We start from the raw sequence: 57671 nt of genomic DNA on the forward strand, positions 1-57671 counted from the left end.
CCCGCCGATGCCTCGCACCGCCGCCAGCATCACCGCCAGCACGGCAAAGGTAATGCACGTCAGAAGGGGACTGATATAAAGCATCATGGCAAGTGTCCCCAAAAAGGTGGCTGCGGAAGAGATCAGGGAGGCAAAGGAGTTGTTGATGGCCTCGCTCACGTTGTCAATGTCGTTGGTAAAGCGGCTCATCAACTCTCCGTGGGTGTGCGCGTCAAAATACTTCAGGGGCAGGGTTTGCAGCTTTGCAAACAAGTCCCGCCGCAGGGCGGCCACGGTGCTTTGGGAAATCCGGACCATCATCCGGGCATAGGCAAAGCTCAATCCCGCGCCGAGAAGATAGATTCCCCCCATCACGGCCAGCATTTTTGCAAGGCCGGGAAAGTTGCCGGGGAGAATATAGTCGTTGATCAGCGGGCGCATCAGATAGGACCCGCCCACGCTGCACGCCGCGCTGAGGAGGATGCAAACCGCCACTACCGCCAGCCGGAGCTTATAGCGGCCAAGATAGGCCATCAGCTTTCCTACGGTACCCCGCAGGTTTTTTGGCTTTTGATAGCCGCCCTGATTGGGTCCGCCCCGGGGGACGGGGGCACGATTCGCGCCGTTTTTTTGTTCAGCCACCGATACTCACTCCTTCCTGCTGGGACAGATACACGTCCTGATAAATTTCGCAGGTCTTCATCAATTCCTCATGGGACCCCTGCGCCACAACCCGGCCCTTATCCAGCACCAGAATCAAATCCGCGTCCGCGATGGAAGAAATCCGCTGTGCGATAATCAGCTTTGTGGTGCCCGGCAGGTCCCGGCGGAAAGCCTCGCGGATTTTTGCATCCGTGGCGGTATCCACAGCGCTGGTGGAATCGTCCAGAATCAAAATTTTTGGCTGCTTCAAAATAGCCCGGGCAATGCACAGCCGCTGCTTCTGCCCGCCGGAGACGTTCACGCCGCCCTGTCCAAGGTCGGTGTCCAGCCCTTCGGGCATCCGGTCGAGAAATTCGTCCGCGCAGGCGGAGCGGCAGGCGGCAAGAAGCTGGTCCTCCGTGGCATCGGGATTGCCCCAGAGAAGATTTTCCCGGATGGTGCCGGAGAAGAGGGTGTTCTTTTGCAGCACCACGGACACCGCGTCCCGCAGGTGCTCCATGGTGTAATCCGCCACGGGGCGGTCCCCTACAAGAACGGAACCCTTCTGCGCCTCGTACAGCCGGGGAATCAGGGACACGAGGGTGGATTTTCCACTGCCGGTGCCTCCCAAGATCCCCACGGTGGACCCGGCGGGGATGTGAAGACTCACATCTTCGAGTACCCACCCGGCGCTCTCGTCGTTGTACCGGAAGCTTACATTTTCAAAATCCACGGAGCCGGATTTCACCGCCACTCCGTTTTTGGCCTGCGCGTCGGTGACGGAGGGAACCTCGTCCAGCACTTCGCAGATGCGCTTTGCGCAGGCGATGGAGCGGGACATCATCATAAAGATCATGGAAACCATCATCAGGGAAATCAAAATTTCCGTGATGTAGGAGAAAAAGGCGGTAAGGCCGCCCACCTCCATGGTGCCGGCGAAAACCATTTTCCCGCCGAACCACATGACGGCGATAATGGTTCCGTAGATAATCAGCATCATCACGGGCATGTTTACGACCACGGAACCAAAGGCTTTTTCGGAGGTTTCCCGCAGGCTGTTGTTCCGTTTGGAGAATTTCTCCTTCTCATACTCTTCACGGACAAAGGATTTTACCACCCGGATGCCGGTGAGGTTTTCCTGTACCACCAGGTTCACATCGTCGGTTTTCTCCTGAAGCAGCCGGAACAAAGGGCCTACCTTTGTCATCAGCAGCACCACGAAGATTACAAGCAGCGGAATCGCACCCAAAAACACGCGGGAGAGCTGGCTGCTCAGCCGCACGGCCAGCACCAGCGCCGCCACCAGCATCACCGGCGCCCGGACCAGCAGCCGCATGCTCATCATCAGCGTCATCTCCAAAACCCGCACGTCGCTGGTCAGGCGGGTCACAAGAGACGCTGTGGAAAACTTTTCGATGTTGGAAAAGGAGAAGTTCTGTACCCGTGCGTATTCCGCCGTCCGAAGATTTGCGCCAAAGCCCATGCCCGCCCGGGCGGAGGACGCGGCGCTGCCAAGACCGAAGGCCATGGCCACCGCCGCCAGGACCACCATCAAAAGGCCCTTGCGCACAATGAAGCCCGTGTCGGCGTTGGCAACACCGATGTCCACAATGTCGGCCATCACCAGCGGAATGAGAAGCTGGAAGATGGCGTCCATGGCAGAGCAGGCGATACCCAGCGCGATCCATGGCCGATAGCCCTTGGTATATGGCAGGAGTTTTTTCAGCATTTTTTCCGGTCCTCCTCTAAACTTTGAATCATGCGATTGACAAGGGCGTAAAACTGGGACAGCTCTTCAGCTGTGAAGGCGGATTCCAAAAGGCGCTCCGTCTCCCGCATTTCCTGATGCAGCTGCTCCAACCGCGCCCGCCCCGTTTTCGTCAGGGCCACAAGCCGGCGGCGTGCGTCCGACTCGTCGGCGCTGCGTACAATCAGCTCCCGCTCCACCATGCGGTCCACAATTCCGTTGACGGTGGAGGGCTTTACCCGCAGATGCTCACCCAGCGCCTGCTGAGTGGATTTGCCGCCCTGATGGGCAAGATGTACCATGACATGCGCCTGAAGAGGCGTCACGTCGTATTTTGCCATGCGCGCGTCCGCCCGCTCCCGAAACAAATGGGCCGCACAGCCGATGGAACGCCCCAGAGATTTCATTTCTTCCATAATGCCGGCTCCTTTCCAAATATATTACGCAGGCTAATTATTAGCGTGCTAAACAATAACACGTTTTAGAAAAGTTGTCAACACGCAATTTTGGATTTTATTTGAACGTATTGTGAACAAATTTTGAAAAAATGCAACGTTTGTAAACAAACTATGAAAGGTGCCTTGGGGCCGTTGACATTTCTCCGGCCCGACGTTATTATGAACACATCAAGCGGAACACTTGATACATTTCTCCAATTTCTCCCTCTCCTTTCTCTATACCATACAGGCAAAGCGGACGGCTGGCAGGCCGTCCGCTTTGTCGTATTCCGCCACAGAAAGCCCGGCGCAAGCCGGGCTTTCTGTGGGCCGCCGTTCAGATCACATAGTTGCCGCCGGTATCGGAGGCTGTCAAATCCGCCACGGTGATATTGTCAAGATAGTCGCGGATCACCTTGTCCAGCCCGCGCCACATGGGAAGCGTTCGGCACTCCGCCATTCTGGGGCAAGACACGGACTCCCCCTCCAAGCAGGCAACGGGAGCCAGAGATTCCTCCGTCAGGCGAAGAACGGCCCCCACGGAATACTCCTCGGGAGACTTTGTCAGGCGATATCCGCCGCCTTTGCCCCGCAGACCGGTCAAAAGCTTCCCCTTGACCAGAAGCTTGATGATGCTCTCCAGATATTTCTCTGAGATATCCTGCCGCTCTGCGACCTCCTTCAGGGGGACATAGCCCTCCGTCCGGTGCTCGGCCAAATCAATCATCACCCGCAGAGCATAGCGGCCCTTTGTTGAAATCAGCATATAAAACTCCTCCAGATGTGTTAAACCTATTATATAATATGGTTAGTGGGGAATCAACTGAAAGCCTTGGAAATTTTTTTCGCTCTGCCTATTGACAAACTCAAGAAGAATGCTTATAATTCATATTAACCTACTTGAAAGGTTGGTAATGATATATGAATTTCGTGCTGTCTCTGCCCATTGGCTTTCGATGTTACCCCGTTTCCCATACCCGGAGGGAAGCGTCCTGCTGAACCACATAAACAACATTGAATGAATTATAGGAGGAACAGACTATGAGCAATATTTATACTTCCGCTGATCAACTGATCGGAAAGACCCCGCTGCTGGAGCTGAGCCATATTGAGAAAGAAGAAGGACTGGAGGCCCGGATTCTGGGCAAGCTGGAATACTTCAATCCCGCGGGCAGCGTGAAGGACCGCATCGCAAAGGCCATGATCGACGACGCGGAGGCCAGCGGCAAGCTGAAGCCCGGCTCCGTCATCATAGAGCCTACCTCCGGCAACACCGGCATCGGCCTTGCCTCCGTGGCGGCTGCCCGGGGTTATCGCATCATCATTGTCATGCCGGAAACCATGAGCGTGGAGCGCCGCCAGTTGATGAAGGCCTATGGCGCAGAGCTGGTGCTTACCGAAGGGGCAAAGGGCATGAAGGGCGCCATTGCCAAGGCGGAGGAGCTGGCGGCGGAAACGCCGGACAGTTTCATTCCCGGCCAGTTTGTCAACCCCGCCAACCCGGCGGTGCATAAGGCGACCACCGGCCCGGAAATTTGGGAGGACACCGACGGGAAGGTGGATATCTTCGTGGCGGGCGTCGGCACCGGCGGCACTGTCACCGGCGTGGGTGAATATCTCCGTGAGAAGAACCCCAATGTGAAAATCGTGGCTGTGGAGCCTGCGGCCTCTCCCGTGCTGAGCGGCGGCGCGCCGGGAAGCCACAAGATTCAGGGCATTGGCGCGGGCTTTGTTCCCGACGTGCTGGATACCAAGATTTATGACGAGGTCATTCCGGTGGAGAACGACGACGCGTTTGCCGAGGGCAGAAGAATCGGAAGAGCCGAGGGCGTTCTGGTGGGTATTTCCTCCGGAGCCGCCGTGTGGGCCGCCGTGCAGCTTGCAAAGCGTCCGGAGAATAAAGGCAAGACCATTGTGGCTCTTTTGCCGGATACTGGCGACCGCTATCTTTCTACCCCTCTGTTTGCAGAATAAAAGGCCTTGTCCGGGGCCGCCGCTATGCGCGGCGGCCCCGGACTTTTTGTGCGCCCGCACGGTCTTTTAGCGAAAGCCCCACGGTGGATGCACCGTCGGTATAATCGACGGGGTGTTCGCAAAAACTTCACAGGTGTGGACTTGCAAAATTCCACATTTATGATAAGATAGACAGAACAAACTGCCGGTTGCGCAGATGCGCCGGTGAAAATCTGTCATCAGGAGGTGGGACCATGGAGATTCATGAGTCGGCGGAGGACTATTTGGAGTCCATATTGGTCGTGCAGGAGAGATTGGGGTCCGTGCGCTCTATTGACATTGTGAACGATTTGGGCTATTCCAAGCCCAGCGTCAGCATTGCCATGAAAAAGCTGCGGGAAAACGGCTACATCTCCATGGCGGAGGACGGAACCATTACGCTGAGTGACGCCGGCATGGAGATTGCCTCCCGGGTTTATCGGCGGCACAGAACGCTGACGGAGCTGTTTACGTTTTTGGGCGTGCCCGCTGAGATTGCCGCGGAGGACGCCTGTCGGGTGGAGCACGATCTCCACGAGGAGACGTTCGCCCGGGTCAAGGAGTTTTTGGAGAGGGCCAAATCAGACAAAGGCTCCGTCTGAGGGCGCAGGGCCCGCGCGGACCGGACAAGGAGAGAGAAATGGATTACGCGAAGGAATCCCTGCGGCTCCATGGAGAGTGGAAGGGAAAAATTGAGGTTGTGGCCGCCGTTCCGGTGGCCACGCGGGAGGACTTGTCGCTGGCCTATACCCCCGGTGTGGCCCAGCCCTGTCTGGAGATTCAAAAGAATCCGGACAAGAGCTACGAACTGACCCGGCGGCACAATTTATGTCTGGTGGTTACGGACGGCAGCGCCGTGCTGGGTCTGGGGGACATCGGCCCGGAGGCGGGTATGCCCGTGATGGAGGGCAAGTGCGTGCTGTTCAAGGCCTTTGGCGGAGTGGACGCGTTTCCTCTGTGCGTGAAAAGCCATGATGTGGACGAGTTCGTCAACACAGTGTATCAGATTTCCGGCAGCTTCGGCGGCGTGAATCTGGAGGATATCGCCGCGCCCCGCTGCTTTGAAATCGAGCGGAAGCTGAAAGAAAAGTGCGACATTCCCATTTTTCACGACGATCAGCACGGCACTGCCGTCATCACGCTGGCGGGGCTTCAAAATGCGCTGAAAGTGGTCGGCAAGCGGCTGGAGGACGTGAAAATCGCGGTGAACGGCGCGGGCGCCGCCGCCGTGGCTGTGACCAAACTGCTGCTTGCCGCCGGGGCGAAGGATATCGTCCTATGCGACCGCACGGGAACCATTTACAAAGGCCGGGAAACCGGAATGAACTGGATTAAGTCGGAGCTGGCGGAGATCACGAACCCCCGGAAGCTTCGGGGCGGGCTGAAAGAGGCCATAGCGGGCGCGGATGTGTGCATCGGCGTGTCTGCTCCCGGTTCTGTGACGGCAGACATGGTGCGCTCCATGGCGGAGGACGCGATTATTTTTGCCTGCGCCAACCCCACGCCGGAGATTTTCCCCGACGAAGCGAAAGCCGCCGGGGCGCGGGTGGTGGCCACAGGGCGCAGCGACTATCCCAATCAGATCAATAACGTTCTGGCGTTTCCCGGTATTTTCCGGGGAGCCTTTGACGTGCGCGCCAGTGACATCAACGAGGAAATGAAGATGGCCGCCGCGCAGGCGCTGGTGGAGCTGATTTCCGGGGACGAGCTGAACGAGGACTATATTATCCCCGCCGCTTTTGACCCCCGGGTAGGCCCCGCGGTGGCGAAGGCCGTGGCGGAAGCGGCCCGGAAAACCGGCGTTGCCCGCATCTGAGGTGCGTTCCCGGAAGCCTTTTCCAGAAAGACAGCGAGCACTGAGACGGCAATTTTTCAGATAGACCGGCATTGCCGCATCTCAACCGGCGGACGCGGCAGAAGGGGGCTCTTCCCAAGTGTCGGAGAGTCTCACGGGCAATATTCCGAAGGATTTGACAGAAGAAATACAAAACAGGACAGAGGCCGAAGCCTCTGTCCTGTTTCTTTTATTTGGTTGGCGCAGGAAGAACTCCCGCAGGTGGCAGCATAGGCAATTTTAAAAACAGGCGAAATGAAGGGCAGTTTGCCCACTGGCGTCCTTACTTTCTGGCCTTGAACCCCCGGACATACTGCTCCGGCCAAGAGTATTCCACGTTCAGGTCCCGGGCTGTGTGAAGAACCCAATAGGGGTCCCGCAAAAGCTCGCGGCCCAAAGCGATCAGGTCCGCCCGGCCCTCGCCCAGAATCTGCTGGGCCTGATGGGCCTCAGTAATCAGGCCCACGGTAATCACGGGCAGGCCGGAGGACTGCTTCAAAATCTCCGCGGCTCTTACCTGGTAGCCGGGATAGATTGCCGTCGGCGGCGTGGGCATCACGCCGCCGGAGCTTACGTCCAGCACGTCGATATACGGCTTTACAAGCTCCACAATTTTGGCCATTTCCTCCGGGTGGATGCCCTCCGGCTCATAATCCTCGGCGGAGACGCGCAGAAGCACGGGCTTTTCCGCGGGCCAGACCTCATGCACCGCCCGCAGCACCTCAAGCAGGAAGCGGCAGCGGTTTTCTGTGGAGCCGCCGTAGCCGTCCGTGCGGTGGTTGGTGAGGGGCGAGAGAAATTCGTTCAGCAGGTATCCGTGGGCTCCGTGGATTTCCAGAGCGTCAAAGCCGATGGCGGCCGCCCGGGCCGCGGCGCTGCGGAACGCCTGAACCACGTCCCTGATCTCATCCTCTGTCATCTCCTTGGGCACGGGGGATGTTTCCTCGAAGGGGATGGCACTGGGGGCGAAAATCGTCTTCTCCTTGGCCTCGCACTTGCGCCCCGCGTGGTTGAGCTGAATGGCCACCTTGGCCCCGTATTTCTGGCAGGCGGCAACAATCGGCTTCATCGCCTCGGCCTGCCGGTCGTTCCAAAGACCAAGGCACCGGTCGGAAATGCGGCCCTCGGGCAGCACGCCGGTGGCCTCCACAATAATCAGCCCCGCGCCGCCCACGGCCCGGGAGGTATAGTGGGTGAAGTGAAAGTCCGTAGGTACGCCGTCGCCTTCGGTGCTGTACATACACATGGGAGGCATGACGATTCGGTTGGGCAGAGTCATGCTTTTTACAGTGAGCGTGTCAAACAGGTTCATAGGTTGTTCTCCCTTCTGCCGCAAGGCTCAAGAAACTAATTGAATGATATGGCTATCATAGCACGGACAGGTGATAGATGCAATGAGAAGGTGGGGGGAAGACCTGACATTTCACGGAAGAAGCGCATCGGGCCGTGCCCGCCCGGCCATGAGCTGCGGGGGAGACATAAAGGACAAAAGGCGGCCATATCCCCACGGGTATGGCCGTTTTAGCGCATAAGGCCCATTCCCGTCTTGCCGTTAAAAAAGGCATCCCTGCCGCTTAATATCAGGGAGATCGCTTGAGCTGAAGACCCTGTTTCTGCCGGATTGTTTGGCGTAATACATGGCGCAGTCAGCTTCGCGTTGGATGTCCGCAATGGACTGGTGACACTGACTTTTTAAAGCCACGCCAATGCTTGCCGTGATCTTCACCAGACTTCCTTCCACCGCAATCTCCATCTGCTCAATTTTCCGGCGGAGCTTTTCGGCAAGGGCCATGGCATCGCTGAGGTCGGTTTCCGGAAGAAACAGAGAGAATTCTTCTCCGCCCACACGGCCAATTAGGTCGCGCTTTCTGCAAGCCTGCCGGATGCATTTGGCGGTATTTGAAAGAACCATGTCTCCCGCGCCATGACCGTAAGTATCGTTGATTTTCTTAAAGTGGTCCAGATCTAGAAACAGCACGGAACAGGGCGCATGAGAAGCTTGCTCGGAAAACAGCTTTTTTTCGGCTTCTTCGTAATACGTGCGCGGGTTTAAAACGCCCGTCAGGTCATCGTATCTCGACAAGTAGAGGAGCTTTCTATTTGTCTCCTCCAGCGCTTGCTCCAGTTTTTTTGTCTTGGTAATATCCATCAATGCAACCATTTCCCCGATTGCATATCCTGTATCGTCCCGCAGCGGGCAAACGGAGACATAGAAGGTTTTTCCCTCAATGACCACCTCATGGTCCGGGGCCTGCTGATTCGCGTCAAACATACGAAAATCACGAATGATATTTCTGCCGCTCTCTTTGCTCATATCTTCAATTTTTCGCCCGATGAGGTCCTCGATGCGAGAGCCGCTGATTGATGCAAGTGCCTGATTAACTGCTACGTGCTCGCCTTTTCGGTTAATCAGCACCATTGCCACCGGCATGGATTCAAACAGCTTTTCAATTGTAATTGACGTATTCATAATTGTGATTTCTTTCATAACAGCATCCTTTTTCGTTCGGTTCAAGGCCCATCAAAATTACATTTACCGGAAAAGGTAAACGGTTGCAGTAATGAAAATAATTGCCAACCGCTATTTGAATGCTCTTATTCTACATCAAATCGGGAATATGCGCAAGATTCGGAAATTAGCCTCCCTTTTTTGCCGATTTATCGTGGTGTATAACTGCGTAAAAAGGCTGCGTGTAGTCCATCGTAGCAAAATCCGGGTCGAGCCAGAAGAAGTGGCAATTGCAGATAAGAACCGTCACACCACCGACTGAATTGCCGCCATAAAGTAGTTCGCAAGCTCCTCCGGCGATTGCTCCATATCGTTTTTCAGCCACCACCGGACCACGCCCACAAAGCTGCCCGCAATGTGATCCATCAAGAAATCCTCCGGCAGCACGGCGCTTTTGCGCATACTCCCGCCAAGAATATGCCGGGTCACCAGCTCGTTGAAATATTCGTTAAAATAACGCTGAAAAAGCTCACCCTGCTCGCAGGTTAAAAGAACCACAAGCATTCTTCCGTGCTCACGCAGATGGTAGAAAAGATGGGTGACAATTGCCTTTGGGTCGCCCCGGGTCATGGAAAAATCGTGGGTCGGCTCCGCTTTGGGCGCTTTGGAAAAAACGTGGGCAAACATCTCTGCGCACATCTCCCGCAAAAGATCGTCCTTAGTGGGAAAATGCGCATAAAAGGTGGTCCGGCCCACGTTGGCTCCGTCGATAATCTCCTGCACTGTGATCTGCGAATAGCTGCTGTGCAGCAGCAGCTCACTGAATGCCTCGAAAATCGCATCTCTCGTTTTTCTCTGACGTCTGTCCATACGCCCACCCTTTCGGAACAGTTTTACCAATTTATTCGGTAGCGCACATTCCGTAAAACCCGGTTCTTGTAACCGTAATGCACGTTTGATACACTAACTAACGAACAATCTATTCGGTTGTGAATTGATTGTACTGAAAATTGGCGGAATAATCAAGTGCCAATATAGGAGTGGGAGAATATGTTCAAAAAAGCGAGCGAATTGCTGACAGGATTAAAGTGGACTCTGGTTTCCGGTGCGTTTCTGATATGTAGCCTGATTTTGCTGCTGACGAAAACAAAGCTTCCCGTGGACCCGGCTTGGGTGACGGTGGCGTTGTCCGGGTATCCGCTGGTCTATGAGGCGATTTTCAATCTCACGTGCGAAAAACGGATATCCTCTGCGCTGCTGATTTCCATTGCCATGATTGCATCTATTACAATTGGAGAGGTTTTTGCCGCCGGTGAAGTGGCCTTTATTATGGCCATCGGTGAAATTTTGGAGGATAAAACCGTTGAGCGGGCCAAAAAGGGATTAAAGAAGCTGATTGGTCTTACGCCCGTACAGGGAAGAAAAATTGTTTCCAATGCGTCGGGGAGAACCGAGGAAATTATTTCGGCGGAGCAAATCCGCAAGGGCGATCTTCTCCGGGTTTTACCCGGAGAGGCCATTCCGGCGGATGGCGAAATCACTGCCGGGAACACCTCGGTTGACCAGTCCATCATGACGGGTGAATCACTTCCCGTGGATAAGGGCCCCGGCGACAGCGTGTTTTGCGGGACCATAAACCGCTTTGGCGCAATTGACATTACTGCTTCCAGAGTCGGAGAGGACTCCTCTTTGCAAAAGCTGATTCGCATGGTCCAGGATGCGGAGAACAAAAAGGCGCCCATGCAGCGGATTGCGGACAGATGGGCGGCATGGCTTGTTCCTGCCGCGTTGGTCATCGCCGTGATTACCTTTATGGCAACAAAGGATGTTATCCGCGCCGTGACAATTTTGGTGGTGTTCTGCCCATGTGCGCTGGCGCTGGCCACGCCCACCTCCATTATGGCGGCCGTGGGACAGGCCACCAAGCACGGCGTAATTATCAAATCCGGCGAAGCGCTGGAAAATATGGGAAAGGTTGACTGCATCGCCTTTGACAAAACGGGAACGCTGACCAACGGAAATCTTGTGGTGGCGGATATTCTTCCGCTGGTGGAAGAAGTCAGCCCCCAGCGGCTGTTGGAACTGACCGCCGCGGCTGAGTCCTATTCCGAGCATCCACTTGCAAAAGCGATTGTTGCCTGCGCAAAGGAGCAGAGCGTTGCGGTGGAAAGCGCCGCCGACTTTCAAATGCTTCCCGGCAGGGGAATCACGGCGGTGGTGGATGGGCAGGCGCTGATCTGCGGAACGCTTGAATTTCTTAAAGAAAAGGGCATTTTGATTGACGAAGCCGTCGCCGGTCCGCTGGATGGGTTTTGCGCACAAGGAAAGGCTGCTATTCTTGTTGGAAGGGAACAGTCACTGATCGGTGTGATTACGTTGTCCGATACCCTGCGGGAGTCGGCCTGCGATATGGTGGAGGAGCTGCGCGGGATGAATGCGGAGGTGGTGCTCCTTACGGGAGACCGCGCTCACACCGCCAAGTATTTTGCCGCGCAGGCCGGGATTCAGACGGTAAAAGCGGAGCTGCTTCCCCAAGGCAAGGTTAGCGCCATTGAGGAGCTTGAACGGCAGGGGCGAACGGTCTGCATGATTGGAGACGGCGTGAACGACGCGCCTGCGCTGAAGGTCGCCCGGGTGGGCGTTGCCATGGGCGGGATCGGAAGCGATATTGCCGTGGAGGCGGCGGATATTGCGCTGGTTGGCGACAACATTTCAAAGATTCCCTACCTCAAGAAGCTTTCCAACACCACGCTGCGTACCATTCAATTCAACATCACGCTGTCTATGACAATCAACCTCATTGCCGTGGTTCTCTCCATCGCCGCCGTGCTGAATCCGATTACCGGCGCGCTGGTACATAATGCCGGTTCCGTGCTGGTGGTGCTGAACGCCGCCCTGCTTTACGACCGAAAGCTGGCGTAGGGCAGGAGGGCAACTAGAAACCCTTTCCCGCATTTGTGGCTGAAAGCCAATATGCCTGAGACTTGCCGCAGCCAAACGGGGGAGAAGGCCGCTGTCACAAGCTGGGTTTTAAAAGTGCTGAATGGCAAACCGACTGAGAAATAAGGGCGCTGAAAGGGAGAGGTGCTTCGCACAAAAATCAGACCCGCCTCAGGCGTTAAAAAGGAAGCCCTGATTTTCAGGGCTTCCTTTTTTGTAAAGCAGAGTAGTTTGAAAAGCGGCTCGTTATTGAAACAGATAGCTGGTCATGGAAAGCGCACCAAGGGTGCAGGCGTCATTAAAAACGGTCACGCGCTCAGCGTTTTCCGATGCGCCCAATACGTACAAAAGCGGCGAAAAATGATCCGGCGTTGGAACGGACATCCCGGCGGAAGCGCCTGCCCGTTGATAATTGATCACGTTTTCGTTTTGGCGAGCCAGCACGTGTTCTTTGATATACGCGTCAAATTCCTCCGCCCAGGGATAGCCTCCGTCCATGCCCCAATTTACGCGGGCAAGGTTATGCACCACATTGCCGCTTCCAAAAATCAAAACGCCCTCCTCCTGAAGGGCGGAAAGCTCCCTGCCGATTTGATAATGCTCATGGGGGGAGAGCCCCCTGTCAACGCTAAGCTGAAATACGGGGATATCGGCATCCGGATAAATTCTGTGCAGGACGGACCACGTGCCATGGTCATGCCCCCAAGAATTGTCAATTGTGACGTTGCGGCTGATCATGCTCTTTGCAAGGTGTGCAAACTCAGGAGCGCCCTTGGCAGGATAGACAATTTTATAAAGCGCATCCGGAAAACCATACATGTCATAAACGGTTCTGGGAGCCTGCGCGTCCGTAACCCGGGTGCCCTCCGTAAACCAATGCGCGGACACGGCCAATATAGCCGCGGGCCGCGGAATTTTATTGCCAAGGGCCTTCCACTCTTCGACAAACCGGTTCTCTTCAACTGCGTTCATGGGGGACCCGTGACCGACAAATAATGCGGGCATTTACACACCATCTTTCTATTGTGATATACCAAGAGGGTAACACAAATTTGTACAAAAATTCAAGCAGAAATTATGAACAGCGGCGCTTTCAATGGAGAGAGTGATTGCGGCAATGTGCTGTGCGATTTTTTTGACCGGACAGCAGCTCCACATCGCCATGATGACCTGCCTTGGCGTGACCATCCTTCTGCTGGCACTCACCGGCTGTCCCTATAAGACGATTGAAGAGGCAATCCTTCACGGCGGCAAGCTTCTCATTCCCGCGCTGGTGCCTGACAAGCTTGCATCGCTGGAGGCCAAGAAGAACGTGTTGGAAAGGGCCATTTATGAGTTGAATACCCACGGCTTGACCGGTGCGCACGCAATTCAGGGCAAGCATGTGGACCTGATGGAATATACAAACGCCTATCAGGAGCTGAATCTGGAAGGCCGCCTGACCGCGCGGATTTACCTTGGCTATGACGAACTGCCCAACTGCTGCATCCGCACCGGCTTTGGGGACGACATGGTGAAATACGGCTTTTACAAACTGTATGCCGACGGCAACTTTGGCGGTTACTCTGCCGCCATGCTGGAGCCGTTCAGCGACAGGCCGGATACCTGCGGCCAGGCCAACTACACGCAGGAGGAAATGACCGCCCGCATCAGGGCGGCCTATGAGCGCAATATTCAGGTGGCTGTGCACGTCATCGGCGACCGGGCGGCAGATATGCTTACCACCGCCATTGCGACGGTGTATCTTGAAAATCCCAAGCCCGACCCGCGCTTCCGCATGATTCACATGTCCGTGCTGAATGAGGACATTATCCAGCGCATCAAAAAGCTTCCCGTTATGTGGATATACAGCCCATGTTTATCCACACGGATATGCCGTGGATTGAAGCCCGCGTCGGCGCGGAGCGCGCGCCGTACGTCAATCCGTTTGGCAGGCTGCTCAGGGAGGGAATTCTTCTCACCGGCGGATCGGACGCGCCCGGAACGCCCCACGACCCGTGGGAGGCCATTTATGCCGCCGTGACCCGCAAAAATCTCGAGGGAAAGCCCGAGGGCGGATGGTACCCGGAAAACTGCATCGGCGTGTATGATGCAGTGTGCATGTACACAAAAAACGCGGCGTACTCGTCCTACGAGGAGAATATTAAGGGGACCGTCACAGTTGGAAAGCTGGCGGACTTTATTGTGCTTGACGAGGATGCTTTTGCCATGGACCCCATGAAAATTAAAGACATTCAGGTCAGAAGTACGTATCTTGGCGGCAAGCTGGTGTACGAGAGAAGCGGGGAATGACCACCTGCGCGTTGTCTCATGGCATTTTCCATTCAGGCCGCTGAATGTCTGGGTCAACAGCACGGCGAGGGCCGGCACATTGGTGTGCCGGCCCTCGCCGTTTGGATTGCCTGTATACCGGATGAGCCGGAAAAAAAGGGGTTACTTGCGCAGCAGATTGTAAAGGACCTGCGCCATCTGTGCGCGGGTGGAGGAGCTTTGGGGCAGGAGATATCCGTTTTTGCCGCCTACAACCCCGGCTTCCACCAGATAGGCCATGGCTTTTTGCGCGTAGGGTGCGACGCTGCCGCTGTCCGCAAAATCAGTGAGCGCCTTTCCGGAATCGCCCTCAGGAAGCTGGCCCAGCGCGTTTAGTGCGTTATACAGCAGGGTAAACATTTGCTGGCGGCTGATGGTCTGGGTCGGTGCAAAGCTGTTGTTACCGACGCCGCTTGTGATGCCAAGCTGCTTTGCCGCCGCCAGATAGCCGGTGTAGTAGGTGCTTCCGGCATCTGCAAAGTTATCCGCTGCGCCGTCGATTGCCTCAATGCCGTATGCCTTCAAAAGCAGGGTGATAAATTGCCCGCGTGTCAATGTTGCGTCGGGAGTGAAGGTTGTGTCCGTTGTGCCGCCGGTAACGCCCCGGGCGGCGAGATAGGTGACGGCGTCGGCGTACCACGCCCCGTCGGACACATCGGCAAAGGTCACCTTGTTGTAACCCACGGAATACTTGGAAAAGTGGGTGGTGGTGAACGTCACCGTGCCGGAGGCTACGTCATAACGGCCGCTTAACACGGTTTCCAGATTGCCGCTTGCGTTGAGATAGCTGACAATGACGGCGTTGGGGTCCTCGCCTGCGCCGAGGGTATAAGGTACGGAAACAGCAACAGTGCCGCCAAACTGCGAAACGGTTTTTCCGCCGCTGGTGACAGTGAATTCATACACCGGGCGGCTCCCCACAAGAGCCTGAACCGCCGCAGGCAGTGCGGAGGGATCCACACGGGCGGTGGACACTGTCACGTTGCCGGAGACTGCCCCGGAGATGGCAGCTAGAGATGCCGCGTCGAAGGTGACGGAGCCAAGACTGCTGGAAACGGTCAGGCCGCTCACATTACCGGAGACAAGAGATTTTACGGATTCTTGCGGAATTGTTGCCGCCGCGCTGGAAACGCCGGAGGTGTTAGCCAGCTTGATTTCAACCTTTGGCGTTTCCCCGGAGGCTTTCGCCGCCTTCTGTGCCTGTTCCAGCGCGCTTGTCACCTGAGATGCGGGAACAGAAGCCGTTGCCGCGCCATTTTTCACGGTGGGGGTCACAGTTGTGGTTGCGGTGGAGCCGGAGGTTGTGGGCGCAGGCGTTGAGGAAGCGCCGCCGCCGGAGCCGCCGCCGTTCCCGCCGCCGCCATTGGCGGTCCAGCTTGCGGTCACGGTTATGTCCTGATCGGGCATGACAAAGGTAGTCGCGGCGCTGGCCGCGTTTGCAAAGGACATGCCATTGGAGGAGCTCCATCCGAAAAAGGTATAGCCGCTGCGGCTGCCCGCGTCGATGGAAACCGTGACGCCCGGAAGATAGCTGCCCCCGCCAGCCAGCACTGCGTAGCTGCCAGCTACGGTCGCGGAATGCGAGCCGGGAAGAGGGGATTGGGGGTCAAAGAGCAGCGACGTGGTCACGGCGCTGTCATAGCCGATGAGTGCCGCTGTGGAAGGAAGGTAATTGAATGTGCAGTAAAGATTTTTCAGTGCGGACAAGCCTGTCACGTCCAGCGAGGTCAGGTTGTTTAAGGAGCAGTTCAGGGTTTGCAGAGCGGAAAGACCCGACAGGTCCAGCGAGGGCAGGCTGTTGTCGTTGCAGTTCAGCGTTTGCAGAGCGGAAAGGCCCGACAGGACCAGCGAGGGCAGGCTGTTGTCGTTGCAGTTCAGAGTTTGCAGAGCGGAAAGACCCGACAGGTCCAGCGAGGTCAGGTTGTTGCTTACGCAATTCAGAGTTTGCAGAGCGGAAAGGCTCGATGCGTTCAACGAGGCCAAGTCGTTTCCGTAGCAGTTGAGCGTTGTGAGATTTGAAAGGCCTGACAAAACCAGCGAGGTCAGGTCGTTGTTCCCGCAATTCAGGGTTTGCAGAGCGGAAAGGCTTGACAGGTCCAGCGAGGTCAGGTTGTTGCCGGAACAGTTGAGGGTTTGCAGTCCGGTAAGATATTCAATTCCGGCAAGGCTGCCAATCCCCCAATTGTTGATATCAAGCTGGGTGATTTGCGCTAATTCGGCCTGATAAACAGGGGCATCTGGGATATAGCCTTTCCCCAGAGCAACCCGTACCCCGTACAGGAAATTGCCGTCAGGAAATGCGAAGGAAAGGTCCGTGCCTGTGATCTCTATGGGAAAGCTCTGATAGTAGTTTTCAATCCCGGCGATTCCACCGACCACGATGATCTGGACTTGAACTGTTCCCGCGTAAGAAGTGGTCAGAATGTTGTTTTCAATGCGAGCGCCCGTTGTGCCGCTGTCCATGGCTGAGATTGAAAAGGCAATGTCGTTGCTGCTCTTTGAGGCATTTGCAGGGAACACTGTTCCGGTCAGCGGCAGGGGTACTCCGACCTCAACGGTGGTGGGCAAATCAAGAATTTCCTGCACCGAAATGAAGCCGGGCGCCTGCGGCGCAAAGGTGAAGTGCTCTTCATCAGAATTTGGTAAATCCGTAACGTCCGATTCGTTGCTCATCCAGTTGCCTGAGCAGTTGAGTGTGAAGACGTTAGAATGTGTTAATGAGGGAATGCTCAGAGACGTAAGGCGATTGTATTGACAGGATAGGGACTGAAGGTTGCTCTTACTCAAGTTGTTCAGTGTGCCCTGCAAGTCCAGCGATTCCAGCGCGTTGTTATTACAGTTCAGCGTTGCCAAGTTTGGCAGATTGGTCAGTGTCAGGCTGGTCAGCCGGTTGTATGAGCAAGTGAGCGACATTAAATGGGACAAGTTTGCCACGCTCAACGAGGTCAGCTTGTTGCCGAAGCAGTACAGCTCGGTAAGCTCTGAAAGGCCCGATACGTTCAGCGAGGTCAGCTTGTTGCCGGAGCAGTCAAGGATACGAAGTGACGTGAAATGCTCAATGCCTGCAAGGCTTGCGATACCCTTGTACTTAACGTCAAGGAGGGTAATTCCCGCAACATCCGAGACGAAGATCGGATCGCCATCGTTCTTTCCTAAATTCGCCCGCACCGCCGCGAGGAAGTTTGCGTCGGTGAAGCTGGCTGTGATGTCGCCACCTAAAGCCAGCGTGTTTGTGTCATTTGCTGCCACGGTCAGGCTGTCGGTGTAAGTGTAATTGTCCACAGTGAGGGAAATATTTGTGAATCCGGTGGGAAGCCAGAAATAGAGCTTGCCGGAGCTGTCGGTTTTCACGTCTACGTTTCCGTAGCTCGCGGGGCTTGTGATCGCGGTGACGGATTTATTTGCGGACAGGCCCGTCAGGGTGACAAGATAGACGGGAGAGCTGCTCCCATTTTGAGGCCGCGCGCTAAGAGGGGATGCCCCGGAGAGGTTCACGCTGCCACCGGAAATGATTATGTCTGTTCCGGTGCTGACGGCTGGGCCGCTGACAGAGGAAAGACTCACCGTGCCGCCGGAAATGGTTATGCCTGTTCCGGCGCTGACGGCTGGGCCGCTGTCAGAGGAAAGATTCACCGTGCCGCCGGAAATGCCTATGCCTTCTCCGGCACTGACGGCTGGGCCGATGGAGGAGGAAAGACTCACCGTGCTGCTGCCAATGAGGACGCTGGTGGCCGCACGGACAGCGTAGATTGAGCCGGAAAGCGAGACCGTGCTGCCGTTAATACTGACATTGGTGGCGGAATTAATGACGTAAATGCCGCCGCCGCCGGTCACAGAGCTGTTTTCTTTGATTTGAACGCTTTGACCCGCCTGAATACCGGCGGAGGAAACCGCGAAGGATGCGCCGTTGATCTGAAAGCCGTTGTTGGGTGCGCTGATTCCCAGGCTTGAGCCGGAGTATGTCCCTGTGATGTTATAGGAACCGCTGTCTCCGATGGCGAGCATCTGTGTGCCGCTGTCGTATGACCAGCCGGAGCCGCTTGGTGTCGTGCTGAGGGTGGACAGGTCGATGGTGGCGTCCGCCGCAAATGCCGTTACCGGCAAAAGCGTCAGAAGCATAGAGAGCGCGAGGAATGTGCCGCATAGTTTTTTTAAGTGTTGTTTCATTCGGAAAATACCTCCTTATTCGTTTGGGGTTTCCTGCTTTGTAAGCAGGCTTAGAATTTGATCCAGACCGATTCTGGGGCCGTCCCGCCAGTAGACGCTGCGTCCGTCCGTGTCGGGGCGGGGCAGCAGCTCCATCGCCCGCAGGCAGTCGTAGCGGAGGTCTGCCTCCGGCAGCCGCCGGGTGTCAAACAGAATTAAGTGGCCGTTGCTCAGCTCAATATCCAACGTCTGTCCGTCCAGAATATCCACCCGGGTGATCTGCGGCATATGTATCACCTCCGTTTCCTCCGCGGTTGCTATCTTTTTTGTATGCTCTCATTGTAGAGGAAGAATCTCCCTGCGTGTAAAAGGTAAAGATTTCTTTACCGGATTTTAAAATGTTTTGGGACGCTGGATTTTTACCCGGTGATGTGGTACTGTTGCCTTGTGAATGGAGGCGATGAGATGAGGAAGGCAAGGCTGCTGCTCGTTGAAGACGAGGCCGACGTGCTGGAAATCAACCGGGAATATTTTAAGGGCAAGGGATATGAAACCGTCTGCGCCCCCACGCTTGCCGCGGCACGCTTTTCACTGGAGGAGCACGCGCCGGATCTCATTTTGCTGGACGTGATGATGCCGGACGGCTCGGGCTTTGATTTCTGCGCCGAGCTGCGGGCAAAAACCAACGCCCCCATTATCTTCCTGACTTGCAGGAATGAAAATGAGAGCGTGGTAAAGGGGCTTTTACAGGGCGGAGACGATTACGTCACCAAGCCCTATGATTTGAACGTTTTAAGCGCGCGGGTCGCCGCGCAGCTTCGCCGCAACGGATTTCTGTCCGCCGGAGTGATTGAGCTGCCGCCCTTGACGGTGGATTTTCTGGCGGGAATGGCTGTGCTGGATGGAGAGCGGATTCCGCTGACGCTGAAAGAATTGCAGCTTTTGGGCTGCTTTGCCCTGTTTGCCGGGCAGCGGCTGGGGGCGAAGGATATCTACCTCCGGGCGTGGGGCGAGCAGTCTCCCGGCGCGTCGGGAACCGTGAAAGCCCATGTGGCAAATCTGCGCCGGAAGCTCCGGCTGGATGAGGGCGGCTGGTTCGAGCTTGCAAGCGCCGGGAAAAGCGAGTACATTTTCAGCAAGGTCCGGTATTAGCGGCGGGCAGGGTGAAGAAGACAGACGTGCCGTGGCCCTCAAGGCTTTCAATCCAAATAGAGCCCCCGTGCTGCTCCACGATATGCTTGCAAATATATAACCCCAGTCCGGTGCCGGTGTCTTGACCGGCGCCGGATGCTTCTTTTTGATGGTATCGCTCAAAAATATGGGCAAGACGCTCCGAGGCGATGCCAACCCCGGTATCTGACACGCGGATAAGAACACGATTTCCGTCCTGCCCGGCAAAGAGACCGATCTCTCCGTCGGAGGTGAAGCGGACGGCGTTTGAAATCAGGTTTACAATTATCTGCGAGATACGGGCGGGATCAGCATAAAGGTCGGGCAAGCCCCGGTCAATCCGAATGCTCAGGCGGTTTTGATTCTTGTTGAGCATGGGATAGTGCGTATTTACAGCGGCGTGGACAATCTCGTCCAGATGGCAGCGCACCGGCTCCATGACCATTTGCCCCTCCTCCATGCGGGTCACGTCGAGAATTTGCCCCACCATCAGGGAGAGCCGATCCGCTTCGGAGGAAATCAGGGTCATCCGGCGGGACACCTCTTCCGAGAGCGGCGGGGAAAGCTGCCCGGAAAGCTGTTTCGTGGTCTGGGCGTAGCCGGACATGACGGTAAGCGGCGTTTTCAGCTCGTGAGAGACGTTGCCGAGAAACTCTGTTTTCATACGGTCCAGCTTTTCCAGTGCCGCCTTGTCCGATGCAAGGCGCTGCTCCGTCTCTTTGGATTCGGCCAGTACGCGGCTGTTCATGAAGAACAGGGAAACAGTTTGCGCCACGGTAAAGATCAGCATTGCCGCTTCGGAAATGGGGGCGTTGGAATAGGTGGCTCCGAACAGATCGCGGTACATGGCGATATCGCTTACGGCGGCAAGATAAAACACCGCGATGCCGTACAGCACGGCCGCTTGTTCTCGGCTGGGGCGGCGCATGTTCCAAAATAAGCCGGAAGTGCCGGTAATAATGCACACAATAAGCCATAGCTGATAGAATTTCAGCAGGCTGGTATACAGCAGCGAGTCCCCCAGCAGCGTTATCCCGCCGTAAACCAGCGAACCGGCAATGGCGGCAATTTGAATGCCCCGGAGAATCGGCCCCGCGGCGTATTGCCCCAAGTACAGGGATAAAAAAATGGTCAGCAGCGCCACGCTGAGGTATTCCAGCATGAACGCGGTATTCCCGTCCATGGGGAAATAGGTCCATGACTGACTTTGTACGCATTCCCGCAGGGACATGGCAAGGCAGGCCAGGGCGAAATACAGCGTCGCCTTCGTGTGGGAGAGAAACAGATAGACGCTCATCAGAAGCGCTGCCGCGCATAAAAGCGCACCCGTCATCACCAGACCCTCCAACGGCTCGGAAAGACGGGGCGTAACGGTTTCGGTGGCCTTTTGCACGGAGAGGGTCGCCAGATTTGCGCCGCCCCGGATGTGGTAAAATTGGGCGCTGTTTAGAAGAATATCCATTTTACTGTTTGCGGGAGAGGCGGAGACGGTGATGCTGTTCTCCCATACCTCGGTGTCCTGTTTGGTGGTTCCCACGCGGCCTGTTTCTCCCGCCAAAGTGCCGTTCACATACACGCGCATGGCGTGCCGACCGGAAAGCTTAAACGTCAGGGTGTAGGCTTCGTTGGTGTCGGGCAGGCTGAGCACAAATCGCTGGGAGAGGTAGTCCGCCCGCAGCGCGGCAAATTCGTTTGTACTGATGGGAATGGCGGCGTCGGCGGTTTCCGGCGTGAGAAGCGTGCTGGGATAGTAAGTCGAGCCGGGGAGTAATATGACAGCGCGTTTATTCCAATCTGTAATACCGCTTAGGTCGTATCCGGTACTTTCTTCCGCAAGCATGACGGTATTGAGCGTGTCTCCGTGCAGATTGGGAAGCCGGACCAGCAGCGTCAGGGCAACGAGCGTCAGTACCGCCGCGAGGAGGATGGCTGTCGAAGTATGCCGCTTGATGCTCGCTTGCATGAAAACCACCTCCCACCAGAAACGATTCTTGCTTTATTTTAGCCGTAAAAGCGCTTACATGCAAGGTGCAAAATGCAAGCAAACTACCCCGCCTTAAACGGTATCGCGGCCGGTCTAAAGCTGTCAGTACATAACAGATTCCCCGGAACCTACCGTCTGGCAGGCTCCGGGGTGATTGTTTGCTATGAAGTGAGACATCATTGGATGAATCTGTAATCTACATCTAAAATTTTTATATTCCTTAACTCAACGCTTTCAAAAAAATATGGGGTATCAGACAAGTTTCCTCTTACCAGAACATCATAGCTCATCTCAATTTCGATGGGGATAAGCCTTTGAGAATAAGTGTCAACGACGTCGATTAACATGACGGAAGTTCGGCTGTGCTTTTGAAATAGCTCCGGTGGAATATAATTTGAGGAGGTGTCGGATAAGGACACATTCAGCAGCACAAGCGAATCGGGAACCTTATTGTAGTTGAGAAAATCAAGCAGCTTCTTCTCAGACCCCTCCGTTAGCGTAAAATGCGAGTGACCCATGTAAAGACCGGTCTCTCTGTCGAAAATGTCAAAAAAACTATCTGTTATTTTGCTGTACATTTCATCGCCCCCTTAGTATCAGGATATATGCGGCTGGTCCTAAGAATAAAATGCTTTTTTGTTTTTACGGTACTTATATCAATGTGGCGGCGCGTTCCCCCGTAGCTGACGGGGTCCTATTGCCACGCAGTATGAAATTGATCAAGCCCGCCGCCGTTGATACATTCGGCAGCGGACTTGATAAAAAAATTGACATGCTGTATTCCGGCTTGCGCCCTCTCTTGAGGACGTTTATAGAGTATCAGAAGCTTTTTAAAGGAACCTTAAAAGCTCTTTTGAGGCCGGGGTGCGGGCTGCGGCGGATGCGGCGTTCTGGGTTGGCGTGCCTGCGATTGCCCAGAAGATGGGCTTTTACCTGCGGGGCGGACTGGACGAGCTTCCCGGACAATCCGCATATCCAGTGGAACGGCAACGGGAAGTATAAGAGCAGCGACATTCTGGCGGGGAGGTATCCACCTACGATGCCAAAATACGTTGGAAAGGAGGAAGAGGACGTGCCGGAGAGGTTCCGGCCTATGATTGATAAGCTTATGTCGGCAGGCATCATTCAGGGCGATGGCTCCGACCCCACCGGCAACGGGGACATTATCAACCTGACGCATGAGCAGGTGCGCACGCTGGTATTCATCTACCGGGGAGGTGGGTTTGATCGAAAGCTGGAGGTCGTCGGGTTGGAGACGGCGGTATAAATAAGAGCGCCGCCCGAGAATTGGTTTCTTCGGGCGGTGTTTGTCTCGTGTGGAGGATATCAAACGGGCGTTTATTGAATACAATGGATATGAAAGGAGTAGATAATACATGTTTGACAGAGTCGAAATTCCTCATATAGATATCTATGATGGTGAAACAAATGAGTATTATGGGAAGTCCATATTCCACGATAATACAGATGTTGAAATCGGCTTGCTTCAAATCGTTAACTATAAAGGAATACCGAAGTCTATGCTGTTTCAGAATGTTACCTTTCTGCCCGCATCCAACAACTATGTTCCGCCGGCGGTATTCGAAAAAGCTAGACGCACTGCAATTGTACGAGCCGCACTCAGAGATGCAAATTCCCAGCTTTGGATGCCTGCTGATATTCACATGAATTTTGATTCTCAGGTGCGTGGGAAACTATCAGGAGATAAATACAGCTTTAATAGCGTTGAGTACACCGATATCATTGTTGAAGATATAAAAACTTTTCCGCAAGGAAGACCGGATGCCACGCTGAAATAAAGACCGCGTATTTGTATTGGAACTTACCATCGGTAGGCTCCGAGGAGTTTTCCGCTAAGCACCCCGCCGCTCGTCTCACCATATAATGCTAATACGGCAGTCTTCGCAAAGTACATCACTAAGGAAGGGAGGGTGTTCTATGTGTTGCTGCCGTCGTAATCGGAATAATTGGCGCGGCTGCTGGTGGCGGTGTAATTGCCGCTGGCGCTGGTGGTGCTAATTTTAGGATAAATAAATTCCCCGGAACTTACCAAACAGTAGGTTCCGGGGGAATTTTACATAAAATTTATAAATCATGCTTACGGTTTTAACAGAGCGCATTTATTATAAAGCTTGCAAGACCTTTTTCTATTCTTCGTATCCTCTTACGGAGCAGCCGGATGCCATGTGGCGTCCGGCTTGTTCTGTTTATGAAGGAGATGTCCTAACGGAGATACAGGCCGCAGCGGACGCAGTAGGGGGAGAGCCTGAACGATTTCTCATATGCAAGGCCATTGACGAGCGCATGGAGTGGATGGGAAGGAAATAAAGCAATCCCCGTAGGAGCCAGTACGGTTTTTACGGGGGATTTTCATAAGCATTTCGTAAGCAAATTGAAGCATCAAACTTGCTTGCGAGTATTCAGAATAGAACGGGTTTTTCTCAAATGGGAATGCGCATAAAAGCCGTAAAGCCGTTGAAATTAAAAGAAAAACCGCCAAACCATTACGGTTCGGCGGCATTACTTTTTTGGTGGAGCATTGCATTTAACATACAAACTCTTACAATCCAGGGGTTCGCATGTTAAATGCTGTGCGAACCACGTCAATTCTGGATATCATCCTGTTTTAACATCGGGATTCGAACTATCATCACATAAAAAATATAGATTATAGGAAGTTGATACTTAACATAGTAAATCAATGAATTCTAACACAAATATGATATAAGCTAACCTTTCTACCAGAACGACTGTGATAGGTTTTTATTATTCTTAATTCTGAATATCCATTTTCATCATCAATGCTTGTGTCTGATGAAAGCAACGGTGCAGGATAGCTATAATTCACCACATGCGCAGAATATTTTTTCCAAAACAAATCGAAGTCCGCAGTTTTGACGTAGGATAGGCATACATTGAATTTATTTCCTGAAGTATCATATGAAAAAATCTTATCCAAATGTTTGTTGATATACCTTGTGCTCAAAGAATCAAGATTCATTGCTTCAATAACAGTAAACGGCAGTCCGTCTTTTGACACAAATAAATCTAGTTCACCGGAATCTTTCCCCGATGAAGAACTTCCGCGTCTAGTTTGATCTTTTACCGTATAGCCGATAGCTCCCAGTATATCACCGATGTAATCGTTACGGTCATCTTCATTTGCGTTAGAATAATGCCTTCTTGCTTGTAAATTAAGACAAGCCAAAACTAGATTTTTTACAAAAGCTTCTTCCGAACCGAAGTCTTTTGTAAAATTCATGGAAAGAGCTTTGTCACTATTTTTCAACTTTATTGCAAATACATTTTTACCACTAATATCTATGTTTTCGTATTCCACTTCAAGTTCAAAGGATATAAGTCTTAATGCAGTCGCAATGGGTTCTTTAGCTCTGTCTTTAGTTGTGGGACTTAACCCATCAACCACGTAGTTGTTGATGAGCTTAGATACGCCCATCACGATATACCCATATTCTTCGGAGTTATCTAATGAACGCAACATAAGCAAAGCCAATTCATAGGGCTTTAACTCCATACCTACACCAACTAAGTTCTTAAATGTTGTTGTACTTAATAATTTGCCAATTATATTTTTATCTATCACTATCCTTCAAACTCCTTAATGGAATTTTATTTACCCCTGTCAATTTTAATATTCTGCCAAATGTAATTTTTTTAGGGATTGGGTCAATTCCGTTCTCCACCCATAGCTCACAGTCTTTATCGAAATCTAGAAGATCTATTTCGGTATCATAGTACAAGATTATTTGGCCAAAATCTGAAGGTCTGGCAATAATGTAAATTTCTTGTCCTAATTTACGAACTCTAAAAATCGTACTTGCTATAAGCTGAAGATTGTCTTTGTCAAACTCGTAATCATCGTGCGCATCCAAAAAGTTGACGATGTTAATTCTTGAGCGATTTAGAATGTTCTTAACATAACTAAATAGCTCAACACTATTTGTGGAATGATGAATTTGGGCAGAGCCAAAGACATTTTTTGATAGTGCCTTGTGAAGCTCCTCTTCTGATGATATGCCCCACTGAGCAAGCATTTCTTTTGAAATGCTAATAGTTTCGCCCTCAGATGAATTTACAGCTGGATGCGATGCAAGGATAATTGCCAATTGATTTATATCAGCTACATTATACTTTTTTAAAACTTCATCATACTGTTCTGACTTTGCCATGCTTTCAGCAATTTCTTCATCGTCATAGAACCAATGAAGGTTTTCTATAAGCTCTTTGAAACACTTGCTCACTTTACTATCCTTGCGGTTATTCCTAATCCAGGTACAAGTATTTCTAAATGTTTCACGCACCTCAGAATTCTGCTTGCTTATGGATTTATTATTGTTGCGAACATATGCAGTAATTGCAGGAGCTACAGATTCAAGTGATATAGTTCGGCTCGGAGGCAAATCAAGCGTAATGCCCCTAAACAACATTTTTTGTCTTATATCATTTTCTGAGTACATCGCCGCGTCTTTTAAAATTTCATTAACACTGCCATCGTCAGCAAAAATTTCGCTCTTGCGCATAAAAGCTCCATTTTGATTAGGTAATACAGAGTATTTGTCAAGCAAGTTGTCGTCCTCGCATATGCTTAAATGTTTTACCAATTTTGAAACCCATTCAGCTACTTCTTCGTCATTTTGAAAGTCATATCGCTCAAGAACACTGTTAATAGAAATACAGTAACTTAAATCCATACAAATCTTATCTCTCCAAAACCTCAATGCGTCGGAGAGCAATTTTTCATTGTAATAAGGTACTCTACTGTATTGATTAAAGCAATCTGGATACAGGCGTTGAGCTATGTCAACAAATTCATTTTGCTTTTCATTTTTCCCTGCACGAATGTTGATGATAGATTTATAAAATTCAAGTTTTGTTTCTTGGTTAATTTGGGCATGAATAAGCTCGTAAAAAACATTTTTTAAGTTAAGTTCTTGCAACCCTTGCAGATATTCTCTTGAAATCCTATTGTCAAGCAATCTTTCTCTAAAATTAATACCTGCAATTAAGGCTATATCCTTGTATGTTTCACCGATATTATTTTCAGCATATATTTTGTCCCAAGGTAAGAAATCTCCATATTGGTTAGGCAGAATGGATGGATTGCGTCCTAAGTCAGCAATGAACTTACTTGAATTATGATACAAAAGAATAATTAAGTCGTTAAGCCATTTTATCGAATCACCGCCTAACCTATTACTCAGGGTCACTAAATCACCGCATCCCTCAACCTCTTTAATTAGGTCGATGATCCCAAAATTGCGACACTCCGCCCACAATGAGTTGTGCCAATGTTCGATTTCATCTTTTCGAGTCATCATTGCGGGCATCAATCTATTTGACAACTCCCAGACTTTTCTTCTAAATTCAGGCGTTTCATCTTTCATAATGAAAACAGTGGGGGTTTCCCAGTCATCATAAAGAGAACAGATATCCTCCAAACTATTATGGATGAATGTTGTTGTTCTTATATGTTCTTTGATGGGCTGAATAAGCGTTTGTTCAACCCATTCTGTATCAAGCCAATATTTTTCGGGTTGTTCAGAAATTCTAACAATATTATAGAGGTCTTTATAACCTTTCCTTGCAAAATAGTCAAGCATGGTGTTATATAAGGCTATTGCTTCTGTAATTCTGTTTCTATTTTCATGAGAATCTCCACCTTCGCGTCCCGGTTGAACTAAAGGGATGCCATCACGCGGCTCGGTTGGATTAAACAGTGGGCTGTTGATTACTATGGGAAATGAAAAATCATTCGTTCCTAACAAGGGGAAATCACAAAAAATATGCGGCAAATCATCATGAAGTTTAAGTAAGTGTTTATCATTACCTATTGTTATTATTTCTGAAGCTATCGAAACCAAATCATTTGAAACCACAAATACATATTTATCCGCGATAGTTGTTTCTCCATTCTTAGTCGTGGATACATGTACGTGAGTGACCATTGCTGATTCAAGTTCTACAGCTACTTTTTCCCCTCTCTTGATTATTCTTTGAAAATTGTCCGTATTTACGGTTATTGAATTTAACTCTTGAACAAATGCAAACACATACGGAATTGAAACAAGAAGATTTTTTAAGCCGGAAATGGCTGTTCTAATCCCAATTTCATCTAGCTCGTATATGAACTTAGTGTTCATTTGAGTTTCATCCACATAACACTCTGTCCCATTGTCAAGCATATCACAACTATTACTTATAGCTTTCATGATTGATGCTTTGTCTTGGCCTGTCCTATCTAATAATGTTTGGAAAGAACGAGGTTTTTCGCCGTCGTCATGCAAGTAACCATGAATTTGTACTTTCTCAGAGAGTAAATGCGTCGTTAAAAAACCAGTACCAAATTTACCAGTTGATTTCTTTTTATTTTCGGCAGTCAAAGACCGCTCCTTCGATGAAACTTGCTCAATCAAAAATACAATGTTCTCAGTTGTGAACAGTCGCCCATTGTGACAAAATTCAATGGTCTTATTGAATTCACTAAACTTTATTTCAATATCTACTAATCTACTTGAGTTTACAACATCTTTGGCATTTTGAATCAACTCCCATATCCATCTGTAAGATGTGTCTGGGCTATTGCTATCTTTAAGCGCTTTGAGTTTGTCAATGATTTTGGAGGCAGACTGTGCTTCGCTTGCACCCTTGCGTAGTATCTCGATTTTCTCCCGGAACGTCATAAACTCTCCTCCTAAAGTAGAAATTTGTATTACTCCAAATATAAATACCAATAATATAGTGTATAACGGGATCAAGCAGATAGATATTCTCTTGTTCAAAATAAACATCAATGTTCCGGCTGCGAAGCTCTCGTAAACGCCGGACGTTGCCGAATATTCCGGCCTGTTGCTGTATCTGAAAACACCCTGTCATTTTCTTCAAAGGTATAGGCCTCAATTTTATCTGTATAGTATTAAAGCTGCGTTTCAAGGCTTAATTCCTGGGTTTCTTTGAGGCTGCTAACCCTGCAATAGGCCGCAATCCGAAGAGGTTTATCCATAATCAAATTGTATTGCGTGATGGTAATATGAGTAATAGTTCTATGATTCATAGGCTTCATCGCTCTCTTTGTTAATAGTATACCATATTTTGATTTATTTGAATATATTTCCTGTTAAAACGACAGCGTCATTTTTATTTCTTGAACCGGGCACTTTGCACGCTCATTTTTCATTTGCTGCGCCGTTTCAAAATCTTGAACTGAAATGATTGCCTCATGGTGGTGTGTAATCAATACCCGCTTGAGCTCTCCTTCGTTTTTAAGTTGCGTACCGCAAATGCTTATCGTCTTTTGCAGCAAAACAGAGCCTGTATATTTTTCGTTTGAGAGCAATTTAAAAATTGCTTCACGATTCCATTTTGCTTTTCCGGTAGGGGAAATCACTCCTTGTTTTTCAAGACTGGCAGCGATTTTACCCAAGCTGTCTCCTGCAAGATACCACCCGAACATCAAGCGGACAACTTCCGCCTCAGCCTGATTGACGGTGAGGTCGCCATTGGGCGAGATATCGTAACCATAGCACCTACGGTTCGCCATCTTGCAGTCTGTACTTTGAAAGGATTTGCGCAAGCCTTCTGTAATCACATTTGATTTATCTATATGATTCGTCATATTCCATATCCTCACTTTCTTAATTAGGGTACGAAAAAAGCACCATAGCTTTGATAGCCATCGTGCTCATATAATTATTATATTCTACTTTCGTGTGGGTTCAAAGGTAGCGTCAAGAGTTATGCGCAAATTAGTTTGCAGGCTCTGGGAAAATAAAGTCATCCGGCAATGGAAGCGTCCTCAGTCGCCGCCTCCAGATGCTTCATATTCAGATACTTCTTGTTGCCCCACTGCGTGCCGGCCACGTGCCGCAGTCTGGCACAAACCAGCATGAGTGCCGAATTCCCGTCAGGGAAGCAGCCCACCACGCGGGTACGTCTGCGAATTTCTCGGTTCAGCCGTTCAATCACGTTATTGGTACGGATGCGCGTCCAGTGCTCCGAGGGAAACTCCGCATAGGTCAGTGTTTCTTCTATGCCGTCCTCAATCTTTTTGGCGGCTTCCTTCAGCTTCATTGCCTGAAGCTCAGATACCACCGCTTTTGCCTTTTCTCGGGCGGCCTTTTTGCTCTCTTGTGCATGGATTGCCTTGAGCATTTTTGCCACCAGTTTTACCCTGGAGCGCGGAACGACAGAGAATACATTGCGGTAGAAGTGGACGGTACAGCGCTGGTATTTGGCCTGCGGAAATACTTCTCCGACGGCTTCCAGCATGCCCATGCACTTGTCTCCCACGATGAGCTTTACGCCGTCTAAGGGATAGAAAATCCCGGCCTATACCTCACAGTCTATTTAGGCGATATGGAGTTATCCGAAGCTATGGGTACGGGGGTCACAAGAGGCCGTATTACCGAGGCCGACACCACCGACGAGCAGGGAAAGCACCAAAAGAAAGCAATTATTAAGGGTGCGCGGCTGCGCTTGTATCCTCCCGGCTTTAACCTGTACCGGGCAAGCCGGGGAGTAAAAAGGCCGGAGATATGGCAGACCACCGAGGCCGAAGCACAAGAGGCCATAAACGGTGCGCCGCTCACCTATGAAAAGACTATCGCAATCACCGACGAGGCCGGGGAAGTCAAAAATATCATCAACTATCGGCAGTATAACATTGCCTCAAAGGAGGGAGGCCCTATTGGCACAGGAGCAACAGAAACCACATGACATTGAGTTGCCGCAGTCCATTATAGAATCCTTTGCCAGGTTTCTCGTGCCAGAGATACGGAAATTCTACGACAGCGTAGAAGGGCAGCGTGAGTTTGGCGAATGGCAAAAGGAACAAGAGAATAAATAAAAACATGTCAGCCAAGCAAATGTTTGGCTGACATGTTTTTATTTAGATAATTACGTATAGTTGATGCCTTAATTTCCATCGTCAATGTGTTCTTTCAGTTTTAAAGTATTCCTTCTGTTGAGTATTGTGTATTTAAATGTAAATGTTCCAACCACTAGGATAATCTGCTTCCTGATCAAAATGAGGAATGATATTATGGTTAGCTGACGTAGTTTTGCTGTGTCAGCTATTGTGACTTATTGTCTGTAGACTTATTGTCAACATTTCGAGATAATTTGATTAAAAATGAGTTGAGGTAATGACATGACGCTAATCCATATTTTTGCAACAAATGTCAAGCAATTTCGGATGGGCAAAAAATTATCACAGGAGCAGTTGGCTGAACTAGCTGGTCTCCACAGAACTTATATTAGTGCAGTGGAACGAGAACGAAGAAATATTTCAATCGAAAACATTGAACGAATTGCCACGGCACTTAACATTGATCCTTATTTACTTTTATTGCCTACAGATAATAATTAGAAAGAGGTCTATTATGGGTGTTTCTGTTGCTGAATACTTAGGACAACGGACTGATGTTGCGACTCCTAATATAATTCCTGTTAATGTAAAATCTCCGTGCCCGTTTTCATCTGGTAATAACTGTATGAAAACGGGCGGTGGTAAAAATCCTATTTGCAGTGTGAGAAAAGAAGATGGTACATACTGGATTGTGTGCGAGAACAGGTTGTGCACAACAAAAAAGGACATTCCATTGTGCTCCCATCAACAGACCATCCTTTTAGATATTGCACAGCATGTTTTTTCACCAACCATTACAGCAGATCAAGTCTTAGTTAAACGTGAAGAGCAATTACACGTATCTGACACAACCAAATACAAGGCAGACTACATTATGACTATAAATAATGGGCAGAGTCCATTTCCCGGCCCTGACCGAGTCATTCTTGAGATGCAGGGCGGTGGAGAAACCAGCGGAACAGAGAAACTTACCGAGATTGTGAAAGAGTGGAAAACTAGTTTAGCTCCAACTAATGCACGTTTATGTGGACCTTCTGGTGCGTCGCCCCTTGAAACAAACGCTTGGCGCAGACAACAAGAACAGTTTATTGTCAAAGGGAATATCGCCATGTTAACTTGGAAAGGTTATGGTATTGCGTTTTGTGTTGGAACATTGCTTTATGATTACTTAAGCAGAAAAATTGATTTTAGACAGCTTCCTGATTTACATGCTCATAATTGGACGCTTGCACTAATTGGAATTAAAGAGGATACATCACGACCCCCTACACCCGGTCCGGTTCCGCTTGTTGTTGATGATACACGGTTACTCTATACGAATTACCAGACATTCGTACATGCACTGATTAACCAAGGATTACCTTCTCCTGATGCCTTCACTGGCGATTATATCGATCTTAACAACCATCCGTATGTTATCTAAATAAAGGGCAGTAGCAAACATTTGCTACTGCCCTTTATTTAGTAAAATTCAGGATAGTACTTCTTATCTATTTCTACAATGCGTGATCCAATCCAACGAATCACAGGTACACATACTGCATTTCCTACTGCTCGGTATCGGTTTCCGTCCAATCCTTTGGAAATCCCTGTAGACGTTCGCACTCTGAAGGGAGCATCCGTCTTACATACAGCATCCGAGCTTCCTCTGGAGTCGAGAGTATAAGTTTCTCCATCGTTTCGGTAACCTTTCCCTTGCGGCCCTGCACTTGCTCTTCGACCAATACCTGCATGTTGGATAGAAAAGATATTTGACTCTGATATGCTGTCATCATTGCCGGTGGCAGTGAAGTTCCTCGTTCTGTTGCTCGAGCTATCAGCGACTGGATTTGTTCCACATTCAAAAAGTACTTCAGCGGCGCCGATGGTTCCAAGACTTGCGACAATGTATGTTCTTCGACGACGCTGAGATGTTCCAAAGAATTTTGCATCCAATACTCGCCACGCCACACCATACCCGAGTTCATCCAACGTTGAGAGGACGACACTAAAGTCTCCACCTTGGGCGCTGTTAAGAAGCCCGGGAACATTCTCAATAAAAACCCAGCGAGGCTTTTTTTCTTTGATGAGTTCCGAGTATTTGTAGAAGAGGCCACTTCTTGTTCCCTCCAATCCCTTTCTCTTTCCTTGGTTTGCAAGTGACAAATCCTGGCAGGGGAAACCACCCGCAAACAAATCGACTTCTGGAATATCTACTCCAGTAACCTTTGTAATATCGGATGCAAGCGGAGTGCCTGGCCAGTGCTTTTTCAAAACAGATTGCCCAAAAGTCAAAATCTCGCACTGAAAAGCAATATTCATTCCTGCTTGTTCTAGGCCTAAATCGATACCACCAATGCCGCTAAAAAAAGAAGCAACCTTCACCTATGTATTACCTCCACTATGACGTTCTTGCTCTTCCTTAATTACTTTGGAAGCCTCCATAAGTGCAGTCCGGCGAACGAACTCACTGTATGACGAATAGGCCTGGAGTTTTGCAGCGGTTTTTAACTTTTCAAGTTCTTCTTCGCTAACTCGGACACTCATTGAAATTGTTTTGTTCATTGAGATCCCTCCATATTTGGCTATTTTACAATTAATGTGCTACGTTGTCAATACTATCGGCCACAAAAAGGATTTTGTTGACTGCATTTGGAATCGCACACACATTTTCATGTTGATCAACCCTAATTTTTCAGCGAAATATCCCAACTTTTTTTATGCTTCTCTTATAGCATTGGGTGTGAGTGCTACACACCCAATGCTATAAGAGAAGCATAAAGCGCACAAAAAGAACGATTAAGGCCATTAAACCTCGATCGTTCTTTTTAACCTTATATCCACACCGTAACGGCAAAGCCGCCTTTGAAAAAGTAGGTGTTCGTGTAAGGTTCATTTGGTGGAGCATTGCATTTAACATACGAACTCTTACAATCCAGGGGTTCGTATGTTAAATGCTGTGGTGGAGGTGGGGGGAGTTGAACCCCCGTCCGAAAACACTTTAACGAGACGTTCTCCGGGCGCAGACGGTTATTTTGGGAGTCTTTCTCTCCCTGTTCCCCTCTCCGCCGGCAAGCCGTCACGCCGGTGGGTCAGGTGAGCTTCATAATTTATGGCACGCGCAAAGCTTTGCGTACGCACATTTACCGCTAAACGACGCCCTTCCCGGCTCGCGGTCCTTCCGGGTCGGACGGCTGCCTAATTAGGCAGCGTAAGCAACAGTATTATTGTTGTTTAATTTATAATTTGCCCGTTTTTCGGATGACAGGCGCATCCGCCCGCTGGTCCCGCCTCCATATCCCCGTCGAAACCGGTACACCCCCATATATTGCCGCGCTCTGTGCCCTGCCCGCCGCTCCACCACGGCGGCAAAAGACAATGGCGCAAAACTCTTGCGGACAGTTAAAATGGGTGCTTGGATCTGAATGCGAAATCTTCTTTTGAAATTATAACATACTCCCACCCGGAAGTATGTTACAATTTCATGAAATTTATGTCTTTGTCAGCTTTGCCATCAATTTCATCGGGGTCAGCTTCGCTGCCAGCCGGTAAAACTTATAAAACGCCGTGGGGGTATAGATGCTTCTGCGGCGTTTTGCCGCCAGCAGCGCACCGTGGGCCACCCGGACCTGATCGCAGTAGGGGAGCAGCTCAAACATTTTCGAGTTGCCGGTGATTCCGCCCGTGTCACAAAACTCTGTGGCCATGGGGCCGGGACACACAGCGGTGACGGAGATGCCTTTTCCCCGCAGCTCCTCGCCCAGCCCCATGGTGAAGTGGGAGACAAACGCCTTGGTAGAGGAGTAGACCGTCATCCGGGCATTGGGGCAGAAGGCTGCGATAGAGGACACGTTCAGGATTTTTCCGCCCCGGGGAACATAGGGGAGCGTCAGGCTGGTGACGGCGGTGAGCGCCCGCAGGTTCAGATCGATCATGCGGGTTTGGAGCACCGTGTCCGTCTCGCCCAAATTGCCCCAATAGCCCACGCCCGCGTTGTTCACCAGCAAAAGAACCTCTGGCCGCTCGGACAAAAGCTTTTCCTGAAGCACGGTGAAGCTCATGGGGTCGCACAAATCCAGCCCCAGACACAGCGCCGGGCGGGGCAGAGACTTTGCCAGCTCCTCCAGCCGGTCGCGCCGTCGGGCGATGAGCCAGAGCTGCTCTACTTCAGGATATTCGGAAATGAGCTGGCGGGTAAATTCCCGGCCCAGCCCCGAGGACGCGCCGGTGACGATGGCGATTTTCATAAAACGCGCTCCCTTTCCTTGAAAATCAGGCAGCCGCCGCGCTTAGCGCTCGGCCTTTTTCTCCGGCGCGGGGTATTCCACGCCTTGCGTGTCCACGCGGATGGAGGCAATCACTTCCGGCGTATTGGGCTTGTCGTTGAAATCCACCTTCACCTTGGAAATGCGCACGGCCTCGTCTGCGCCCTCGGTCACCTTGCCAAAGGCGGCATACTGCCCATCCAGATGGGGCGCGTCGTCCACCATGACGAAAAACTGGCTGCCCGCGGTGTTGGGAGCCATGGTCCGCGCCATGGACAAAACGCCCAGCGTGTGAACCACATCGTTTTGGGCAAAGCCGTTGCCGGAGAACTCGCCCGCGATGGAATAGCCCGGTCCGCCGGTGCCGGTTCCCTGGGGGCAGCCGCCCTGAATCATAAAGCCGGGAATGCAGCGGTGGAAAATCAGCTTGTCGTAATAGCCGGAGTTGGCCAGTGCGATGAAGTTATTCACTGTGTTGGGGGCCTTGTCGGGGTACAGCTCGGCCTTCATCACCGCGCCGTTTTCCATGGTGATGGTGGCAATGGGGTTTTTCATCTCAGACATATCAAAGATTCCTTTCTTCCTTCGGGTTTTTCAATTGTGTATCGTGTGCCGTTTGGAGCAATTGCTTCCACGCCGATGCTCAGCGGTTCCGCTCCTTCATGTGGCGGTCCATCTCCCGTTCTGCGTCCCGCTTGGCAATGGTTTCCCGCTTGTCGTAGTTCTTCTTGCCGCGGCAGGCGCCGATTTCAAGCTTCACTCTCGCGTCCTTAAAATAGACGGACAGCGGAATCAGGGTGTATCCGTCCTGCTTCACAAGGGCCTGAAGCTTTCGGATTTCACTTTTGTGCATCAAAAGCTTTCGGACCCGTTCGGGATTACGATTAAAAATGTTGCCCTTTTCGTAGGGGGAGATGTGCATGCCGTTGACAAACAGCTCGCCGTCCTGAATGGAGCACCACGCGTCCTTCAGATTCAGCGTTCCGGCCCGGATGGACTTCACCTCCGTGCCGAACAGCTCAATGCCCGCCTCGAATTTCTCCTCCACGAAGTAATCGTGGTACGCCTTGCGGTTCTGGGCCGCGATCTTGATTCCCTTCTTCTCCGTGGAAAGCGCCTCCCTTCGGGTTCCGTTCTGTAAGATGATGGTAGTTTAGCATAATCCTGCCCAATCTTCAAGTAAAAGAAACGTTGTCATCCCCTTGGTTATTTGCTATAATGGCGTTAAAATGGCGTAGGGCCAAAATAAAGAAGCGAAGGTGCCTTTAAAATGGTTGAAAATCTGGAAGAAACGTTCCTTTCGCGGCAGGATGTATTTTCAGGGAAGCTACTGAACGTTCATGTGGATCAGGTGCGCCTGCCCGACGGGAAGACCGCTTCCCGGGAGGTGGCGGATCACTGCCCGTGCGTCGCCGTTGTGGCGCTGGACGGGGGAAACAATGTTCTGACAGTGATCCAATACCGCTATGCGTTCGGGAAGACCCTGCTGGAGATTCCGGCGGGGAAGTTGGAGGAGGGCGAGGAACCGGCTGTGGGCGCTCTGCGGGAGCTGAGAGAGGAAACCGGCGCGGTGCCGGATGAGCTTTTGCCCATGGGAAAAATTCTTCCGTCCCCGGGCTGTTTGGGGGAGGAGCTGTATCTCTTTCTGGCCCGCGGCCTTACAATGGGGGAGGCCCGGCCCGACGAGGACGAGTTTCTCCGGCTGGAGCGCATTCCCATGGAGGAGTTGGCGCACCGCTGCCTTCGGGGCGAAATTGAGGACGGGAAAACCGTTGCCGCCATTTTGAAGGCCAAGCTTTTACTGAACCTTTGACAAGCTGAGAGAGGAGACTCCATGGAACCGAAAAAGACAGTATTGATCGTGGAGGACGAGAAAAATATCGTGGACATCGTCTGCTTTAACCTTCAGCGGGAGGGTTATGCGACTTTGGAGGCATACGACGGGGAGGACGGGCTGGAAAAAGCCCAGACCGAGAAGCCGGATTTGATCCTTCTGGACGTGATGCTGCCCAAGATGAACGGCTTTGACGTGTGCCGCGCCCTGCGGGAGAGCCGCAACAACGTGCCCGTTGTGATTCTCACCGCTCGGGAGGAGGAGACGGACAAGGTTCTGGGCCTTGAAATCGGGGCGGACGACTATATCACAAAGCCTTTTTCCATGCGGGAGCTGATTGCCCGCGTGGGCGCGAATATCCGAAGGCTCGGCATGGCAGCCCCCCTTGCGGCTTCCGCCGCTGAGGCGGCCATGACCGTGGCGGGCGATCTTGCCGTCAATACAGACAGCCATCAGGTGTTCCGCAGCGGGGAGGTCATCGAGCTGACCCAGCGGGAATACGAGCTTTTGACCTTCTTGGCAAGCCACCCCAACAAGGTTTACGCCCGCATTGATTTGATGGAGCAGGTGTGGAACTACGGCTACGTGGGTGACGATGCCCGAACTGTGGACGTGACCGTCCGCCGGCTGCGGGAGAAAATCGAAATGGACCCGGCAAACCCCCGCTACATTCTTACCCGGCGCGGGGCGGGCTACTATTTCGCAACATAAAAAGCGGGAAATGGTCCCTGAAGCAGACGGGGAACCGCCCGGGGCGGGGGCCCTGGATTTCCGGAGGGAAGAGAGGCGCCAGCCGTGTTCAAAAGTCTCCACATGAAGCTGATGCTGATTATGCTGCTGCTCATTACCTCGCTGATGGCCACGGTGGGCGCGTTTCTCACCACCAACGTCGCCAGCTTCTACATCGACGGGTTTTTTGAGCAGATGAACGATATGTTCGGCTCCACATCGGAGGCGGACGGCGTTGCCGCGGCCAAAAATGCCAGCTTTATGGCAGACCTTCTCGCCGCCGCCGATGCGCCGGAGGGCGCGGCCCAGATGCAGAAGATTCTGGAGGCCAACGCCGGAAGCCTTGGCATCGACTATCGCTCACGGAACTATTACGTTTTGGACGGAGCTTCCGGTGCGGTGCTGGCGGAGTCGGGAGAGAGCGGAGGGGTTCTCGCGTCCACGCCAAACTTGATTAAGGCCCTCAACGGCGATGTGGGGGACCGCAGCGATCTGACCGAAGACTACATGGATGTGGCCATTCCCATTTCTGGGGAGGAAGGACGCTACATCATCTATATACTGGACAACCGGGACACCGTGTCCAGTCTCAACAGCCAGCTTTTCACCATCATCATGCAGGCGCTGGTGATCGGACTTTTGATTTCCGTGCTGTTCAGCTATCTTCTCAGCAAAACCCTTGTGGGTCCCATCGAGAAGGTGACGGAGGGAGCGGAGCGGCTGGCGGGGGGAGACTTTGGCAACAAGCTGCCGGTGGAATCTCCAGACGAAATCGGCATTCTTACGGGGACCTTCAACCACATGGCAGACGTGCTTCAAGACAGTCTGAACGCCGTGGAAAACGAGCGGAACAAGCTGGACACCCTGTTCCTCCACATGACCGACGGCGTGGCCGCCTTTGACCACGACGGGAAACTGATCCACTGCAATCCCGCCGCCACGGTGCTTTTGCAGCGCTCCGTTCCAAAGGAAGCGGTTTATGACGAGCTGTTCGGTTCTGTTTATCCGCTGGAGCAGATACTGGCCCTCCAGCGGCCCAACTATGCCGACACGGAGATGGTGGTGGGGGAGAAGACGCTGGAGGCGTATTTCGCCCCGTTTTCCGATCGGGCGAGCGGCGGTGTGCTGGTGGTTTTGCACGATGAGACGGAGCACCACCGCAGCGAGGAACGGCGCAAGGAGTTTGTTGCCAACGTCTCTCATGAGCTGCGCACCCCTCTCACCAATGTGAGAAGCTATGCCGAAACTCTGCGGGACAGCGGGGGAGACATTCCACGGGACACCGCAGACAATTTTCTGGATATTATCATCAACGAGACGGACCGCATGACCCATATCGTGCAGGATCTGCTGACGCTTTCCCGGCTGGACGCGGGGAACACGGAGATGAGCTGCGCCCGGTTCGACTTTGGAAGCGCCATCGCCAGCGTGGTCCGGGCCAACGCGCTGGAGGCACAGCACCATGGCCATGCGCTGAAGCTGGAGCTGGCCCAGACCCTGCCCATTATCGAGGGGGACCGCCAGCGGCTGGAGCAGGTGATGATGAACATTTTAGGCAACGCCATTAAATACACGCCCGACGGCGGGCGCATTCTGGTCACTGCCGGAACCACCGAGGGGCATGTGTGGATGGAGGTGGCTGACAATGGCATTGGCATCCCGGAAAAAGACCGGGAACACGTTTTCGAGCGGTTTTACCGGGTGGACAAGGCACGCTCGCGGGAGTCCGGCGGAACGGGTCTGGGCCTGTCCATCGCAAAGGAGATTGTGGAGCGGCATCAGGGCACCATCCGGCTGACCCGTCACGAGGGGCCGGGCACCACGGTCCGGCTGACGCTGCCTCTTCGCCAGACGCGGTGGGAGGCATGACGCAAAGAGACAAGAAGGAGGGCGGGCATGGACCCAAGAGCGAAAAAGCGGCGGAACCGTCTGCAAAATATCGCCATCGCCCTGTTGAGCGTCTCCGCCGTGGCGCTGTTTGTCCAGACGCAGCTATTTAATCTCCGGGGCGACGGAGGCTATCTCTCCGGACTGCTTTCCTCCGGCTCGGTTCAAAAAAGCCAGAGCGTTTCGGGGCTGACGGATCTTGAGCTGCCCGCGCGGGTGGCTGTTACGGGAGCCTATGGCCGCTGGGGAGGACTGGCCCTGACCACCGGGGACGAGGACTTTTTAAAACCGGGGAATCTTTTGATGGAGGCGCTGGGCTCCGCCGGGACGATGAAAAAGTGCGGCGTGGAGGATTTTCGCGCCGCGCTGCAAATGGGGACGGACGCCGGCGGCTCCGTCTATTATGACTTTGGCGGGGCGCTGCCCCTGTCCATTTTGGCAGGAGTGGTGGGCGCACGGTGGAACGGGGGGGAAATCTCTGCCCGCCGGGTGCTGGTACAGGTGAATGAAGACGCGGTGCGCCTGTTCGCATGGGATGGGGAAAGCGTCTGCTTTGTCTGCACCACGGCCATTTCTGCCGAAAGCGTGAGGGAGCTGGTGAGAGGATATTCTCTTGGAAGCGCTTGGTTTGCCTTTGACCGACCGGAAAGCGACGGGCATGTGGCTGACTTTTCTCTTTTTTCCGATCAGCTTGATCCTCCTGTAAACCTTGCCGTCTCCGCCGAAATTACGGATTCTGACGCGGTGCTGGAGGCCCTGTCCTTCAATCCCCACACCAACTCCCGGTATCCGGAGCCCTCCGGTGCGGAGGTGGTGGTGGAGGGAGACCGAAACCTTCGTATTCACCCCGATGGAGAGATTTCTTATCAGGGGAGCAGCGGGTCGCTGCGCATCACTTCCGAGGAAGAGGTTCCCACGGAGACGGAAACAGTGGTGGGGGTTTTTCAGCTTCTGAGCGGGCTGCTGCCTGAGCAGAACAGTGGAGCATTATTTTTGCAGGAGTATACCGCAGGCGAGGATTCCGTCACGCTGCGCTTTGGCTATCAGTACGCGGGACTTCCCATCCGCTTCTCGGACGGGGGAGTTGCCGCGGAGGTGACGCTGGAGGGAGCGTCGATCGTCCGGCTGACTCTGCGGGTGCGGCAATACACCCCCGCCGAAAGCAGAGAAAGCCTGCTGCCGCTGGCGCAGGCGCTGTCCATTGCCCGGGCCTGGCCGGGACGAGAGCTTGCCGTCCGTTATGTGGACGGGGGGAGCACCGTCACCGCCCAGTGGCTGGCAGAGTAAGAAACAAGGAGAGGGGCGGAGAAAATGGAGACGCATCGCCTGAAAAGTATCATTATTCTCACGCTTTTGCTGATGAACGTGTTTCTTCTGGGAACGCTGGGAATACGTCAGGCGCAGCAGGCCGCCGCTCGGCGGCAAGCCACGGAGGAGCTGGTGAAGCTCTTTGCCGCTGAGGGTGTGACCCTCAGTGAAGCCGCCGTCACCTTTGACCCGCCCCCTCCGGCGTTGACGCTGGAGCGGGACGCCGGGGCGGAGAAGACCGCCGCCGCCGTTTTCTTGGGAGATGAGCTGACCGCCGCCGACGAGGGCGGCGGCATTTTGACCTATACCTCCGCGCTGGGCCGAGCGGTTTTCCGCGCCTCCGGCGCGTTTGAAATTGTGGGAGAGCTGGGGAAGACCCCTGCTGATTTGGTTCGCCGCTTTTGCCGCAGCTATGAATGCGAGGCGCCCGACGAGTGGCTTGACGCGTCCGGCAGCGGGTCCGTCACCGTGAACCGGCTGTGCAGGGGCTATCCAGTAGAGGGCTGTACCGTCACGTTTTTGTCGGAAAATAATGTTTTGCGCTCCGTCAGCGGCACGTTTTTGCCGCTGCACTCCACGGCGGTGCAGGGAGAGAACTTGCTGACCGCTTCCACTGCCCTCACCGCGTTTTTGGAGGCACGGCGGACTTCCGGCGCGGTGGTCAGCGCCGTCAAGGAACTGTCACCCTGTTACGAGCTGCAAAATACCGCCTCCGCCCTGACGCTGACGCCCCTGTGGCTCGTGGACACAGACGCGGTGGATTACTATGTGAACTGCGTCACCGGCGCGGTGGATCACGCGTGAAAAAGGGAAGAAAAAGGTCCCTTTTATCGAAACAGAAGGCCGTTCAAAGGGCTTAAAAGTTTTGATTGTGTTTCTTGAAATGTGTGGTAAAATGTGTTATGGTAACTGTGCGCACGGCGCACCGCGCCCGCCTGCAGCCGCTTTGCGGCCCGATGGAGAAACCCGCCGAGGCGGGCGGTGTGGACGTGAAAAAAATCAGCTTGTTTTGGACCCTGTTTTCGGTATGGAAGTCCCATCTGGGGGTACAATGAAGACAGACGGTCCGTTTTGACGTAAAAGAGAGGGTTTTGGGTTTGACAAAATATATCGTTCGGGGCGGCAAGCCCCTGTTTGGCGAGGTGGAAATCAGCGGCGCGAAAAACGCGGCTGTTGCCATTCTTCCCGCCGCGCTATTGGTGGAGGGAGTCTGCCGCATTGAAAATATCCCTCAGATCTCCGACGTGCATTTGTTTTACACCATTTTGGACGAGCTGGGCGCGTCTGTCCGCGCAATCAATCCCCACACCGTGGAGATTGATTGCACCCATATCCGTTCCACCCGCACCTCCTATGAGATGGCGCGGCGTATCCGCGCGTCCTATTACCTAATCGGCGCGCTGCTGGGCCGCTTTGCCCGGGCCGACGTGGCCATGCCCGGCGGGTGCAATTTCGGTGTGCGGCCCATCGACCAGCACATCAAGGGCTTTAAGGCGCTGGGGGCCGACGTGACGGTGGAGGGCGGCTTTATTCACGCCTCCTGCCGGGAACCCCGGCTTCACGGAGCTAACATTTATCTGGACGTGGTTTCCGTGGGCGCCACCATGAACATCATGATGGCATCCGTTCTCGCGGAGGGGAGCACTGTGATTGAAAACGCGGCGAAAGAGCCCCATATCGTGGATTTGGCCAACTTTTTAAACTCTATGGGGGCGAATGTCCGGGGTGCGGGCACCGACACCATTAAAATTCAGGGCGTTTCCCGTCTTCTGGGCGGAAGCTATGCCATTATCCCCGACCAGATTGAGGCGGGGACCTACATGGCGGCGGTTGCCGCCACCGGCGGACAGATTCTGGTGAAAAATATTATTCCCAAGCACATGGATTGTATTACCGCCAAGCTGCAGGAGTGCGGCGTGGAGGTGGAGGAACGGGAGGATACGCTGCTGGTCCGCCGCAGCGAGCCGCTGCACCAGACCAACGTGAAAACCATGCCGTATCCCGGCTTTCCCACGGATATGCAGCCCCAGATGACCACGGTGCTCTCGCTTGCCGAGGGCACATCGCTGGTGACGGAAAGCGTTTGGAACAACCGCTACCGCTATGTGGACGAGCTCAAGCGCATGGGCGCGTCTATTCAGGTGGACGACAAGACCGCGGTGGTTCAGGGCGTGGACTATCTCACAGGCGCGCCTATTCAAGCCTGCGACCTGCGGGCGGGCGCGGCGCTGGTCATCGCGGCGCTGGCTGCCAAGGGTGAGTCCGAAATCAGTCAGGTGCAGTATATCGAGCGGGGCTATGAGCGCATTGTTGATAAGCTCCGCAGTCTGGGGGCCGACATTCGCGTGGTGGAGGAGCCGGGAGAAAACGAGCAGTTGGAAGCCCACATCGGCTGATCTGCCCGGGCCAAAAGCACATGACGCATCAGTTGGTTTTTTGAGTTATTACCGCGTCCGCGATGGAGGTCGCCGACTTTCGTCGACACTCTCCATCACGGACGCATTTTTATCACCGGGCGGCCGCCGCCTGAATTCAAAACGCACGGGGGACTTTTTTTGACGATTTTACATACGCTTGCCAGCGGCTCTTCGGGAAACGCCGCCCTGCTGGAAAAGGACGGCGTTTGTCTTCTTTTGGACGCGGGCATTTCCTGCCGCCGGATTACCTCGGCGCTGCGGGAGCTGGGCCGGTCGCTGGAGGACTTGTCCGGCATTTTGATTACCCACACCCACGCAGATCATATCGCGGGACTGCAAACTCTTTTAAAGCGGTGGGACGGTCCGGTATACGCCAGCGAAGCGGCGGGGCGCGACCTGCGGCGGCGATTGGCGGGCATTGAAAACCGCCTGTCGCCCTTTGCCATGGGGGAGCGGTTCACCGTGGACGGCTGCGATGTAGACGCATTTCCCACCTCTCACGACGCTCCCGGCTCCGCCGGGTTTCGGGTGGGGGACTTCGGCTTGTTGACTGACACAGGCTTTGTCACCGACGAGGCCGCGGAGGTGCTTTGCGGCGTACCGCTGCTGATGCTGGAGGCCAATCACGACGTAGATATGCTGCGGGGCGGGGCGTATCCTTATTTCTTAAAGCGGCGGATTCTTGGCGATGAGGGTCATTTGAGCAATGAGGCGGCGGCCCGGTTTGCCGTCCGCTCGTGCCGGTCCGGGACGGAGGAGCTGGTTCTGGCGCACCTGAGTCGGGACAACAACACGCCGGAGACGGCTCTTTGCGCCGTGTCCGCCGCGCTGGCGGAGGCGGGGGAGGGCCCGGCGCTGTCCGTTGCGGAGCGGGAGTGCACAGGCCCCTGCCATCAGGTGACGGAGGGCGTATGCAAAAGGTGAGCGTTCTGTGCGTAGGCAAGCTGAAGGAGAAGTTCTACGCGGACGCGGCAGCGGAGTATTTGAAGCGCCTGTCGCGGTATTGCAAGGCGGAAATCGTGGAGCTTCAGGAAGTGCGGCTGAGCGAAGCGCCGTCTCCCGCCGAAATTGAGCGGGCGCTTCTTGAGGAAGCGGGCCGGGTGGAGGAACGGCTTCCCAAATCCGGTGCGCTGATTGCCCTGTGCATTGAGGGGAAAACGCTTTCCTCCCCGGCGTTTGCGGAAGCGCTGAGCAGCTTTGCCGTGTCCGGCGCGTCCCAGCTTACCTTTTTGATCGGCGGCAGCGTGGGACTGCATCAAAGCCTGAAAGACAGAGCGGACCTGCGCCTGTCCATGTCACCCATGACCTTCCCCCACCATCTGGCCCGGGTAATGCTGCTGGAGCAGATATACCGGGCGTATCAGATTCAAACGGGTGGACGGTATCATAAGTGAGTTAACTTTTAATCCTGATAAATTTTTGATTTTGCAGAAGGAGGGACCCAATGAAAGACGAGAACAACTGGGGTCTGCGCCAAAGCGACCTGCCGGAGGGCTGGCCCACAGGACCGGACGGAGAGCCGGAGCGGGCGGAGCTGCTGATTTCCGCCCAGTCGGAGCTGGGGGGCGGCGCGGATGTGCTGCTGTCCATGCTGAGTGGCTGCGGCATCCCTGCGTTTAAATCCGGCACGCTTGGCAAGGTGATTTTCGGCTTTGCAGGAAGGGGTGTGGACATCTACGTGCCCAAATCCCTGCTGGAGGACGCAAAGGCGATTCTGGACAATCCCGCCCAACCGGGCGGCGAAGAATAAGGAGGAAAATTCCATGGAGTTCATGCGGGAATATGAAAAGTGGCTGAACAGCCCCGCCTTGTCTCAGGCGGAAAAGGACGAGCTGTCCGCCCTGAAAAACGACACCAAGGAGATCGAAGCCCGGTTTTACGGCCCACTGGAGTTCGGCACCGCCGGACTGCGGGGGATTATGGCCGTGGGCCTGCACAATATGAACGTCCATGTCATCCGCCACGCAACTCAGGCCTTTGCCCAGGTGATTCTGGCGGAGGGAGGCGACGCGGCGAAGCGTGGCGTCGCCATCTGTATGGACTGCCGGGTGGGTTCTATGGACTTTGCCCGGGAAGCGGCGGGGGTCTGCGTGGCTAACGGCGTGGCTGTGCGGATTTTCGACGCGCTGCGTCCCACGCCGGAGCTGAGCTTTGCCGTGCGGGAATACGGCTGCATCGCGGGCATCAACGTCACTGCCAGCCACAATCCCAAGGAGTATAACGGCTACAAGGTCTATTGGGAGGACGGAGCCCAGCTCCCGCCCCACCACGCGGCGGCGGTTGCAAAGAAGATGGAGGAAATCGACATCTTCACCGGCGTGAAGGCGCTTGAGTGGGACGAGGCGCTGGACACCGGACTTGTCACCGTGATGGGGGAGGAGACAGACCGGCGGTTTATGGAAGAGGTCACCGCCATGATCAACGACCGGGAAACTGTCGCCAAGGTGGCGGACACCTTCAAGCTGGTATATACCCCGTTCCACGGCTGCGGCTATAAGCTGGTGCCAGAGGCACTGCGAGCGCTAGGGGTGAAGCACATTTTGTGCGAGCCGAAGCAGATGATGATTGACGGGACCTTCCCCACCGTGAAGTCCCCCAATCCGGAGAACCCGGAGGGGTTTTATCTGGCGGTGGATCTTGCCCGGGAAAACGACGTGGATTTCATCGTGGGCACCGACCCGGACAGCGACCGGGTGGGTATTATGGTACGGGACAAGGACGGGGAGTACCGCCCCGTCACGGGGAACCAGACCGGCGTGCTGCTGCTGGACTATCTCATCGGCGCCATGCGCCGGGCGGGTCGGCTGCCGGAGCGGCCCGTGGCGCTGAAAACCATCGTCACCACGGAGATGGCGCGGAAGGTTGCGGAGTCCAACGGCGTGGAGTGCTTTGACACCTTCACCGGCTTCAAGTTTATGGCGGAGAAGAAGAACGCGCTGGAAGCGGCGGGAGATGGGAAGGTTATCTTTTCCTACGAGGAATCCTACGGCTATATGCTGGGCGATTACGTCCGGGATAAGGACGCGGTGACGGCCTCCATGCTGCTGACGGAGATGGCTGCGTGGTATGCCGCGCAGGGGATGACGCTGTTTGACGCGCTGGAGAATCTCTATGAAAAGTATGGTCAGTATGGAGAGAAGACCTATAATCTGGTGATGCCGGGGCTGGACGGACTGAAGGACATGGCGGAACTGATGCGGGGTCTGCGGGAAAATCCGCCTGCCGCCATCGGCGGTGTAAAGGTTTCGGTACGCAAGGATTATGCCGACGGTTCCGTGGTGGACTGCGCGACCGGGATAAAGACCGCCATGGAGCTGTCCGGGTCCAACGTGCTCCGCTTTGAGCTGGCAGACGGCACCGCGATTTTGGTGCGCCCCTCCGGCACGGAGCCAAAAATTAAGGTCTACATCCTGACCCAAGGAGCCGACCGGGCCGCGTGCGACGCGAATATCGAAAAGTACGGCGCATGGGCCGCCGGGCTTCAAAAGTAATGGCAGGCGGGGAGAAAATAGGCGTCAGGCTGCGGCTGTACGCCTCCGAGTGTCCCCGAAACGACTTTTATCTGGAGCGGGTGGAGCAGATGGCCCGGGAACTGGGCCTTATATGCACCGTGGAGAAAATCATGGATGAGGCGGACATCGCCGCCCGGGGATTTGAAAGCGTGTGCCAGCCATCCTACTGCCCCGGCTGTCGGGCCAACCACATGTCGCTTGCTGACCCGAACGGACTGTATCTCCCGGTTCTCACAGGGAACGAAAAGCCCCTGTTTTGGAACGTTCCCCCGTCTGACGAGGAACTTCGCGCCGCGCTGGAACAATTTCTGTAAAGCTGAAAAGCCGGGACCTGCCAATACGGCAGGTCCCGGCTTTTTATATGGAAAGGCTTGTGGAATTGCGATTTCCACATAGAATCAATTCAAAAAGTCCTTCAGCTTTTTGCTGCGGCTGGGGTGACGCAGCTTGCGCAGGGCCTTGGCCTCGATTTGGCGGATGCGCTCGCGGGTGACGTTGAACTCCTTGCCAACCTCTTCCAAGGTTCTGGCACGGCCGTCTTCAATGCCGAAGCGCAGCTTCAAAACCTGCTCTTCCCGGGGAGTCAGGGTGGAGAGCACATCCATCAATTGCTCCCGCAGAAGCTTATAGGACGCGGCCTCGGACGGTTCCGAAGCGCCCTCGTCGGGGATGAAGTCACCAAGGTGGCTGTCCTCCTCCTCACCGATGGGGGTTTCCAGAGACACCGGCTCCTGCGCGATTTTCAAAATCTCGCGGATGCGGTCCACGGCCCGCTTCTTCTCATCCTCCCGGACCTTTTCCCACGCGGCGGGACCGCCGTTCATCTCAATGGCGATTTCCTGAGGGCTGGGGTCATGGCCCAGCTCCTGCAAAAGCTGGCGGCTCACTCGGATGACTTTGTTGATGGTTTCCACCATATGCACCGGAATGCGGATGGTGCGGGCCTGATCCGCGATGGCGCGGGTGATGGCCTGACGAATCCACCACGTTGCATAGGTGGAGAACTTGAAGCCCTTGGTGCAGTCAAACTTTTCAACGGCTTTGATCAGGCCCAGATTGCCTTCCTGAATCAAATCCAGAAACAGCATGCCCCGGCCCACGTACCGCTTGGCAATGGATACCACGAGACGGAGGTTTGCCTCCGCCAGCTTTTGCTTTGCAAGCTCGCCGCTGCGGAAAACCTTTTTAACGGCGGCCTCCTCTTCCTTGGAAAGAGAGGGCTCCTCACCTGCCTCTTTCTGGCGGGTTAACTCCTTGAGCTTTTCCTCCGCCTCTGCGCCGGCGGCCATGCGCTGGGCCAAGTCCACCTCCTCGTCGGGGGTCAGCAGGGGGACCTTTCCGATTTCCTTCAGATACATCCGCACGGGGTCGTCGATGGCAAAGTTCCCAACCAAGGTGTTGGGGTCCACCAGCTCCTCTTCCTCCACGTCCGCAATCTCTTCGGCGGCGGGGCCGTCGTCGGGCAGCTCGGGGAGAATGTCCTCGTCGGTGCTGATATCGATGTTCAGCGCCTCCAGAGAATCATAAAGCTGATCCATCTGGTCGCCTTCGAGATTCAGGGTGTCCAGCGACTCTGCCAGCTCGCCGGAGTCCAGCTTGCCCTTTTTCTGGGCCCTATATAAAAGCTCACGCAGCTTTTCGTTGCCTGAGAGCCATGCGGAGGCAGGCAGAGACGCCACCTGCCTGTCGTCCAGACGGAGGATGCCGGCCTTTTTGGCCTCCTCGTCGGTCATGATGGGAGCGGTGTCCTGACCGGACTTACCGCTGGCTGCCGCCGTTCTATCCGCCCCGTTTGCCGTTCCGGCCTTCAGCAGGGCGTTGGCCTCCTGCTCCAGCCGCTCCTCAGGGGTGGGTTCTTTCTTCTTAGACATGTCGCTTTCCTCCGTCGCTTTTTTTCTGATCTTTGAGTTCTTCCATTTTGGCCAGTAGCGGGTCCGCTGCGCCCGCGCCTGCTCTCTTTTCCGCCTCTCGGCGGACAATTGATATGTAATCGGCAAGAGCCTGCCGCCCGTTTGCGGCGGACTCCGGCTTTTGACACAGATTTGTAATGTGGCTCATCTCCTCGCCGGACAGCTCTCCCGCCAGAAACGAAAGCTTGGGAGCGCTGCACTGCTCCCGCTGCCGCCACAAAAGAGAGAAGACCCTGCCAAGCAGCGGTGAGGAAAATTCCTCCTCCCGCAGGGGCGGCGATTCCGCAAACAAGCTGTCGTCCAGCAGCAAAAGCCGCAAAATGCCCTCTTCCGCCATGGCGGAGCGGAGGTTTGTATAGCGCAGGTCCCGTCCCTTGGGCTGAAGCTCCGCCGCCGGGTTCAGGTCCCGGCGCTCCCGTGCCCGCCGCTCCTTGCCCATCCGGCGCTTGAAGGCCCGCTGAACCTCCAGCTTCATGGCCTCCGGCGTAAGCTTCGCGGCCTCCGCCGCCCGAACGGTGTAAATGTCCCGCTCCACGGGGCTTTCAAGACCCGCCAAAAGCTGGCTGACCTCCTCGGCGTAGGCAAGGCGCTGGCGGTCGTCCGTCAAGTCGTATTTTCCGGAAATCTGAGCCAGACGGAACTCCACGCCGTTTTCGCTGCCGGTGAGCAGCCGCTCAAACGCATCGGGGCCAAAGGCCTTGATAAAATCGTCCGCGTCCTGCTTGCCCATGGAGCCGTCCTCCATCCGCTTGTTTGGAAGCCGGAGAACCCGGACAGAAAACTCCGAGTTGTTCAGAATCTGCAAGGCCCGCTCCGTGGCAACTTTTCCGGCGTTATCGTTGTCATAGCACAAAACGATTTCCTTGGTGTACCGGCTCAGAAGCCGGGTCTGCTCCTGCGTCAGCGCCGTGCCCATGGAGGCCACGGCGTTGTCAAACCCGGCCTGATGGAGCGTTACCACGTCGATGTTGCCCTCGCACAGAATGATGTTGGGCCGCTTGGACTTTTTCGCCAGATTCAAAGCGTACAGCTCCCGGCGTTTGCTGTAAACCGGGGTTTCCGAGGAGTTCATATACTTTGGCTCCGAGTGGTCCAGAACGCGCCCGCCAAAGGCCACCACATCCCCCCGCACGTTGATGACGGGGAACATCAGTCGGTTTCTGAATTTGTCGTAAAGTCCGCCGTTCTTGTTCTGCACCGCAAGGCCCGCGCCCAAAAGCTCCGACTTGGTGTAACCCTGACGGGTCATGGCGGTGATGAGCGCGTCCCAACGGTCAAGTGACGCGCCAAGGCCGAAACGGACCGCCGTGGCCTGTCCGATCTGCCGTCGGTCCAGATAGTCCCGCATGGCGCGGCTCTCCGGGTCCTGAAGCTGCTGATAGTAAAACCGGGCCGCGTCGCGGTTCAAATCCAGAAGGCGCCGTCGCTTCTGCTCTGCCTCCCGGTCCCCCGTCTCCTCCGGAACCTCCAGCCCGGCCCGCCGGGCAAGGAACCGCACCGCGTCCGGAAAGGGGAGACTTTCTTCCTCCATAATAAAGTTGATGACGCCGCCGCCCCGTTTGCAGCCGAAGCAGTAGTAAATCTGCTTGTCCGGGGAGACGGAGAAGGAGCCGGTTTTCTCGCTGTGAAACGGGCAGAGGCCGAAGTAGTTCGCGCCTCGTCTTGTAAGCTGGACATAGCTGCCCACCACATCCACAATGTCGCTGCGGGCCGTCAGCTCGTCCAGAAAGTTTTGCGGAAACGGCAACGAACATCCCTCCCTCCCGGTGAGTTTTACCGGAATTGTCCCGGGTCATACCCAGACAATCAGTTCAAGTCACTCTATTTATACCCCATTGGGCTGAAATTTCCTCTTTTTTTGCGAATTTTCAGAAAACTTTTCTCTCCCGGCTTTACAGTTTCACATTTGACGGCTAAAATAAGTGCTTAGAGATAAGAGAGAAAGAGGTGGAAGAATGGCAGTGGAGCTTTGGGCCGCGCGGTTGGACCGTCCGCTCAGCGGGCGGGAGAACGACGCGCTGCTGGAAATGCTGCCGCCTGAGCGGCGGGAGCGGCTTGCCCGGGTCCGCGACACCGAACGGTGGAGGGAGCCGCTTTGCGCCTATGCGATTCTGCGCCGCGCACTGTGGGAGAAATACCGGTGGCGGGAGCTGCCGGAGATCGCGCTGACTACGCAGGGAAAGCCGGAATTTCCCGCGTTTCCGGAGGTGTGCTTCAATCTGAGCCACACGCCCGGGGCGGTGCTGGTGGGCCTTTCCAACGAACCGTTGGGCGTGGATATCGAAAAGATACGTCCCGTGTCCCCAAGAGCCATGAAGCGGCTGGCGGATGCGGCCTCGGAGGAGGCGTTTTTCCAAAGCTGGGTCCGGCGGGAGGCGCGCTTCAAGCGCAGCGGCGCGGGAGTGAGCATCATGCGGGAGGGGGAGGCTCCTTTGCAATACGGAGAATATTTCTATTACGTGGAGACGTTCCCCGGGTATGTTGCTGGAGTGGCCACCCGCAGCGCCGAGGGCGTGAGCAGGATTCAAAAGTTCTCTTTGGAACAGATGGTATAGCCGTTAAGAATTTCCGGGGACGCATGCTTGAAAAGGCAGCATCCCAAAACGCGGATTTTTCAAAAGTAAGCGCATCGCCCGGGCGCGGTGCGGGAGAAGTCCCCGGGAAAGCAGCTTCCCCGGGGACTTTTGTATTTAACAGCTTATTCCTTCAGCAGAGCTTCACCCGCCCGGTAGATGTCCCCTGCGCCCACAGTCAGAATCAAGTCCCCCGGCTGGGCGATGGCGCGGAGACGGTCCGTCACCTGTTCCAGATTGGAACAATAGATGGAGCCGGGGACTTTTTTGCACAGATCGCCTGAACTGATGCCCACGGTGTTGGTTTCCCGGGCGGCGTAAATCTCCGCCACAATTGCCGCGTCCGCAAGCTTCAGCTCCTCCACAAAACGGTCGAACAGCTTGGCGGTGCGGGAATAGGTATGGGGCTGAAACGCCAGCACCACCCGCTTGTAGGGCAGGTCCTTGGCCATGGACAGCAGGGCGTGAAGCTCGTCGGGGTGGTGGGCGTAGTCGTCATAAACGTCCGCGCCGTGAAACGCGCCCTTGCGTTCAAAGCGCCGGCCCGCGCCGGTGAAGTCCACAAGCCCCCGCTCTACGGCGGAGCCGGGCAGGCCCAACACATAGGCCGCCGAAGCCGCCGCCAGCGCGTTGGACACGTTGTGCCTGCCGTGGACGGGCAGGGACACGCTGGCATAGGGCTTGCCGTATACTGTCACGTCGAAAAGCTGTTTCCCCCCTTCCTCGCGGAGGTTTTCGGCGGTGCAGTGGGCGGTGCGCTCCAGCCCGAAGGTGAACACCGGACGGCCTAAGTTTTTCAGGGCTGCCATGGCCCCGTCGTTATCCGCGTTGGCAACCACCCGTCCGCCGTCCGGCACCAGTTGGGCAAAGCGGCGGAAGGAGTGCTCAATGTCCTCTAAATCTTTAAAGAAGTCCAGGTGGTCCTCCTCCACGTTGAGAATCACCGCCACAGTGGGGTAGAAGGAGAGGAATGAGTTACAATACTCACAGGATTCCAGAATCATGGTGTCTCCATTGCCCACCCGATAGGCGGAGTTAAGCAGGGGCAGCGTGCCGCCGATCATCACGGTGGGGTCTGCCTCGGCCGCCATGAAAATGTGGGTGCACATGGAGGTGGTGGTGGTTTTTCCGTGGGTGCCGGAGATGCACAGGGCGTTGGGATAGCGGCGCATGATGGCCCCCAGTGCCTGTGCCCGCTCGTAGACCGGGATGCCACGGGTCACCGCGCCGGAAATTTCCGGGTTGTTGTCGTGGACGGCGGCGGTGCGGATCACAAAGTCGCACTCGCCCAAATTTTCCGCGCTGTGACCAATGTCCACATGGATGCCCGCGGACCGCAGATGGGCCACCGCCTCGCTTTGATGAATGTCGGAGCCGTGGACCGCAAGCCCCATCCCCAGCAGGATTTCCGCCAGCGGAGCCATGGATACGCCCCCGATTCCCACCAGATGAACCTGCTTTCCGGGAACCATGTAAGCGCTGATGGGCTTTGGATTATTCATCATAATAGTTTGCTCCTTCTCCTGCAATGACTTGCAAATGGGACGCCGCTCATTGTATGATATTGTATTATAACTTCGGCGCCGGAATTTATAGCGCCCGGGTAAATTTTTTTGTATTCGGGCCGGGGCGATTGACTGTCCTTCTCAGAAAAGGTATTATACTATGCGAGAGTGGAAAATGCAACCGAAAAGGCGCGGCCCGCCAAGCGGGAAACGGCTCCGGTCCGCTGATTTGAAAAGAGAAAGTAAGGTGAGCAGGTGAATATTCCCGAGCCGGTGAAAAGCATATTGAAGGCGCTGGAGGAGCATGGCCACGCGGCCCACTGTGTGGGCGGCTGCGTCCGGGATTCCCTGCTGGGACGGGAGCCGGGGGACTGGGACGTGGCCACCTCCGCACTTCCGGAGGAGACGATGGCGCTGTTTCCGGGCCGGGCCGCACCCACCGGGCTGCGCCACGGCACCGTGACTGTCCGGGAGGGGGGGCTTCCTGTGGAAGTCACCACCTTTCGCACCGACGGACAGTATACCGACGGGCGCCACCCCGACTCGGTGGCCTTCACCCGCTCCCTGCGGGACGACTTGAGTCGCCGGGATTTTACGGTGAACGCCATGGGGATGGACCTGCGGGGAACGCTGACGGACCCCTTCGGCGGGCAGGAGGATTTAAAAAATCGGCTTCTGCGCTGCGTGGGATTGGCCGAGGAGCGGTTTCAAGAGGACGCGCTGCGCATTCTGCGCTGTCTACGGCTGGCGGCAGTGTTGGGCTTTTCTGTGGAAGAGGAGACAGCGAACGCGCTTCGGGCGTGCAGAAAATTGCTTTGTGACGTGGCCGCGGAGCGGATACAAATTGAGCTGACGAAGCTTTTGTGCGGGCCTGCGGCGGCGGAGGTTCTGCGGGAATTTCCAGAGGTTGTGGGGACAGTGGTGCCGGAGCTTTTGCCCATGGTAGGCTTTGACCAGCACAGCCGCTATCACTGTTATGATGTGTGGGAACACACACTCCACGCACTGAGCGAGGTCCCGGCGGAGCCGGTTTTGCGCTGGGCGGTGCTGCTTCACGACGTGGCAAAGCCACGGTGCTACACCCGGGACGAGCGGGGCGGTCATTTTTACGGACACCCCACGGTCAGCGCGGGGATGGCGGACGCGATTTTGCGGCGGCTGAAATTTGACAACGCCACCCGGGAGGCGGTGATTACGCTGGTGCTGTGGCACGACAGGGAGATTCCCCGGACGGAGAAAAGTATCCGCCGTGCGCTGCGAAAGCTGGGGGCGGAGCGCCTGCGGGAGCTGACCGAGGTGAAACGGGCGGACAATCTGGGGCAGGCCCCCGCGTACCGGGCACGGCTGCTGGATGTGGAGCAGATACAAAAGATCATGGAGGATCTGCTGGCCCGGGACGAATGCGTATCACTGCGGCAGTTGGCGGTGAACGGACGGGATATGCTGGCGCTGGGCCTTCGGGGGCCAGAAATCGGCATGATACTGGAAGAGCTTTTATCCGCCGTGGTGGACGGAGACTTGCCGAACCAGCGTTCCGTACTGCTGCGTGCGGCGGAGGACCGGGCAACCGGGCAGAATGATAAATCATAAAACTTTTAATGATGATTGGAGATGGACACATGAACAACGAACAGAGTCAGTGCGGCTCGTGCGGCGGAGGAGCCTGCGGCGTGGGCGGCGGCTGCGATGGATGCAGCGGATGCAGCGCAAGAGCCAGCGTATGGATGGGCGAGGGGGAGCTGGAGCTGCTGCAGGACCTGGGCCAGACCCCCTTTCTTCCCATCGCCCGGCGGGAGGGGGCCGAGGAGCCGATTTATCTGGAGGGCGCAAGATATACCCCTGCGGAGTATGGTCAGATTATCACGTCGTTGGCCCAAAAGCGGCTGGTTCGGCTGGATTATGATCTTCCGCTGTCAAACTTTGACTATACGGCTTACGAGGGTTTTGCCCACAAGGGAAGCATGGCCCTTACCGCCGCCGGTCAGCACGCTCTGGAGCTGCTGGAGATTCAGGGCGCGTCTGAGGAATGACCCGGGCTTCGCGTATAAAAAATCCCCGGCGGAGCAAACTGCGCCGCCGGGGATTTACCGATCAAAGAACCCCGCCCTCCGGCAGGCATCTCCTTCCCGATGGGAATGGGACGCTTGCCGGAGGGCGGGAGTTTTAATGTCAATGGAGGTATTATCCCTTTTTCTTTTTGGGAGGCTCAGGCTCCGCCAAGCGGTCAATCACCCGGGCATAGCCCTCTGCGCCATAGACCAGACATTTCCGCACGCGGGTGATGGTAGCGGAGGAAACGCCGGTTTTTTCGTTGATGGCGTTGAAGGTTTCTCCGTCCTGAAGCATCCGGGCCACCATCCATCTCTGGGCCATGACCTGAATCTCCCCGACGGTACACAAATCGTCAAAAAAGCGATAGCAGTCTTCCTGGTCCTTCAGGGAGAGAATTGCCTGATACAGATGGTCCACCATTTCCGATTTCATTCTGCTCTCATACATCTTGCAGCCCCACTTTCAAAATCAGACGCCGCCGTGCGCCGGCTCCGGCGGCAGGATTGCTTTTATACGGTAACAGGGTATCCTATGGCCAAAGAATAACAGACTTTTCAGTCACTGTCAATCTACTTTCCCTTGTGGTACGTCAATTTTTCCAAACATCGGCAGGTATTTACGCTTGAAATGTCCGCATGATAATACACTACCCCCATATCTCGCTAATACGCTACCGATACACCGTGATAATAAACAAAAAATTAAGGCATAATTAAAAAATAAATGTTGATTTCGTACAAAAATGATGCTATTATGTGTTTGTGCGAGAACGTTAAACCGACAAGCGCACAATACAGACAGGATTGCGGCAGGCTCACCCCTGGGCAGGGTGAACAGCGCTTCCGGCGTGAGAGTGCCGGAAGCGCGCCTGACCCGAATCATCCAAACCATTTCTCACATCTCATAGGACCTGTAAATGCCGCTTATTGCGCATCTCTTTCCGGCTGCGGCCCGCAAGGGTACACGCTTTTTAAAAGAGGCTGATATTGCAGGGCAAAAATTTGAAGCGAGGTAACGATTAAAATGATTATGAAGCCTTCTGAAATAAAGCATGTCGTTGTTGACGGACACAGCCTGACGCTGGAGTCCTTTGTGGCTGTCGCCCGCTATGGTGCGACGGTGGAGCTGGCCGCTTCCGCGCTGGAGGCCATGCAGAAGTCCCGCGCACTGGCGGAAAAAATTGTGGCGGAGAACCGCGTTGCTTATGGAATCACCACCGGCTTTGGAGACTTCCAGAAGGTGGCCGTGCCCGAGGAGATGAGCAACGAGCTGTCCACCAACCTGATTCTCAGCCACTGCACCGGCACCGGCGACCCCTATGCCGACGAGGTGGTGCGCGGTATGCTGCTGCTGCGGGCAAACGCGCTGTGTGTGGGCGTGTCCGGTATTCGTCCCATTCTGGTGGAGATGATGCTGGCCATGCTGAACGCGGGCGTTACTCCCGTGGTTCCCCAGAAGGGCTCTTTGGGCTCTTCCGGCGATTTGGCTCCGCTGGCCCACATGACGCTGCCCCTGCTGGGCAAGGGCTTGGCAAACTACAAGGGCGAAAAGCTCACCGGCGCGGAGGCCATGGCCAAGGCCGGCATCCAGACGTTGGAGACGCTGGTGTGCAAGGAAGGCCTTGGCATGACCAACGGGACCTGCGCCATCACTTCTGTCGGTTCTCTGGCTCTGTTTGACACCATCTGCGCCGCCCAGTTGGCCGACGCCATCAGCTCTTTGGATTTCGAGGCCCTCACCGGCCTGCGCAACGCCTTTGACGCCCGCATTCACGCTGTTCGCGGCCAGAAGGGCCAGATCATGGTGGCCGCCAATATGCGCAAGCTTTTGGCCGACTCCGAGATTCTGGACAACTGCCAGAAGGACCGGGTGCAGGATGCTTACGCCCTGCGCTGCATCCCTCAGCTCCACGGCGCCGTCCGCGACGCGCTGGAGTATGTGCGCGCCAAGGTTGAGATCGAACTGAACGCCGTTACCGACAACCCGCTGCTGTTCCTCGACGACGAGGCGGTTATTTCCGGCGGCAACTTCCACGGCGAGCCCATGGCCATTCCCTTCGACACGCTGGGCATCGCGTGCAGCGAGATTGCCAACGCCTCCGAGCGCCGCACTGAGCGCATGGTGAACGCGGCTCTGTCCAACGGACTGACCCCGTTCCTCACCACCAAGCCCGGCGTGAATTCCGGCTTTATGATCGTGCAGTACGCCGCCGCTTCCATGGTTTCCGAGAACAAGGTTCTGGCGCATCCCGCGTCGGTGGACTCCATTCCCTCTTCCGCCAATCAGGAGGATATCGTCTCCATGGGCACCACCGCAGCGCGCAAGGCCGGCTGGATTGTGCAGAACACTCTGTCCGTTCTGGCGGATGAGCTGATGACTGCCTGCCAGGCCATCGACATTCGCCGCAGCCTGAACACCCACGGTCAGGGCATGGCGCCTGTCCACGAGGCCATGTACAAGCACGTACGCGAGAAGGTTGCGTTCTACGAGATCGACCGCGAGATTTGGCAGGACATCGCGGAGGTGGAGAAGATGGTCCGCAGCGGCGATCTGCTGGACATCGTCAAGAAGCACGTCCCCGAGTTTGAATAAGCCGCATCCCGGCAAATTAGATAAAAGCCGCCGCGCCGAAGTTCGGCGCGGCGGCTTTTTTGCGCGGTTTTATGCAAAAGCCATGCCTGCGCTTACAGGCGGGCTTTGCTTTTTCGCAGATGATGCTTCTCGGCAATGAAAGTCCTTTTGCCGTGAAGCACCAACGACCCGTTATGTGACCTTGTAGAAGCGCGAAAAAAGGCACGGCGGATGCACGGCTGTCCCGCGGAGGACGGGTTTAATGCATGCAGGCCGACAGGCTTTCTGGAGGGACGGTGTATCCGAGTGGCGCTTGGAGCTTGCGATGCAGAATACATGGCTTGCGCAGATCCAAGTCCTCTGCGCGTCTGGGCGGTAAGGATGCTTTGCCGCGTGGGTCCAAAGTCTCCAGCACGCAAACTGTTTGCAGGAATGTTCGGAGAGATGGAAAAGTTCTGCCGCAAGAGACGTCCCGCTGGAGAGGTCCGTTTCGGGGGGTACTGCGTTTGCGCAGGGAAAGACAAAGCTGCGGTCCGGCAAATGCCGGGCCGCAGCCTGTCGTATTGTGTTTGAATCTGGCTCAGATAAACTGAGAGACAATGATCGCCGCGATCA

53 protein-coding genes, 1 other RNA gene and 2 pseudogenes (1 of these 56 running past the window's edge) are annotated in these 57671 nt (G+C 54.5%); 28 read left to right on the forward strand and 28 right to left on the reverse strand.

The features are described 5' to 3' along the window. The 4 genes from RTU96_RS03660 to RTU96_RS03675 all read right to left on the reverse strand — a co-directional run. The coding region (locus tag RTU96_RS03660) for an ABC transporter ATP-binding protein (RefSeq protein ID WP_312635015.1) at positions 1 to 621 on the reverse strand (621 nt) is incomplete at its 3' end. Further along, positions 614 to 2350 carry an ABC transporter ATP-binding protein gene (locus RTU96_RS03665; protein ID WP_312635017.1) on the reverse strand — a complete coding sequence of 579 codons (1737 nt, stop codon included), beginning with the start codon at positions 2348 to 2350 and terminating at the stop codon, positions 614 to 616. The genes RTU96_RS03665 and RTU96_RS03660, both read right to left, overlap by 8 nt. Beyond that, positions 2344 to 2784, reverse strand: a complete 441-nt coding sequence (locus RTU96_RS03670; protein ID WP_312635018.1) for a MarR family transcriptional regulator — start codon at positions 2782 to 2784, stop codon at positions 2344 to 2346. Before RTU96_RS03670 ends, RTU96_RS03665 begins: the two co-directional genes overlap by 7 nt. Before the next feature lie 358 nt (positions 2785 to 3142). Then, a complete protein-coding gene (locus RTU96_RS03675) occupies positions 3143 to 3571 on the reverse strand; it encodes an RrF2 family transcriptional regulator (RefSeq protein ID WP_312612043.1) in 429 nt (142 codons plus the stop codon). Between the two features lie 275 nt (positions 3572 to 3846). On the opposite strand from RTU96_RS03675, the gene cysK reads away from it, so the two are divergent. From cysK to RTU96_RS03690, 3 genes are all read left to right on the forward strand, one after another. Next, positions 3847 to 4779, forward strand: coding sequence for a cysteine synthase A (gene cysK / locus RTU96_RS03680; protein WP_312635019.1), 933 nt, complete (start codon positions 3847 to 3849; stop codon positions 4777 to 4779). A 233-nt stretch (positions 4780 to 5012) separates the two neighbouring features. Further along, positions 5013 to 5399, forward strand: a complete 387-nt coding sequence (locus tag RTU96_RS03685) for a metal-dependent transcriptional regulator (RefSeq protein WP_294856111.1) — start codon at positions 5013 to 5015, stop codon at positions 5397 to 5399. Between the two features lie 38 nt (positions 5400 to 5437). After that, entirely contained in the window at positions 5438 to 6613 is a 1176-nt protein-coding gene (locus RTU96_RS03690) for a malic enzyme-like NAD(P)-binding protein (protein ID WP_312635025.1), read from the forward strand. A gap of 301 nt (positions 6614 to 6914) precedes the next feature. On the opposite strand, the gene namA is transcribed toward RTU96_RS03690, so the two are convergent. The 3 genes from namA to RTU96_RS03705 form a co-directional block, all read right to left on the reverse strand. Continuing rightward, positions 6915 to 7943, reverse strand: coding sequence for an NADPH dehydrogenase NamA (namA, locus tag RTU96_RS03695; protein WP_312635027.1), 1029 nt, complete (start codon positions 7941 to 7943; stop codon positions 6915 to 6917). A gap of 240 nt (positions 7944 to 8183) precedes the next feature. Then, positions 8184 to 9119 (reverse strand): sensor domain-containing diguanylate cyclase, encoded by a 936-nt coding sequence (locus RTU96_RS03700; protein WP_312635029.1) that lies wholly within the window; start codon positions 9117 to 9119, stop codon positions 8184 to 8186. 267 nt (positions 9120 to 9386) lie between these two features. Continuing rightward, on the reverse strand, positions 9387 to 9950 hold the full coding sequence (locus tag RTU96_RS03705) for a TetR/AcrR family transcriptional regulator (protein ID WP_312635030.1): 564 nt from the start codon (positions 9948 to 9950) through the stop codon (positions 9387 to 9389). Between the two features lie 180 nt (positions 9951 to 10130). On the opposite strand from RTU96_RS03705, the gene RTU96_RS03710 reads away from it, so the two are divergent. Further along, entirely contained in the window at positions 10131 to 12002 is a 1872-nt protein-coding gene (locus tag RTU96_RS03710; RefSeq protein WP_312635031.1) for a cation-translocating P-type ATPase, read from the forward strand. A gap of 264 nt (positions 12003 to 12266) precedes the next feature. On the opposite strand, the gene ygiD is transcribed toward RTU96_RS03710, so the two are convergent. Continuing rightward, on the reverse strand, positions 12267 to 13025 hold the full coding sequence (gene ygiD, locus RTU96_RS03715; RefSeq protein WP_312635032.1) for a 4,5-DOPA dioxygenase extradiol: 759 nt from the start codon (positions 13023 to 13025) through the stop codon (positions 12267 to 12269). A gap of 160 nt (positions 13026 to 13185) precedes the next feature. Here ygiD and RTU96_RS03720 point away from each other — a divergent pair. Further along, positions 13186 to 13845: pseudogene (locus tag RTU96_RS03720) on the forward strand (amidohydrolase family protein); the annotation flags it as partial. Positions 13846 to 13892: 47 nt separating this feature from the next. Then, complete coding sequence (locus RTU96_RS03725) at positions 13893 to 14312, forward strand: amidohydrolase family protein (RefSeq protein ID WP_312635034.1); 420 nt, start codon at positions 13893 to 13895, stop codon at positions 14310 to 14312. A 141-nt stretch (positions 14313 to 14453) separates the two neighbouring features. On the opposite strand, the gene RTU96_RS03730 is transcribed toward RTU96_RS03725, so the two are convergent. Together RTU96_RS03730 and RTU96_RS03735 are read right to left on the reverse strand one after the other, a co-directional pair. Continuing rightward, entirely contained in the window at positions 14454 to 18497 is a 4044-nt protein-coding gene (locus RTU96_RS03730) for an S-layer homology domain-containing protein (RefSeq protein ID WP_312635035.1), read from the reverse strand. Positions 18498 to 18512: 15 nt separating this feature from the next. Further along, entirely contained in the window at positions 18513 to 18764 is a 252-nt protein-coding gene (locus RTU96_RS03735) for a hypothetical protein (protein ID WP_312635036.1), read from the reverse strand. A gap of 177 nt (positions 18765 to 18941) precedes the next feature. On the opposite strand from RTU96_RS03735, the gene RTU96_RS03740 reads away from it, so the two are divergent. Then, a complete protein-coding gene (locus tag RTU96_RS03740) occupies positions 18942 to 19628 on the forward strand; it encodes a response regulator transcription factor (protein WP_312281097.1) in 687 nt (228 codons plus the stop codon). Here the strand turns inward: RTU96_RS03740 and RTU96_RS03745 are convergent. After that, positions 19609 to 21609 carry an ATP-binding protein gene (locus RTU96_RS03745; RefSeq protein ID WP_312635038.1) on the reverse strand — a complete coding sequence of 667 codons (2001 nt, stop codon included), beginning with the start codon at positions 21607 to 21609 and terminating at the stop codon, positions 19609 to 19611. The genes RTU96_RS03740 and RTU96_RS03745 overlap by 20 nt on opposite strands. Before the next feature lie 197 nt (positions 21610 to 21806). After that, positions 21807 to 22208: a hypothetical protein gene (locus RTU96_RS03750; RefSeq protein ID WP_312635039.1), complete on the reverse strand. Its 402-nt coding sequence runs from the start codon at positions 22206 to 22208 to the stop codon at positions 21807 to 21809. 332 nt (positions 22209 to 22540) lie between these two features. Here RTU96_RS03750 and RTU96_RS03755 point away from each other — a divergent pair, with 332 nt between their 5' ends. Next, positions 22541 to 22897 carry a hypothetical protein gene (locus RTU96_RS03755; protein ID WP_312635040.1) on the forward strand — a complete coding sequence of 119 codons (357 nt, stop codon included), beginning with the start codon at positions 22541 to 22543 and terminating at the stop codon, positions 22895 to 22897. 109 nt (positions 22898 to 23006) lie between these two features. Then, positions 23007 to 23429 (forward strand): hypothetical protein, encoded by a 423-nt coding sequence (locus tag RTU96_RS03760; RefSeq protein WP_312635042.1) that lies wholly within the window; start codon positions 23007 to 23009, stop codon positions 23427 to 23429. Positions 23430 to 24328: 899 nt separating this feature from the next. Here RTU96_RS03760 and RTU96_RS03765 read toward each other — a convergent pair. The 4 genes and pseudogenes from RTU96_RS03765 to RTU96_RS03780 form a co-directional block, all read right to left on the reverse strand. Beyond that, positions 24329 to 25234: an RNA-binding domain-containing protein gene (locus tag RTU96_RS03765; RefSeq protein WP_312635043.1), complete on the reverse strand. Its 906-nt coding sequence runs from the start codon at positions 25232 to 25234 to the stop codon at positions 24329 to 24331. Continuing rightward, positions 25224 to 28331: a sacsin N-terminal ATP-binding-like domain-containing protein gene (locus RTU96_RS03770; RefSeq protein WP_312635045.1), complete on the reverse strand. Its 3108-nt coding sequence runs from the start codon at positions 28329 to 28331 to the stop codon at positions 25224 to 25226. Before RTU96_RS03770 ends, RTU96_RS03765 begins: the two co-directional genes overlap by 11 nt. 434 nt (positions 28332 to 28765) lie before the next feature. Further along, a complete protein-coding gene (locus RTU96_RS03775) occupies positions 28766 to 29263 on the reverse strand; it encodes a recombinase family protein (protein WP_312635047.1) in 498 nt (165 codons plus the stop codon). A 158-nt stretch (positions 29264 to 29421) separates the two neighbouring features. Next, positions 29422 to 29958 (reverse strand): annotated as a pseudogene (locus RTU96_RS03780) (transposase); the annotation flags it as partial. Positions 29959 to 30003: 45 nt separating this feature from the next. On the opposite strand from RTU96_RS03780, the gene RTU96_RS03785 reads away from it, so the two are divergent. The 3 genes from RTU96_RS03785 to RTU96_RS03795 all read left to right on the forward strand — a co-directional run bounded on the left by RTU96_RS03785 (position 30004) and on the right by RTU96_RS03795 (position 31937). Further along, positions 30004 to 30363, forward strand: a complete 360-nt coding sequence (locus RTU96_RS03785) for a hypothetical protein (protein ID WP_312635048.1) — start codon at positions 30004 to 30006, stop codon at positions 30361 to 30363. A 433-nt stretch (positions 30364 to 30796) separates the two neighbouring features. Then, a complete protein-coding gene (locus tag RTU96_RS03790) occupies positions 30797 to 31015 on the forward strand; it encodes a helix-turn-helix transcriptional regulator (RefSeq protein WP_312635049.1) in 219 nt (72 codons plus the stop codon). A 13-nt stretch (positions 31016 to 31028) separates the two neighbouring features. Beyond that, entirely contained in the window at positions 31029 to 31937 is a 909-nt protein-coding gene (locus RTU96_RS03795; protein WP_312635050.1) for a restriction endonuclease, read from the forward strand. A gap of 38 nt (positions 31938 to 31975) precedes the next feature. On the opposite strand, the gene RTU96_RS03800 is transcribed toward RTU96_RS03795, so the two are convergent. From RTU96_RS03800 to smpB, 6 genes are all read right to left on the reverse strand, one after another. Next, positions 31976 to 32878, reverse strand: coding sequence for a DNA (cytosine-5-)-methyltransferase (locus RTU96_RS03800; RefSeq protein WP_312635051.1), 903 nt, complete (start codon positions 32876 to 32878; stop codon positions 31976 to 31978). Further along, the gene (locus tag RTU96_RS03805; protein WP_312635052.1) at positions 32879 to 33058 is read right to left on the reverse strand and encodes a plasmid mobilization protein; all 180 of its coding nucleotides are present in this window, start codon (positions 33056 to 33058) and stop codon (positions 32879 to 32881) included. 395 nt (positions 33059 to 33453) lie between these two features. Beyond that, positions 33454 to 33816: a transfer-messenger RNA gene (gene ssrA, locus RTU96_RS03810) on the reverse strand. 168 nt (positions 33817 to 33984) lie between these two features. Further along, a complete protein-coding gene (locus tag RTU96_RS03815) occupies positions 33985 to 34740 on the reverse strand; it encodes an SDR family NAD(P)-dependent oxidoreductase (RefSeq protein ID WP_312635053.1) in 756 nt (251 codons plus the stop codon). Between the two features lie 42 nt (positions 34741 to 34782). Then, complete coding sequence (locus RTU96_RS03820) at positions 34783 to 35313, reverse strand: peptidylprolyl isomerase (protein WP_312635134.1); 531 nt, start codon at positions 35311 to 35313, stop codon at positions 34783 to 34785. 88 nt (positions 35314 to 35401) lie between these two features. Beyond that, positions 35402 to 35806, reverse strand: a complete 405-nt coding sequence (smpB, locus tag RTU96_RS03825; protein WP_293008446.1) for an SsrA-binding protein SmpB — start codon at positions 35804 to 35806, stop codon at positions 35402 to 35404. A gap of 222 nt (positions 35807 to 36028) precedes the next feature. On the opposite strand from smpB, the gene RTU96_RS03830 reads away from it, so the two are divergent. From RTU96_RS03830 to RTU96_RS03880, 11 genes are all read left to right on the forward strand, one after another. Continuing rightward, positions 36029 to 36571: an NUDIX hydrolase gene (locus tag RTU96_RS03830; protein WP_312635054.1), complete on the forward strand. Its 543-nt coding sequence runs from the start codon at positions 36029 to 36031 to the stop codon at positions 36569 to 36571. Positions 36572 to 36592: 21 nt separating this feature from the next. Beyond that, on the forward strand, positions 36593 to 37303 hold the full coding sequence (locus RTU96_RS03835) for a response regulator (RefSeq protein WP_312635056.1): 711 nt from the start codon (positions 36593 to 36595) through the stop codon (positions 37301 to 37303). Between the two features lie 102 nt (positions 37304 to 37405). After that, on the forward strand, positions 37406 to 39190 hold the full coding sequence (locus RTU96_RS03840; RefSeq protein WP_312635057.1) for an ATP-binding protein: 1785 nt from the start codon (positions 37406 to 37408) through the stop codon (positions 39188 to 39190). 27 nt (positions 39191 to 39217) lie between these two features. Next, positions 39218 to 40495: a hypothetical protein gene (locus RTU96_RS03845; protein WP_312635059.1), complete on the forward strand. Its 1278-nt coding sequence runs from the start codon at positions 39218 to 39220 to the stop codon at positions 40493 to 40495. A gap of 24 nt (positions 40496 to 40519) precedes the next feature. Further along, on the forward strand, positions 40520 to 41320 hold the full coding sequence (locus tag RTU96_RS03850) for a hypothetical protein (RefSeq protein WP_312635061.1): 801 nt from the start codon (positions 40520 to 40522) through the stop codon (positions 41318 to 41320). Positions 41321 to 41613: 293 nt separating this feature from the next. After that, on the forward strand, positions 41614 to 42912 hold the full coding sequence (locus RTU96_RS03855) for a UDP-N-acetylglucosamine 1-carboxyvinyltransferase (protein ID WP_312635062.1): 1299 nt from the start codon (positions 41614 to 41616) through the stop codon (positions 42910 to 42912). A 159-nt stretch (positions 42913 to 43071) separates the two neighbouring features. Next, positions 43072 to 43857, forward strand: coding sequence for an MBL fold metallo-hydrolase (locus tag RTU96_RS03860; protein ID WP_312635063.1), 786 nt, complete (start codon positions 43072 to 43074; stop codon positions 43855 to 43857). Next, positions 43845 to 44327 (forward strand): 23S rRNA (pseudouridine(1915)-N(3))-methyltransferase RlmH, encoded by a 483-nt coding sequence (gene rlmH / locus RTU96_RS03865; protein ID WP_312635064.1) that lies wholly within the window; start codon positions 43845 to 43847, stop codon positions 44325 to 44327. Before RTU96_RS03860 ends, rlmH begins: the two co-directional genes overlap by 13 nt. 50 nt (positions 44328 to 44377) lie before the next feature. After that, on the forward strand, positions 44378 to 44683 hold the full coding sequence (locus RTU96_RS03870) for a hypothetical protein (RefSeq protein ID WP_312635065.1): 306 nt from the start codon (positions 44378 to 44380) through the stop codon (positions 44681 to 44683). 13 nt (positions 44684 to 44696) lie between these two features. Beyond that, positions 44697 to 46424 carry a phospho-sugar mutase gene (locus RTU96_RS03875; RefSeq protein ID WP_312635067.1) on the forward strand — a complete coding sequence of 576 codons (1728 nt, stop codon included), beginning with the start codon at positions 44697 to 44699 and terminating at the stop codon, positions 46422 to 46424. Continuing rightward, complete coding sequence (locus RTU96_RS03880; protein WP_312635069.1) at positions 46424 to 46759, forward strand: hypothetical protein; 336 nt, start codon at positions 46424 to 46426, stop codon at positions 46757 to 46759. The genes RTU96_RS03875 and RTU96_RS03880 overlap by 1 nt, the downstream gene beginning before the upstream one ends. Before the next feature lie 84 nt (positions 46760 to 46843). Here RTU96_RS03880 and rpoD read toward each other — a convergent pair whose 3' ends face one another. Beyond that, on the reverse strand, positions 46844 to 48178 hold the full coding sequence (rpoD, locus tag RTU96_RS03885) for an RNA polymerase sigma factor RpoD (RefSeq protein ID WP_397356402.1): 1335 nt from the start codon (positions 48176 to 48178) through the stop codon (positions 46844 to 46846). 130 nt (positions 48179 to 48308) lie between these two features. Beyond that, positions 48309 to 50102 carry a DNA primase gene (gene dnaG / locus RTU96_RS03890; RefSeq protein ID WP_312635073.1) on the reverse strand — a complete coding sequence of 598 codons (1794 nt, stop codon included), beginning with the start codon at positions 50100 to 50102 and terminating at the stop codon, positions 48309 to 48311. Between the two features lie 208 nt (positions 50103 to 50310). Here dnaG and RTU96_RS03895 point away from each other — a divergent pair, with 208 nt between their 5' ends. Beyond that, a complete protein-coding gene (locus tag RTU96_RS03895) occupies positions 50311 to 50910 on the forward strand; it encodes a 4'-phosphopantetheinyl transferase superfamily protein (protein ID WP_293009876.1) in 600 nt (199 codons plus the stop codon). 143 nt (positions 50911 to 51053) lie between these two features. On the opposite strand, the gene murC is transcribed toward RTU96_RS03895, so the two are convergent. Then, positions 51054 to 52433: a UDP-N-acetylmuramate--L-alanine ligase gene (gene murC / locus RTU96_RS03900; RefSeq protein WP_312635074.1), complete on the reverse strand. Its 1380-nt coding sequence runs from the start codon at positions 52431 to 52433 to the stop codon at positions 51054 to 51056. A gap of 255 nt (positions 52434 to 52688) precedes the next feature. Here murC and RTU96_RS03905 point away from each other — a divergent pair, with 255 nt between their 5' ends. Further along, entirely contained in the window at positions 52689 to 54023 is a 1335-nt protein-coding gene (locus RTU96_RS03905; RefSeq protein WP_312635075.1) for an HD domain-containing protein, read from the forward strand. Positions 54024 to 54052: 29 nt separating this feature from the next. After that, the gene (locus RTU96_RS03910; protein ID WP_312635077.1) at positions 54053 to 54463 is read left to right on the forward strand and encodes a hypothetical protein; all 411 of its coding nucleotides are present in this window, start codon (positions 54053 to 54055) and stop codon (positions 54461 to 54463) included. A 151-nt stretch (positions 54464 to 54614) separates the two neighbouring features. Here RTU96_RS03910 and RTU96_RS03915 read toward each other — a convergent pair whose 3' ends face one another. Beyond that, positions 54615 to 54917, reverse strand: coding sequence for a YerC/YecD family TrpR-related protein (locus tag RTU96_RS03915; RefSeq protein ID WP_294855710.1), 303 nt, complete (start codon positions 54915 to 54917; stop codon positions 54615 to 54617). A 132-nt stretch (positions 54918 to 55049) separates the two neighbouring features. Further along, positions 55050 to 55376, reverse strand: a complete 327-nt coding sequence (locus RTU96_RS03920) for a hypothetical protein (protein WP_312635082.1) — start codon at positions 55374 to 55376, stop codon at positions 55050 to 55052. 132 nt (positions 55377 to 55508) lie between these two features. On the opposite strand from RTU96_RS03920, the gene hutH reads away from it, so the two are divergent. Together hutH and RTU96_RS03930 are read left to right on the forward strand one after the other, a co-directional pair. Beyond that, the gene (hutH, locus tag RTU96_RS03925) at positions 55509 to 57077 is read left to right on the forward strand and encodes a histidine ammonia-lyase (protein WP_312635083.1); all 1569 of its coding nucleotides are present in this window, start codon (positions 55509 to 55511) and stop codon (positions 57075 to 57077) included. Further along, positions 57070 to 57216 carry a hypothetical protein gene (locus RTU96_RS03930; RefSeq protein ID WP_312635085.1) on the forward strand — a complete coding sequence of 49 codons (147 nt, stop codon included), beginning with the start codon at positions 57070 to 57072 and terminating at the stop codon, positions 57214 to 57216. Before hutH ends, RTU96_RS03930 begins: the two co-directional genes overlap by 8 nt. Positions 57217 to 57636: 420 nt before the next feature. Here RTU96_RS03930 and RTU96_RS03935 read toward each other — a convergent pair whose 3' ends face one another. Next, positions 57637 to 57671 carry the 3' end of an SLC13 family permease gene (locus RTU96_RS03935; protein WP_312635087.1) on the reverse strand. It continues 1273 nt past the right edge of the window, so the window shows 35 of its 1308 coding nt (coding positions 1274-1308); the start codon falls outside the window, past its right edge; its stop codon occupies positions 57637 to 57639.

It is taken from the genome of Oscillibacter sp., from assembly GCF_032018205.1.
Taxonomy (GTDB): domain Bacteria; phylum Bacillota; class Clostridia; order Oscillospirales; family Oscillospiraceae; genus Oscillibacter.

Coding starts and splice junctions, on each gene's coding strand:
- RTU96_RS03665 (WP_312635017.1), bottom strand. CDS start 2,350: ATGCTGAAAAAACTCCTGCCATATACCAAGGGCTATCGGCCATGGATC.
- RTU96_RS03670 (WP_312635018.1), bottom strand. CDS start 2,784: ATGGAAGAAATGAAATCTCTGGGGCGTTCCATCGGCTGTGCGGCCCAT.
- RTU96_RS03675 (WP_312612043.1), bottom strand. CDS start 3,571: ATGCTGATTTCAACAAAGGGCCGCTATGCTCTGCGGGTGATGATTGAT.
- cysK (WP_312635019.1), top strand. CDS start 3,847: ATGAGCAATATTTATACTTCCGCTGATCAACTGATCGGAAAGACCCCG.
- RTU96_RS03685 (WP_294856111.1), top strand. CDS start 5,013: ATGGAGATTCATGAGTCGGCGGAGGACTATTTGGAGTCCATATTGGTC.
- RTU96_RS03690 (WP_312635025.1), top strand. CDS start 5,438: ATGGATTACGCGAAGGAATCCCTGCGGCTCCATGGAGAGTGGAAGGGA.
- namA (WP_312635027.1), bottom strand. CDS start 7,943: ATGAACCTGTTTGACACGCTCACTGTAAAAAGCATGACTCTGCCCAAC.
- RTU96_RS03700 (WP_312635029.1), bottom strand. CDS start 9,119: ATGAAAGAAATCACAATTATGAATACGTCAATTACAATTGAAAAGCTG.
- RTU96_RS03705 (WP_312635030.1), bottom strand. CDS start 9,950: ATGGACAGACGTCAGAGAAAAACGAGAGATGCGATTTTCGAGGCATTC.
- RTU96_RS03710 (WP_312635031.1), top strand. CDS start 10,131: ATGTTCAAAAAAGCGAGCGAATTGCTGACAGGATTAAAGTGGACTCTG.
- ygiD (WP_312635032.1), bottom strand. CDS start 13,025: ATGCCCGCATTATTTGTCGGTCACGGGTCCCCCATGAACGCAGTTGAA.
- RTU96_RS03725 (WP_312635034.1), top strand. CDS start 13,893: ATGCCGTGGATTGAAGCCCGCGTCGGCGCGGAGCGCGCGCCGTACGTC.
- RTU96_RS03730 (WP_312635035.1), bottom strand. CDS start 18,497: ATGAAACAACACTTAAAAAAACTATGCGGCACATTCCTCGCGCTCTCT.
- RTU96_RS03735 (WP_312635036.1), bottom strand. CDS start 18,764: ATGCCGCAGATCACCCGGGTGGATATTCTGGACGGACAGACGTTGGAT.
- RTU96_RS03740 (WP_312281097.1), top strand. CDS start 18,942: ATGAGGAAGGCAAGGCTGCTGCTCGTTGAAGACGAGGCCGACGTGCTG.
- RTU96_RS03745 (WP_312635038.1), bottom strand. CDS start 21,609: ATGCAAGCGAGCATCAAGCGGCATACTTCGACAGCCATCCTCCTCGCG.
- RTU96_RS03750 (WP_312635039.1), bottom strand. CDS start 22,208: ATGTACAGCAAAATAACAGATAGTTTTTTTGACATTTTCGACAGAGAG.
- RTU96_RS03760 (WP_312635042.1), top strand. CDS start 23,007: ATGTTTGACAGAGTCGAAATTCCTCATATAGATATCTATGATGGTGAA.
- RTU96_RS03770 (WP_312635045.1), bottom strand. CDS start 28,331: ATGACGTTCCGGGAGAAAATCGAGATACTACGCAAGGGTGCAAGCGAA.
- RTU96_RS03775 (WP_312635047.1), bottom strand. CDS start 29,263: ATGACGAATCATATAGATAAATCAAATGTGATTACAGAAGGCTTGCGC.
- RTU96_RS03785 (WP_312635048.1), top strand. CDS start 30,004: ATGGAGTTATCCGAAGCTATGGGTACGGGGGTCACAAGAGGCCGTATT.
- RTU96_RS03790 (WP_312635049.1), top strand. CDS start 30,797: ATGACGCTAATCCATATTTTTGCAACAAATGTCAAGCAATTTCGGATG.
- RTU96_RS03795 (WP_312635050.1), top strand. CDS start 31,029: ATGGGTGTTTCTGTTGCTGAATACTTAGGACAACGGACTGATGTTGCG.
- RTU96_RS03805 (WP_312635052.1), bottom strand. CDS start 33,058: ATGAACAAAACAATTTCAATGAGTGTCCGAGTTAGCGAAGAAGAACTT.
- RTU96_RS03815 (WP_312635053.1), bottom strand. CDS start 34,740: ATGAAAATCGCCATCGTCACCGGCGCGTCCTCGGGGCTGGGCCGGGAA.
- RTU96_RS03820 (WP_312635134.1), bottom strand. CDS start 35,313: ATGAAAAACCCCATTGCCACCATCACCATGGAAAACGGCGCGGTGATG.
- RTU96_RS03830 (WP_312635054.1), top strand. CDS start 36,029: ATGGTTGAAAATCTGGAAGAAACGTTCCTTTCGCGGCAGGATGTATTT.
- RTU96_RS03835 (WP_312635056.1), top strand. CDS start 36,593: ATGGAACCGAAAAAGACAGTATTGATCGTGGAGGACGAGAAAAATATC.
- RTU96_RS03840 (WP_312635057.1), top strand. CDS start 37,406: ATGAAGCTGATGCTGATTATGCTGCTGCTCATTACCTCGCTGATGGCC.
- RTU96_RS03845 (WP_312635059.1), top strand. CDS start 39,218: ATGGACCCAAGAGCGAAAAAGCGGCGGAACCGTCTGCAAAATATCGCC.
- RTU96_RS03850 (WP_312635061.1), top strand. CDS start 40,520: ATGGAGACGCATCGCCTGAAAAGTATCATTATTCTCACGCTTTTGCTG.
- rlmH (WP_312635064.1), top strand. CDS start 43,845: ATGCAAAAGGTGAGCGTTCTGTGCGTAGGCAAGCTGAAGGAGAAGTTC.
- RTU96_RS03870 (WP_312635065.1), top strand. CDS start 44,378: ATGAAAGACGAGAACAACTGGGGTCTGCGCCAAAGCGACCTGCCGGAG.
- RTU96_RS03875 (WP_312635067.1), top strand. CDS start 44,697: ATGGAGTTCATGCGGGAATATGAAAAGTGGCTGAACAGCCCCGCCTTG.
- RTU96_RS03880 (WP_312635069.1), top strand. CDS start 46,424: ATGGCAGGCGGGGAGAAAATAGGCGTCAGGCTGCGGCTGTACGCCTCC.
- rpoD (WP_397356402.1), bottom strand. CDS start 48,178: ATGACCGACGAGGAGGCCAAAAAGGCCGGCATCCTCCGTCTGGACGAC.
- RTU96_RS03895 (WP_293009876.1), top strand. CDS start 50,311: ATGGCAGTGGAGCTTTGGGCCGCGCGGTTGGACCGTCCGCTCAGCGGG.
- murC (WP_312635074.1), bottom strand. CDS start 52,433: ATGATGAATAATCCAAAGCCCATCAGCGCTTACATGGTTCCCGGAAAG.
- RTU96_RS03910 (WP_312635077.1), top strand. CDS start 54,053: ATGAACAACGAACAGAGTCAGTGCGGCTCGTGCGGCGGAGGAGCCTGC.
- RTU96_RS03915 (WP_294855710.1), bottom strand. CDS start 54,917: ATGAAATCGGAAATGGTGGACCATCTGTATCAGGCAATTCTCTCCCTG.
- RTU96_RS03920 (WP_312635082.1), bottom strand. CDS start 55,376: ATGGTTTGGATGATTCGGGTCAGGCGCGCTTCCGGCACTCTCACGCCG.
- hutH (WP_312635083.1), top strand. CDS start 55,509: ATGATTATGAAGCCTTCTGAAATAAAGCATGTCGTTGTTGACGGACAC.